Source organism: Sphingomonas eleionomae, assembly GCF_049889035.1.
Taxonomy (GTDB): Bacteria; Pseudomonadota; Alphaproteobacteria; order Sphingomonadales; family Sphingomonadaceae; genus Sphingomonas.
The window spans coordinates 229,677-285,022 of record NZ_JBLTWP010000001.1; the positions used below are offsets into that span (position 1 = coordinate 229,677).

The following is a 55,346-nucleotide window of genomic DNA, read 5'->3' on the forward strand; positions in this document are numbered from 1 at the left end:
GCTGTTCCGCCGCCGGATTGCGCTTGGCTTGTTCATTATCTCCGCAATCGGGGTCGTGTTTTCGATGGGCTGGGCGCTGGTCGCCACCGATCTGATTGCGGCCAAGGGCGTGGTGACCGCCGCGGCATTTCCGGCCTTCATCCTCGCCGTAGCGCTGGCGTCGATCTGGTTGGCCCGATCTGCGTCTCGTCGCGGCTTTCTGAAATAGCACCGGACCCTAGTCCGCGCGCCAGTGAAAGACCTCCTCCAGCGGCCTGCCGAACACTTCGGCGATGCGGAACGCTGCTTCCAGGGTGGGGGAATACCGGCCCTGCTCGATGGCGGCGATCGTCTGGCGCGTTACGCCGATCCGCTCGCCCAGTTCGGCCTGCGTCATTTCGCCGGCCATGAAGCGCAGCGTGCGGATATGGTTGGACAGGTGCGGCTGGTCGGCCATGCTCAGACGCCCCGGCGAAAGGCGATGGCGGCGCTGCCATACCGAACCGCCTCGGCCAGGATGAACGCCCCGGCCAGCGCAAAGATGACGTCCGGCCCGTGCAGCCCGATGTGCAGACCGACGATGGTCGCCACCAGTCCGATGACCAGCACCAGATAGGCGGATGCCGTTGCGCAGTTGCCAATGGTCTTTTCCCGCTCGTCGGCTGGGGCGCTTGCCTCATCCGGCGCGCGGATCGACCAATAGGCGGTCATCGCGATCATCACCGCCACCTGCACCAGCACGGCCAGGATGAACGGCCCGATCATCGCCATGCCCCGCGCACTGTGCGGGCTGCCCAGTAGATAGAGGAAGAAGCCGCCCCAGACGATGACAGTGCTAACCAGGGACACCCAGGCCAGCTTTTCCCGAAACGACATTCCACCCTCCATGTTTGATATCTGCGACGTAATGTTAAAGAAAACGAACATGGAGTCAATTAGGCGTAACGTCATTCGTGCTCATCCCTTGGCGACGGTCACAATGCCGCCTAAGGCGCGGGGCATGTCCACGACCTTCACGATCGACACGGCAACCAGCCGCGCCAATCCGACGCCCGCCCCGATGAAGCGGCTGACGGTGCCCGCGATCCGCAAGCGCAAGGGGCCGGATGCCGAGCCGCTGGTCATGCTGACGGCCTATACGGTGCGCATGGCCCAGCTGCTCGATCCGCATTGCGACATGCTACTGGTCGGCGACAGCCTGGGTCAGGTGATCTATGGCCTGCCCTCCACCGTCCCGGTCACGCTGGAAATGATGGCCGCCCACGGGGCTGCGGTGGTGCGGGGCAGCTATCACGCGCTGGTCGTCATCGACATGCCGTTCGGCAGTTATGAAGCATCCCCCGAACAGGCCTTTGCCAGCGCAGCGCGGCTGATGAAGGAAACGGGCGCTGCGGCTGTGAAGCTTGAGGGCGGGGTGGCCATGGCTCCGACGGTGCGGTTCCTGACCGAACGGGGTATCCCGGTGATGGGGCATGTCGGCCTGACGCCTCAGGCAGTGAATCTGCTGGGCGGTTATGGCGCGCGGGGTCGCAGTGCAGAGGAAGCGGCAAAGATTACCGGCGATGCACAGGCGGTGGCCGATGCCGGTGCCTTTGCCGTGGTGATCGAAGGGGTGATGGAATCGATCGCCATCGACATCACCCGCGACATCGCCTGCCCGACGATCGGCATCGGCGCATCGGCCCAATGCGACGGTCAGGTGCTGGTGGCCGAGGATATGCTGGGCATGTTCGACCGCGTTCCCCGGTTCGTAAAGCGGTTCGACGATGTCGCCGGCCGCATTTCCGCCGCCGTTGAAGGCTATGCCGCTGATGTTCGGGCCCGCCGCTTTCCCGGTGAGGAACAGATTTACCGACCAAAGGATTGAGCGGCTTTCGTTTGGCGGTCCGCGCGGCTAAGGTCCGCTGCCACCGGGCATTCCCGACGTTATGGAGCATCACTTGGCGCTGACACCTCAGAATAATGACGCTTTCCTGCGCGAAGTGGACGAAGAGCTGCGGCGCGAGCAGGCCGCCGCCATTTTCCGTCGTTGGGGCAAGATCATCATTGCCGTCGTGGTGCTGAGCCTGGCCGCCTTTGGCGGCTGGCTGTGGTGGCAGCATTATCAGTCGACCCGGGCGGCGGAACAGGGCGTCGTCCTGAGCGCGGCGCTTGATTCGCTGGCCAAGGGCAAGGCGGACGAGGCGACCAAGCCGTTGGCGGAACTGGCCGGATCGAATGTCGATGGCTATCGCTTTGCGGCGGTGTTCACTCAGGCCGACATCATGCTGGCCAGGAATGACCTGAAGGGCGCGGCGGCAAAGTTTGCCGCAGTGGCCAACGATACGGATCAGCCAGAGGCGGTGCGCAACCTTGCCCTGCTGCGTCAGACGCTGGCCGAATATGACACGCTGAGCCCCGATCAGGTCATCAACCGGCTGAAACCGATGGCGACCAAGGAAAGCCCCTATTTCGGCACAGCCGGCGAACTGACCGCGATCGCGCTGATGAGCATGAAGCGAGAGGCAGAGGCGGGACGCATCTTTGGCGAACTTGCCAAGTCCGAGGATGTGTCGGAAACCATCCGGCAACGCGCGGTTCAGATGGCGGGGCTATTGGGCGTCGATGCCATCGACCAGAGCGCCGCCCAAAAGGCCGAAGGCGATGCGCCGGCCGCCCCCAACCAGTCCGAGGAAAAGAACGCAAAATGAAGATGACGGGCAAGGTTCTGCTTGCGGCAACGGCGCTGGCGCTCTTGAGCGGCTGCGGCGTTTTCGGCGGCAAGGGCAAGAAGCGGACGCCGGTGGTGGGCCAGCGCGTCCCCATTCTGGTCAGCGAGAATGAGGTGAAGGCCGATCCGACGATCGCCGCCATCGAGATACTGGTGCCGCCCGCGGCGACCAACGCGTCCTGGAATCAGCCGGGCGGCAATGCGTCCAAGTCGATGGGCCACCCGGCATTGGGTCAGAGCCTGACCCGCGCTTGGTCGGTCACCATTCCCGGCACGACCAAGTTCGTCCGTCTCGCCGCCGCGCCGGTTGTGGCGGATGGCCGTCTGTACGTGATGGACAGCGATGCTGTGGTTCATGCCTATGCGGCCGATACCGGCACGATGATCTGGTCGCAGCAGACCTCGACCGAGGATGCGAACAAGCGTTCGCGCTTTGGCGGCGGCGTCAGCGTCGATGGCGGCCGCGTCTATGCGACCAACGGTATCGGCGAAGTGGTGGCGATGGATGCCACCAATGGCGCCCAGGCCTGGCGGTCCAAGCCGGGCGGCCCGCTGCGCGGTGCACCGACGCTGGCCAATGGCAATGTCTATGCGCTCAGCCAGGACAATCAGCTGTTCGCCTTGTCGCAGGCGGATGGATCGGTCGTGTGGACCCAGGCCGGGTCGCTTGAGCCACAGGGCGTGTTCGGCGTGGCCGCGCCTGCCGTAGCGCAGGGAACGGTCGTCACCGGCTTCTCCTCGGGCGAACTCAACGCCTATCGCTATGAAAACGGCCGGTCGCTCTGGGCCGACACGCTATCGCGCACCACGATTTCCACGTCGGTTTCGGCACTGGTCGATATCGATGCCGAACCGGTGATCGATCAGGGCCGCGTTTATGCGGTCGGGCAGGGCGGGCGGATGGTCGCCGTCGAAATCCTGAACGGCCAGCGTTTGTGGGAACAGAATATCGGCGGCATCGCCACGCCCTGGGTTGTCGGCGAATGGATTTTCGTCGTGACCAGTGAGGCGCGTCTGGCCGCGGTTGCACGGGCCAATGGCAAGGTCCGCTGGATCACGCAGCTTCAGCGGTATCGCAACGAAAAAAGCCGCAAGGGGCCGGTCAACTGGGTTGGCCCCGTGCTGGCCGGCGGTCGCCTGATCCTGCTCAATTCGCGCGGCGAAATGGCGCAGGTGTCGCCCACCGACGGCAGCGTGATTTCGACGACCGAAGCGGACAAGGGCGGATTTACCCTGCAACCTGTCGTCGCTGGCGACACCCTGTACACCCTGTCCGATGACGGTCGCCTGACCGCCTGGCGCTGAACAAGGCGCAAAGGCAGCAATCATGGCGCATCTTTTGCCCGTCGTGGCCATCATCGGTCGACCCAATGTCGGCAAGTCCACGCTGTTCAACCGGCTGGTGGGCAAACGGCTGGCGCTTGTCGATGATCAGCCGGGCGTGACCCGCGACCGGCGTGAGGGCGAGGCGAGCCTGCTCGGTCTGGACTTCATGGTCATGGATACCGCGGGCTATGAAACCGAGGATGCGGCAACGCTTCCCGGGCGGATGCGCGCGCAGACCGAAGCGGCGGTGCGCGATGCTGATGTCGCCCTGTTCATGATCGATGCCCGTGCCGGCCTGACCCCGCTGGACGAGGAAATCGCGCGTTGGCTGCGCGTGTCCGACACCCCCGTCGTGCTGATCGCCAACAAGGCGGAGGGGCGGGCGGGCGAATCCGGCGTGATCGAGGCGATGGCCCTCGGCATCGGCGACCCGATCCCGATGTCCGCCGAACATGGCGAAGGCGTGGTCGACCTGTTCGAGGCGCTGCGCCCCTATTGCGAGCGTCCGGACGAGGATGGCGAGCCCGAGGAGCCGGAAGATCCCGATTCCGCCCCGCTGAAGCTGGCGATCGTCGGCCGTCCGAACGCCGGCAAATCCACGCTGATCAACCGCATCCTGGGCGAGGATCGACTGATCACCGGGCCAGAGGCGGGCATCACGCGGGATTCCATTGCCGTGGACTGGTCATGGCAGGGGCGGCCGGTTCGCCTGATCGACACGGCGGGAATGCGCAAAAAGGCGCGGGTTCAGGAAAAGCTGGAAAAGCTGTCCGTTGCCGATGCGCTGCGGGCCATTGATTTCGCCGAGGTCGTCGTGCTGCTGCTCGACGCGACCAAGGGGCTGGAGCTTCAGGATCTGAAGATCGCCGACCGCGTGCTTCAGGAAGGGCGTGCGCTGATCATCGCGCTGAACAAATGGGACGTGGCGGATGATGCCTCCAGCCTGTTCAACGGGGTGAAGGCCGCGCTGGACGAGGGGCTGGCACAGGCAAAGGGTATTCCGCTGCTGACCGTGTCGGCAGTGACGGGCAAGGGTATCGATACGCTGATCAAGGTCGCGTTCGAAACGCGTGAGGCATGGTCGCGCCGCGTATCCACCGGCCAGCTTAACCGCTGGTTCGAACGTGCGATCGACGCCAACCCGCCGCCTGCACCGGGCGGCCGCCGGATCAAGCCGCGCTACATCACCCAGAACAAGACGCGCCCCCCGGCGTTCGTGCTGTTCGGGACGCGTGTCGATCAGTTGCCGGAAAGCTATCGCCGCTATCTGGTCAATGGCCTGCGCCGCGAATTCGGCTTTGGTGCCGTGCCGGTGCGCCTGTCGCTGCGCGCGCCAAAGAACCCGTTCGACGACAAGGGATGACCCACCGGATCGACGCGCGCGGGCTGCGCTGTCCGTGGCCCGCGATCCGGCTCAGCCGCGTGCTGCGCAGCGGCGTCACCCCGCCCATCGAGATCGAGGCCGACGACCCCGCGGCAGAGGGCGAGATCCGGCTGGTCGCGGACCAGCACGGCCATGCAGTTGAAAAGATCGCAACCGGGCATTTCCGCCTGCCCTGATCCGTTGCCCTTAACCGTCTGATTACGCTTTTGGCGTTACACCGGATGAGGTTTTAGACACGCGGATGGAGTATCCGATGGGGGAAAACGGGCCGGACGCCCTGGTTGACTGGACCGCCTTTTCACAAGCGCGGACGGAACTTGGCGCCAATTTCGTCCGCATCCTCGGTTATTTCCGCGAAGATGGAATCAAGTCCGTCGCGGCGATCGAGGCGGCGATGCGGGCGCAAAATGCCACCGCCATGGTCATTCCCGCCCACACGCTCAAGGGAGAATCCCGTCAGTTCGGCGCAGAGCCGCTGGGCGAGCTTGCCGAAACGATCGAATCCATCGCCCGGCTCAGCGTCGAAAATCAGGATAGCCCGACTGCGGCGCTGGAACATATCGTCCAGCTGCGCCCGCTGTTCGAGGCGACGCTGGCCCTGCTGGAGCGAGAGGCCAACCCGCTCGTCATGCGCAAGCCGCAGGGGTTCGGGCGGCGGGCGATGCCCACCGCCTGATCGTTCGGGGCCTTTACCGGGTCTGCCGGTTCAGGCTTCTTCCGCCTTTGAATTGAGCTGAATGTAATTCTGAAGCCCCATGCGTTCGATCATCTCGAACTGGGTTTCCAGCGTGTCGATATGCTCTTCCTCGCTGTCGAGGATGCGGCGGAACAGGTCGCGGCTGACATAATCGCGGACGCTTTCGGAATGTTCGATCGCGTCCTTCAGATCCTTGACCGCATCATATTCCAGCGCAAGGTCGGCCTTCAGGATTTCCTCCACCGTCTCGCCGATGCGGAGGCGGCCGAGCATCTGGAAATTGGGCAGGCCGTCCAGGAACAGGATGCGTTCCGACACCCAATCCGCATGCTTCATCTCGTCGATGGATTCGTGCCGCTCGTAATCAGCCAGCTTTTTGACGCCCCAGTGCGACAACAGCCGGTAATGCAGCCAGTACTGGTTAATCGCGGTCAGCTCGTTCTTGAGCACCGTGTTCAGAAATTCGATGACCTTGGGATCACCCTTCATTGCGCCGATATCCTTGCTGTTACGGCGCGTATCCTAGCGGCGATGTCGGGCAAAAAACAGCCGGAAAATGGCGGATTCAAGCCACTTTCTGAAGGTGAGACTGGCAATCAGTTGCACGCGCGCCATCGATAATCTGTCGTGCGAAGCAAGTGCATTGACCGCATTTCGCCTGCTTGCCCAGCGCGCGATAGGCCTGTGCAACCGTTCCGGCACCCATCCGGGCAACCTGTTCCAGTTCGACTTCGCGGATGACATTGCAGACGCAGACGATCATCGAATCCCTCGCTTGTTGAGGGAAGGCTAACGCTACTGCGATCTTCTCGCAAGAAGAAATGAGAGGCGTTATCAATAATTCCGGCTCAGGCGATGGCTGGCCCGCGCATCGGCTGAACCTGCCAGCGCGCCAGGCTGCGCCACGCCCATTCGAACGGCCCGAACCGATACCGGCTAAGCCAGAGCGGCGACCAGATCAGCATGGCTGCCCACATGCCCAGCACGGGAATATAGATCTGCCAGCGGTTCAGATAGCCGAACAGGCCAAAGCCATAGCCATAGAACAGCGTCGTCATCACGATGCTGGTCATCAGGTAATTGGTGAACGCCATCCGGCCGGTGGCGGCCAGGCGGCGGGTCAGCGGCCCGTCACGGCTGGTCATATCGACGATCACACAGGCCCAGCCCAGGATCATCAGGGGGCGGAACGGCACCGTCAGCACGTTCGATGCGCCGATTACGGGCACCATGCCGAAATCATAATGCACCATGATATAGGCGATGCCGACATAGGCGGGCAGGCCGATGCCAAAGCCGATTAATGCTGTGCGCCGCAGCCGCGATGCCGACCATTCGCCCGTCAGCAGGCCGGATTTGAACGCCGCCATGCCGAACATCATATAGGCCAGCGTTTCCCAGCCGAATTGCAGCAGGCCGCCGATGGGGGAGAAGAGGAACTTGTCGAACCGATAGGCGACCAGGCCGGCATAGCTGCCCCGGTGAAGGGCAAGGGCGTCGGCAATCTCGTTCGGCAGCGGGATGCCGAACCCCAGGCGCAGCTCCCCTGCGGCCTTGGCCAGTTCCGGTGCGGCATCGGGCTGGGTGGCGGCCGCTGCAAAACCAAGCAGCAGCAGAACGACGAGCAGCTGGACAACCAGCAGGCCGACGCCGCCCCAGATCAGCTTCCGCACACTGAAATAGCGCATCAGAAAGGCGATGCAGCCGATCAGCGCATAATGGTTCAGAATGTCGCCCCACCAGATCAGCAGCAGATGCGCCATGCCAAAGGCAAACAGCCACGCCATGCGCAGATAATGGGTGCGAGCGGCGCTACCACCGGTTTCGGCGGCGCGTTTGGCGATCAACAGCATCGACGCGCCGAACAGGAAAGAGAACAGCCCGCGCATCTTGCCGTCGAACAGCACGAAATTGACCAGATAGACGCCCAGGTTGACCGGATCCGTCCCGCCATAGGCATAGGGGTTGAAATAGGCCGCCTGAGGCATCGAAAAGGCGACGATGTTCATCAACAGGATGCCCATCACCGCGACACCGCGCACGGCATCCAGCCCAGAATAGCGCGCTGCGCCCGTCGTCATTCCACCATCCCCCGTAATGCGGGGTCGATTTACGCACTAATCAGGGATGGATACAAGAGAGGGCGCGCCGCAGTGGCGCGCCCTTCCTGTCTGGTCGGTGCTGACTGTCCGGTTCAGAACCCGAAGCGTGCCTGAATCCCGTAAAAGCGGGGCAGACCGGGATATCCGGCGATATTGCCCGTCTGCTCCGGCACGGGGAAGCTGGTGATGTAATAGAATTCGTTCGTCAGGTTCTCGACGAAGAATTCAAGGCCGCGCGAACCGTCGCTGTTCTGGATGCCAAGGCGGGCATTGATCAGCGGATAGCCCTGATTGCGCAGCGCCGTCTCGCCCGTCACCGGATTGGGCGCGGTCGAATTCAGGTTCACCTCCGAATTATAGCGCATGTCGGCATGGACAAGAGCGTGAACGCCATTGCCGATCTCCGGGGTCCAGGTGGTGGCGATGGTCACCGTATGCTTGGGCTGGTTGAGCAGCTGAAGCCCTTCCTGACCCTGCAACGGGGTACCTGCGAAATCGTTGCTCTCGTCATACTTGGCGTCAATATAGCTGTAGCCCCAGCGGATCAGCAGGTTGCGATCGGGCTGGATCGTGGTTTCCACCTCGATGCCCTTGCTGGTCGTGCTGTCGACATTCTGGACGACGAAATTGGTCCCGCTGAACACCAGCGACTGAAGATTGTTGAACTTGGAATAAAAGCCCGCGATGTTGAACGTCAGGCCGCGCAGCGGCGACGTCTTCAGGCCGATTTCATAGGCATCGACGGTTTCCCCGTCGAACTGCAGGTCGCTGGCCTGCGCGCCATTGCCGCCCAGCTGGACGCTGTCGAACGTGGCCTGGTCCATGTTGTAGCCGCCGGATTTGAACCCGCGATCATAGCCACCGTACAGCAGGACGTCGTCGTTGATCTTGTACGCCAGCTTGGCGGTGCCGGTGATCTGGCTGTCGCTGAAATCGTCGCTGTAGGTGCCGTTGAATTCGCTGTTCAGCGCCGGGTTGCAGCTCAGCAGGAACAGGTTGTTGTACACGCCCAGCTGGCGCAGCACGAACGCATAGGCATTGGCCGCGGCATTGCCGCTGCGCACCTGATTGAAGAAGCCGCAGCTGCCCGTGTTGCTGTTGATCGTCGCGTCCAGTTCCTTCTTTTCATAATTCCAGCGCGCGCCAAGCGTCAGCGACAGCTTGTTCGTGAAATTGATGATATTGTGGGTGAACAGCGCGACCGCGTTGGTCTTGACGCGGAAATCGTCATTGTTGTTGCCCTGGCCGGCAACCGCCGAGGGAAAGGGCGATGTCGCCAGCGCCAGCAGGCCGGGGATCGGCGTTACGCCGGGCACTGCCTGAACGCCCGCCTGCCCCTTGAACAGGGTGACCAGCGGTTGCAGCGCGGCGGGGAAGTTGCCAGTCGGCGTGCCGAGCAGCGCCTGGCCGAGCAGCGGCGTGCCCGGAAGCGATCCATAGAATTGCAGCGGCGTGCCAAAGCTGGCGCGCAGGCCGTTGGCAAAGATGGAATCGACATACCGGTTCGCGTCGTTGCCGACCCGCACCGTATCGCGCAGCTTGTTGGTTTCGTTGAGATAAAAGCCGCCGACCAGCCAGTCGAGACCGCCGTCGAATGCCGAACCCTGCAGGCGAAGTTCCTGCGTAATGGTGCCCAGTTCGTTGAGGTAATCCTCACGATAGGCGCGGTCGATGCCGGAAAAATCAATGTCCTGATCGCGCAGCGCCCGCCACTGGCGATAGGCGGTGATCGAGGTGAGCGACACCCCGCCCAGATCCCAGTTCAGTTCACCGGAAACGCCGTAATCGCGGACCTTTTCGGTAAAGGCGCGGTTTGGCGACACGGCCATGCGCCGTTCCGACGGATCGCCCGTGTAAACGCCGTCCAGCCCCTGTGCCCCGGCGATCGCGTCGATCAGCGGGGTCGGGTTGGATGCGCCGCCGACCCGTGCTGCACTCACAGCGCCGCAGCAATTTTCATCGGTTTCGTAATAATCGCCGATCAGGCGGAAGGTGACGTCCGTCGTTTCGAACAGCGCCTGACCACGGACATAATAACGATTGATGTCGTTGATCGACCGGTCGCTGTTCACATCCTCGATATACCCGTCGCGCTTGCGATAGCCGCCATCGATGCGCAGGGCGATCGTTTCCGAAATCGGCCCGGTGACGGCGCCTTCCAGTTCGATCTGGTTGTAATTGCCATAGGTCGCCTGAGCATAGCCGCCGAGGTCAAAGCTCGGCTTGGCAGTAAAGATCGACAGCGCACCGGCAGAGGTGTTGCGGCCGAACAGCGTCCCCTGCGGTCCACGCAGCACCTCGACCCGCTCCAGCTGCGGCAGTTCGGACACGGCGACGCCGGCCCGCGCGCGATAGACGCCGTCGATGAACACGCCGACCGCCGGTTCGAACCCCGGATTGTCGCCTGCCGTGGTGATGCCGCGGATGAACAGGGTGGTGCCGGTGGCCGATGACTGGCCGGTCGACGACTGGATGGATGGGGCAAGCTGCTCCAGCCCGCGAATATCCTGAACGCCCGCATTCTGCAGCAGCGATTGCGGGACGGCGGTCACCGCGATCGGGATTTCCTGGATCGACTGTTCGCGGCGCGTCGCCGTGACGATGATGTCGCCGGCGGATTCAAATTCCTCTTCCTGCGGCACGGGGGCGGTTGCTTCCTGTGCAGCAGCAGGGGCTGCGGCGAATGCGAGCAGGGCCATCGTGCTGACTGCGACATAATGACGGGTTTTCATGCGGCGTCCTCTCTGCTGTCGGCCGCCTGGGATCTGTCGCCCGGTCGGCTGCTTCTGGTGATTGCCGCGCAGCTAACGCGCGAAAAATTGACAGGTCAATGGAATTTAGCATGTGGAAAATACGACGTTTTCCCGATGTTTCCCGGTCGAGACAGTTGCATTTGCGAAACCACTGCCCATCTGCCGCCCTGCCGTAGCGGCAGTTGCCAGCAGGAGTGCATAATTTGGCGGATCATGATGAAGACGGTTTTGGCAACGGCGATCTGGTCGCTTCGCCGCCCAAGATTCCTGTGCCGGACGATGTCGCCGCGGCGGTTGCCACGCTGATTCGCTGGGCTGGCGACGATCCGACCCGTGAAGGCTTGCAGGACACGCCGAAACGGGTGGCCCGTGCCTGGCGGGAATATTGCGCCGGTTATGCCGAGGATCCTGCCCATCACCTGTCGCGGGTGTTCGAGGAAGTTGGCGGCTATGACGATATCGTGCTGCTGCGCGACATCCCGTTTCAGTCGCATTGCGAACATCACATGGCCCCGATCATCGGCAAGGCGCACATCGCCTATCTGCCCCAGAACTGGGTGGTCGGGATTTCAAAGCTTGCCCGTGTCCTCCACGGCTATGCCCGGCGGCTTCAAGTGCAGGAACGCCTGACTGCCGAGGTCGCGGACTGCATCTGGAACAACCTCAAACCGCGTGGCGTGGCCGTGGTGATCGAGGCGACCCATGCCTGCATGACGGCGCGGGGCGTGCGCACCCCCGGCGTGTCGATGAGCACGAGCCGGATGATGGGCGTGTTCCGCGACGACGAGCGCAGCCGCAAGGAAGTGCTCGCACTGATGGGCCAAGGTTAAGGGATGGTCGCCGGGCGGTTCGGCCCGGCGATCGCCCCGGTTATTCGCGGGCAGCGTTCGCGGCGGAAATGACCGCGCGGACGCTGGCCGTGGCGATGTCCTCGTCCACACCGACGCCCCAATGGGTACGGCCATCGGCGTCGACGCATTCGACATAGGCGGCGGCGCGCGTACCCGACCCCTTGCCGATGGCGTGCTCGCTGTAATCCGCAACATCCAGCGACAGGCCGGCCGCTTCGTTCAGCGCAGCGACAACGGACGAGATCAGCCCATTGCCCCGGCCGCTGACCGACCGCAATTCGCCGCCCATGCCGACATGGCCGGCAAATACGCGGTCGCCATTGGGCGCGCGCGCTTCCTCATACGCTTCCAGCGTGAAATGCTGCGGCCCGGTCAGGCGATAGCTGTTCTGGAAACACGCCCAGATGTCGGCGGCGTTCAATTCGCGGCTGGTGGCATCGGCCAGCGCCTGAACATGGCGGCTGAAATCGGCCTGCAGCCGTTTGGGCAGTTTCAGCCCCTGATCCTGTTCCAGCACCCAAGCCACGCCGCCCTTGCCGGATTGGGAATTGACGCGGATCACCGCTTCGTAACTGCGCCCCAGATCGGCAGGATCGATGGGCAGATAGGGCACTTCCCACAGGCCGTCGTTGCGCGCTTCCTGAGCCGCAAACCCTTTCTTGATCGCGTCCTGATGGCTGCCGGAAAAGGCGGTGAACACCAGGTCACCGGCATAGGGCGTGCGGGGGTGCACCGGGATGTTGGTGCAATATTGCACCGTGTTCACGATGGTATCGATGTCGGACAGGTCCAGCGCCGGATCGACGCCCTGTGTGTACAGGTTGAGCGCAACGGTCACCAGGTCGCAATTACCCGTCCGCTCGCCATTGCCCAGCAGGCACCCCTCCACCCGGTCGGCCCCGGCCATCAGCCCCAGCTCGGCCGCTGCCACGCCGGTTCCGCGATCATTATGGGTGTGCAGCGAAATGACCGCCGCATCCCGATTGGGCAGATTGCGGCAGAACCATTCGATCTGGTCGGCATAGACGTTCGGTGTCGCACATTCGACCGTGGCGGGCAGGTTGAGGATCAGCGGGCGATCCACCGTTGGCTGGATCACGTCCATCACTGCCGCGCACACCTCGACACTGAATTCCAGTTCGGCGGTCGAAAAGGTTTCGGGCGAATACTGGAAATGCCAGTCGGTGGCGGGGCGCGCTGCGGCATTGTCGACCAGCATCCGTGCGGCATCGACGGCGATCTGCTTCACCTGTGCGCGGTCCATGTTGAACACGATCCGCCGCCACGCGGGGCTGACCGCGTTATACACATGGACGATGGCGCGATGCACGCCGTCCAGGCTGTCGAAGCTTGTTTCGATCAGGTCGCGCCGCGCCTGGGTCAGCACCTGCACCGTCACATCGTCCGGGATGCGGCCCGACCGGACCAGCCCGGCGATGAAATCGAACTCGGTGGCACCGGCGCTGGGGAAACCAACCTCGATCTCCTTCAGCCCGATCCCGACCAGCAGGTCGAAAAAACGCTGCTTCTTCTCGCTGTCCATGGGATCGATCAGCGCCTGATTGCCGTCCCGCATATCGGTGGACAGCCAGCGCGGGGCGCGGGTGATCGTCCGGCCCGGCCATTGCCGGTCGGGCAGGTCGATGGTGGGGAAGGGGCGGTATTTCGTCGAAGGATCGCGGAGCATGGTCATTCTGTTCCGTCATTGGCACGCGGCTGCGCCGTGCGAATGCGTTGCGGCTGATTGGCTCTTTCGATCATCCCCCAGGCGGCGCGACAGCACGCGAAAACACACCGCCTAAGGGCGGATAAGTCGTAGGAGGGTGTTGAGCTGTGCCGCGATCATGCCCCGCGCTATGACGTGCGGGGGGCATTATTGTCCAGCCCGAAAATCTGTTGGTGGGTAATTTTATGACGTCGATCCGTCGTCTGGCGACATGATTTGAAACAGGGGGCGGCGAAACGATCGCCACCCCCGGTCCGATTACTGCTTTTCGAATGCGATCGAGATGTCCAGTTCAACCTCGTCCGACACGACCGGAAGCGCGTAGTTCACGCCGAAATCGCTCCGCTTGATGCTGGTTTCAGCCTCGAAGCCGATCGTTTCCTTCTTGTTGAACGGGTTGTTGCCGGCCCCGGTGAACTCGGCCTCGAACGTCACCGGCTTGGTCACGCCGTTCAGCGTCAGGTTGCCAGTGATCGTCGCCGACTTGCCATCGGCACCGGGCACGACCTTGGTCGACACGAACTTGGCATCGGCGGGATTGGCACCGAAAAAGTCCGGCTTGCCCCCGTCCTTGCCGGCGCGCAGCAGATGCCCGGTCAGGCCGGCGCTGGCGGTCGTCACCTTGGACACCGGAATGGTCACGTCCACCTTGGCAGCGGCGGGGTTCTTGGGATCGAGCGTCAGCGTGCCCGACACATCGCCAAAGATGCCGAAATAGTCATTGAACCCGAAGTGATTGACTTCCCAGCCGATGAGCGAGTGGCCGGGATCGGCGGCATAGGTGCCCCCGGTGACGCGCGACGCATCGACGGCGCCGGGCAGCTGCGGCGCGGACTGCGCCATCAGCGGGGCGGACGCGGCAAGCGCCGCAAGGATCAGGACTTTACGCATGGGGGAGCCTCCTGTTGATAAACCAGAAATCGGTATGTGTGGCACGCCATCCCATCCGTCCAGCCATGCCGTGGAAACTTGCTGTTTTCGGTTGCATGCAATCGGTCAATTCGGCCGATAAACATGGTTTATTAACCGGTCGTCCAGTTAAATGCCTGGGCTGCGTTTAGTGCAAGGTCGGCCAGTCATGCTTCAGATCGTCTACGTCAGTTCGGTTCGCGCGAACCTTGGTACTCGCGACATTTCGGACATCCTGACGGTTTCGCGCAGAAACAACGAGCGCGATGGCATTACCGGCCTGCTTTATTCCGATGGCGGTCGATTTCTGCAGGTGCTGGAAGGGCCAGAGACCGCGGTAGAGGCCACCTTTGCCCGGATCAGCAAGGACGCGCGGCACCGCGCCACGGTCATCCTTGCCCGGGCTACAATCAGCGAACGCCAGTTTGGCAACTGGGCAATGGCGCATCTTCACGACAGGGTTGCCCGCGACGTGTTCGTCGAACGGGTCCATGCCATGGTCGCTCCGGCGTCACCCGCCGTCCGGGCGACGTTTGAGGGCTTTGCCCAGGCCCGCCGCGCCGCCTGATCCCCACAGGAACAGGAAGGGCACGGCGAGCCAGGCTGCTTTTCCTCAGTTCTTGGCCTGATCGACCAGCTTGTTGGCGCCGATCCACGGCATCATGCCGCGCAGCTTGCTGCCCACTTCCTCGATCTGGTGCCGGCGCGCTGCGCCACGGCTGGCCTTCAGCTCCGGCTGGCCGGCCCGGTTGTCCAGCACGAAGTCGCGGACGAACCGGCCCGATTGAATGTCGGCCAGCACGCGCTTCATTTCCTTCTTGGTCTCTTCGGTAATGATGCGCGGGCCGGTGCGGATATCGCCGAATTCGGCCGTGTTGCTGATCGAATAGCGCATATTGGCGATGCCGCCTTCGTACATCAGGTCGACGATCAGCTTCAGTTCGTGCAGGCACTCGAAATAGGCCATTTCCGGGGCATAGCCAGCCTCGACCAGCGTTTCGAACCCGGCCTGCACCAGCGCGGTGGTGCCGCCGCACAGCACGGCCTGTTCGCCGAACAGGTCGGTTTCGCACTCCTCGCGGAAATTCGTCTCGATGATCCCCGAACGCCCGCCGCCGACGCCGCTGGCATAGGCGAGGGCGACGTCATGGGCATTGCCGGAAACATCCTGATGAATGGCGATCAGGCAGGGGACGCCGCCGCCCTTCAGATACTCGCCGCGCACGGTGTGGCCGGGGCCCTTGGGCGCGATCATGATGACGTCCACATCGGCGCGCGGCTCGATCAGGCCGAAATGTACGTTCAGGCCATGGGCAAACGCAAGCGCCGCGCCGGGCTTCAGATTGGCGTGCAGGTCCTTGGCGTAAATGTCCGCCTGATGCTCGTCGGGCGCCAGGATCATCAGGATATCGGCCCATGCGGCGGCATCGGCATTGGCCATCACCTTGAACCCTGCGGCCTCCGCCTTCACCGCGCTCGGCGATCCGGGGCGCAGCGCGATGGCGACGTTCGGCACGCCGCTGTCGCGCAGGTTCTGCGCATGGGCGTGACCCTGCGATCCATAACCCAGGATGGCGATATTCTTGCCGGTGATCAGGTTCAGATCGGCGTCGGCATCGTAATAGACACGCATTTGAAATCAGTCCCCTTTGTGATGCCGTCATGCCGAACTTGTTTCAGCATCCATCGGTCGCAGCGGCATAGCCGCATATGGCGGGATGGACCCTGAAACAAGTTCAGGGTGACGGCTGGTTTCAACTCTAGATCAAGCCGCCTCTTTTCCCCGGGCGATGGCAACAATCCCCGTACGGGCAATCTCGACCAGGCCAAGCTCGCGCATCAGTTCCACGAACTTGTCGAGCTTTTCGGTGCCGCCCGTCACCTCGAACACGAAGCTTTCGGTCGTCGCATCGACCACGCGGGCGCGATAGACTTCGGCCAGGCGCAGCGCCTCGATCCGATGATCGCCTGTGCCGCGCACCTTTACCAGCGCCAGCTCGCGCTCGACATGGGGGCCAAGCGCCGACAGGTCGGTCACCTTGTGCACCGGCACCAGCCGGTCGAGCTGGGCGATGATCTGTTCCATCATCGGCGCCGATGCGCTGGTGACGATGGTGATGCGGCTGATCGCGTCATCGTCGCTGATCTCGCTGACCGTCAGGCTTTCAATGTTGTAGCCGCGCGCGGTGAACAGCCCGGCGATCCGCGCCAGGATGCCCGGCTCGTTATCGACAATGACGGCGAGCGTGTGCCGCTCGGCAATTTCCTGCTTGATGTGCATGAGCTTAAACCAGCGCCTTCGCTTCGTCGTCCATGGTGCCCGACACCTCTGCCGCCTGCAGCAGCATTTCGGTGTGCGCCGCGCCCGACGGGATCATCGGGAAGCAGTTGGCGAGTTTCGCCACGCGGCAATCGACGATCACCGGACCGTCATGGTCCAGCATCGCGGAGATGCCGTCGTCCAGCTGATCTGGCCGCTCGATCAGGATGCCCTTCCAGCCATAGGCTTCGCCCAGCTTCACGAAATCGGGCAAGCTGTCCGAATAGCTTTCCGCATAACGGCTTTCATAGGTCAGTTCCTGCCACTGGCGGACCATCCCCATATATTCGTTGTTCAGGATGAAGATCTTGACCGGCAGGCGATACTGCGTCGCCGTCGCCAGCTCCTGAATGTTCATCTGAATGGACGCCTCGCCCGCAATGTCGATGACGAGCGCGCCCGGATTGCCCAGCTGCGCGCCGATCGCGGCGGGAAGGCCATAGCCCATGGTACCAAGGCCGCCACTGGTCAGCCATTTGTTCGGCGCGTCGAACCCGAAATGCTGGGCGGCCCACATCTGATGCTGGCCCACCTCGGTCGTGATGATCGGCTGGCGTGCCTTGGTGGCCTCGTACAGCGCGCGGATCGCGTGCTGCGGCATGATTTCTTCCCGCGAGGCGGGGAAATCGAGGCAGCGGACCGCCCGCCATTCGGCAATGCGGGCCCACCATGCCGACAGGTCGGGTTTCGGCGTCTGCCGCGCCTTCCACACCTTCAGCATATCCTCCATCGCCAGCCCGACATCGCCAACCACGGGCAGGTCGACCCGGACGGTCTTGTTCATGCTCGACCGGTCGATATCGACATGGATCTTCTTGCTGTTCGGCGCAAAGGCGTCCAGCCGCCCGGTCACCCGGTCGTCGAACCGTGCGCCCAGGCACAGGATCAGGTCCGCCTGGTTCATCGCCCAGTTGGCCTCATAGGTGCCGTGCATCCCCAGCATCCCCAGCCACTGATCGCCCGTCGCGGGATAGGCACCCAGACCCATCAGTGTGGAGGTGACCGGCGCGCCAGTGACCCGCGCCAGTTCGCGCAGCAGCTGCGTTGCCGCCGGGCCGGAATTGATGACGCCGCCGCCGGTATAGAGGATCGGCCGTTCCGCCGCCGCCAGCATCTCGACCGCCGCCTCGATCAGTGCGGGATCGGCCTTGACCTGCGGACGGTACGTCTTGTGCTGGATCGGGCCGGGCTTGCGATACTTTGCGGTGGCGACCTGAACATCCTTAGGAATGTCGATCACGACCGGGCCGGGCCGACCCTGGGTGGCGATATGGAACGCCTCGTGCACCACGTCGCCCAGCTTGGCCGGGTCCTTGACCAGATAATTATGCTTCGAACAATGGCGCGTGATGCCGACGGTATCGGCTTCCTGAAACGCGTCCGATCCGATCAGCGTCGTCGGCACCTGGCCGGTGATGACGACCATGGGAATGGAATCCATCAACGCATCGGCAATGCCGGTCACCGCATTGGTCGCACCGGGGCCAGACGTGACCAGCACGACGCCCGGCTTGCCGGTGGACCGGGCATAGCCCTCTGCCGCGTGGGTCGCGGCCTGTTCGTGGCGGACCAGGATGTGCTTGATCTGACGCCGGCCAGGGGCGGCGTTCTGCTTGAACAGCGCGTCATAAATGGGAAGCACCGCCCCGCCCGGATAGCCGAACACGACCTCCACGCCGAGGTCGATCAGCGCCTTGACCAGGATGTCGGCTCCACTCTTCTCGGTCACGGTACGCCTCCACAATTTCGCAGTTGCAATATCAGAAGTGAGACCGCGCTGCTAATGACATAAAAAATGCGCGTCAACCTCTAATGGTGTAATTTAGTTTCAAAATAGCCAATGGTCACAGTTTTTTCATTCGTTTCGAGCCGTTCCCACCCGGCGGGCGGTTGATTCCGGAACCAGGTATATTGCCGCTTGGCATATTGGCGGGTGGCCAGCATGGCGCGGTCCATCGCCTCTGCCCTGGTCATCGTGCCGTCGAGCATCGTGGCGATTTCCGGCACGCCGATCGCGCGCATGACGGGCAGGGCAGGGTCCAGACGGCGAAGGCGCAGCCGCTCCACCTCGTCCACGCCGCCGCCATCGAACATCGCAGCCAGCCGGGCATCGCATCGTGCCGCCAGCCATTCCCGATCGGGCAACAGGATGGCGGCGGTCAGGGCGATGCGGTCGCCGATCCCGCCCACGCGCTGCGCCTGCCATTGCGCCAGCGTCCGGCCGGTGGACAGCTTCACCTCCAGCGCGCGGGCAACCCGCGTCGTGTCGCCGGGGTGAAGCCGGGCAGCAGCATCGGGATCGGCCGCGATCAGCCGGTCATGCGCCGCCGCAACGGACATGGCGCGCACCTCCGCCCGGATGGCGGCGTCGATCTCCGGCACCGGCGCTATCCCGTCGATCAACGTACGCAGGTACAACCCCGTGCCACCGACAAGGATCGGCAATCGGCCCGCGGCGACCGCTTGGTCGATCGCCGCGCGCGCATCCGCGGCATAGCGCGCCGCGCTATAGGCATCCGCCCCGTCGACATGGCCAAACAGCCGATGCGGCGCTTCTGCTTCCTCGGCCTCGGTCGGCCGGGCGGACAGGATGCGCAGATCGGCATAGACCTGACTGGCATCGGCGTTGATGACGACGCCGTCATACCGCCGCGCCAGTTCCAGCGCGATTGCGCTCTTGCCGCTGGCGGTCGGCCCTGCGATGAGCGCGACGCGCGGAAGGGAAGGGCCGGAAGACATGTTCATCGCCACGCTGATAGCATCGGATCGTCTGAGCGAGGGGGATTTTTCCGCTGCGATGGATCGGCTGGCGGGGGCCGGCTGCGCGCCTTCGGCACGGCAGTGGATCGACGAAGGCGTGGCGGGCGACATCCGCTTCATGGTCAATCCCGATGCTGCACGCCTGAACCTGGAGCTGGCCTTTCCCGGCATCGACATCGCGGTGCAGCCCGATGGTCCGGACCGGCGCAAGCGGTTGATCGTCGCCGACATGGATTCCACCATGATCACGGTCGAGTGCATCGACGAACTGGCCGATTATGCCGGGATCAAGCCGCAGATTGCCGAGGTGACCGAGCGGGCGATGCGCGGCGAACTTGATTTTGCAGAGGCGCTGGATGCGCGCGTCGCCCTGTTGGCCGGGCTGCCCGAAAGCGCCATCGAACAGTGCCTGGCCGAACGGGTACGGATCATGCCCGGCGCGACCCAACTGGTCCGCACGATGCGCGGCTGGGGCGCGACGGCCATCCTGATTTCGGGCGGCTTTACCCGCTTTGCCGGGCCAGTGGCGGAGCGGATCGGGTTCAGCCGGATGATCGCCAACGAACTGCTGATCGCGGACGGCAAGCTGACCGGGGCGGTGGCCAAGCCCATCGTGGATTCGGCGACCAAGGAAGCGACGTTGGCTGCCGCGACGGCCGAACTGGGGCTGAAGTCGGAACAGACACTGGCCGTGGGCGACGGGGCCAACGACTTGGCGATGATCAAGCGGGCGGGGCTGGGCGTCGCCTATCATGCCAAGCCGGTAGTCGCTGCCGCCGCGCAGATGCGCGTCGATGCCGGTGACCTCACCGCCCTGCTTTATGCTCAGGGGGTCAGCCGGCGGGAATGGGCCGCCGGCTGAACCGGCCTATTCGAATTCGAGGATCGCGGCGTCGACGGCCAGGCTGTCGCCCGGTGCGAAGTTCGCAGCCTTCACCACCGCGCTTTTTTCGGCGCGCAGGATGTTTTCCATCTTCATCGCCTCGATCACCGCCAGCGGCTGACCGGCCTCCACCTTGTCGCCGGGCGCGACGTGCAACTGGGTCAGCAGGCCCGGCATCGGACACAGCAGGAACCGGCTCATGTCCGGCGGCACCTTTTCGATCATGTGCCGGCGATAGGGGGCGATATGCGCGGGCAGCACCTCGACCCGGTGGGCGGCGCCGCGCGTCGTCAACAGCCATCCGGTGCGCGTGCGCTTGACCTTCACCGACAGCGTGTCGCCATTGGCCGTGGCCGTCACCATCCGGTCGCCCGGTTGCCAGTGCATCGTGCCTTCGACCCGTTCGCCATCGACCGTTGCATGACCTTCGGCAAGGGTGACGGCGTGATCCTCCCCGCCGATCCTGACGGTCCAGCCGGATGAGGGCAGCGGCGCGGTGCCAAGCTGTCCCGAAATCTGTCGCGCGCGGCCCGCAGTCGTAAACGACAGCCCCGCCGCGATCGCCGCCAGCGCGCGGGTCAGCTCGGCCGATGCCGGCGCGCCTGAAAACCCCTCGGGATATTCCTCTGCGATGAAGCCGGTGGTCAGCGCACCCGACCGGAAGCGGGGATGCTGCATCAGCGCGGACAGGAAATCGATGTTCTGGCCCAGCCCCTCGATCTGAAACCCGTCCAGCGCCTGCACCTGCAGATCGGCGGCCTCATTGCGCGTGGGGGCCCAGGTGATCAGCTTGGCGATCATCGGATCATAGAACATCGACACCTCGCCACCCTCGGCCACGCCGTCATCGACGCGGATATAGGCGCCGGCGGAATCCGGGGCGCCATAGGGCGTGGCGGATGCCGATGGCGGGGCATATCGGACCAGCCGCCCGGTCGATGGCAGGAACCCGCGGTACGGATCCTCGGCATAGACGCGGTTCTCGATCGCCCAGCCATTCAGCCGGATATCGTCCTGACCGAACGCCAGCCGCTCGCCGGCCGCAACGCGGATCATCTGTTCAACCAGGTCGATGCCCGTCACCGCCTCGGTCACTGGATGCTCCACCTGAAGCCGGGTGTTCATTTCCAGGAAGTAGAAGCTCTTGCCGCTGGTATCGGCGCCGCTGACGATCAGCTCGACCGTCCCGGCCGAAAAATAGCCGACCGCGCGGGCCAGGGCGACGGCCTGTTCGCCCATCGCCCGGCGCATCTCCGGCGTGACAAAGGGGGAGGGCGCTTCCTCGACCACCTTCTGGTGCCGCCGCTGGATCGAACATTCGCGCTCGCCCAGATACAGGATGTTGCCATGCTGGTCGCCCAGCACTTGGATCTCGATATGGCGCGGGCTTTCGATGAACTTTTCGATGAACACGCGGTCATCGCCGAAACTGGCCAGCCCTTCGCGCTTCGTCGCCTCGAACCCGTCGCGGACGTCCTGTTCGCTCCATGCAAGGCGCATCCCCTTGCCGCCGCCGCCCGCCGATGCCTTCATCATCACCGGAAAGCCGATGTCGCTGGCGATCCGCACCGCCTCTTCGGTGTCCGCGATCTCGCCCAGATAACCGGGGACGACGTTGACGCCCGCCGCCTTGGCCAGTTTCTTGGATTCGATCTTGTCGCCCATCGCCGCGATGGCGTTAGGCGGCGGGCCGACAAAGGCGATGCCCGCTTGCGAGCAGGCGCGGGCAAAGCTTTCCCGCTCCGACAGAAAGCCATAGCCGGGATGGATGCAGTCCGCGCCCGTCGCCTGCGCCGCGGCCAGGATCAGGTCCGCCTTCAGATAGCTTTCGGCAGCAGGCGCCGGGCCGAGCCGCACTGCCTCGTCCGCCATCAGCACATGGGGGCTGCGCGCGTCGGCATCGGAATAGACCGCCACGGTGGCAATCCCCATCCGCTTGGCCGTGCGGAACACGCGGCAGGCAATTTCGCCGCGATTGGCGACCAGGATCTTCTTGAACATCATTCAGCCTCGGCTTGTGCAAACAGTTGGCGCAGCGCGATCATCGACGCGCCGTGATAAATGGTGGCATGGGTTTCGCCCGGCATCGGCGCGAATGTCCATGTCAGACCCTTTGGTGCGTTGGTGCGGAGCAGGTCGGCAAAGGGCGCAACGCCCATTCCCTGTTCATTGGCGACGCTCAGCCACAGGGTCTTTCCGGCCGTGCCCGGCAACATCGGCGGGGCAGCGGCCAGCAGCGACTGGTTGTCCCACCACAGGCTGGGGCTGATCGCGATATACTGATCGAACAGCGCGGGCTGACGCAGCAGCGTTTCGACGACGAACAGGCCGGCAAGCGATTCCCCCATCACCGTGTCCATGCCATCGGTCCGAAAGCTGCGCTCGACCCAGGGTTTGACCTCCGCGGCGATGAACCGGCGGAACCGCGCGCTGTCTCCGGCGGTGGGATAGTCCGCCTTCAGCTTGGCATCCGTCGTGGGAAAGGCGAGTTCGTTGCGCCGGTCGACAGTCTCGATCCCCACCACGATGACGTCCCGCGTCGTCCCGTTGACGGAACCCAGCTGGACCAGCCCGGTGATGTGGTGGAAATCCTGATCGACCCCGCCGTCGATCAGATAAAGGACGGGATAGCGCCTGTTCCCGGCGGCATAGGATGGTGGCAGCCAGACATTGATCGTGCGCGGCGTTGGCATCACCCGACTGTCCAGCCGATAGGACTGACCGATGACGATCGGCGTCGCTGCCGGTTGCGTCTGCGCGCTGGCGGACGAGGCCCAGCTGGCCAGCGCCAGCAGCCAGAACGCATGACGCAACCGGCCGATCACGCATCGACCTCCGCCGGCGGCATATTGTGGCCGAGCAGGCGCAGCACATCGGCCGCGCATTCGACGACGTTGCTGCCCGGGCCATAAATGCCCTGAACCCCTGCATCACGCAGATAGTCGTAATCCTGGGGCGGGATGACGCCGCCTGCGATCACCTTGATATCGCTGCGCCCCGCCTCGCGCAGTCCGGCGATCAGCGCGGGGATCAGCGTCTTGTGACCCGCCGCCAGGCTGGACGCGCCGACCACATCGACCCCGCTGTCGAGTGCCAGGACGACGGTTTCCTCCGGCGTCTGGAACAGGGGGCCACTGACCACCTCGAACCCCAGATCGGCAAAGGCGGACGCGATCACGTTTGCGCCGCGATCATGCCCGTCCTGTCCCATCTTGGCGACCAGCAGACGGGGGCGGCGCCCCAGCCGCCGGGCGACGGCATCCACGCCCGCCGTCACCTGTGCCCAGCGATCATCCTCGGCATAGGGCGCGGCATAGACGCCGCGTACCGGGGTCGGTACAGTGGCGTAACGGCCAAACACATCCTCCATCGCGGCAGAGATTTCGCCAAGCGTCGCCCGCACCCGAGCCGCCGTGACGGCGAGTGCCAAAAGGTTTCCATCGCCCCGCGCGCCGTCCCGAATGGCATTTAGCGCAGCCTCGACCGCCGTTTCGTCGCGCTTCGCCTTGACCATGTTGATCCTGGCGATCTGCGATTCCCGCACCGCGGCGTTATCGACCTCCAGCGTTTCCAGCAGGTCCTCGTTCGCCAGCCGGTATTTGTTGACGCCGACGATCACATCCTCGGCCCGGTCGACGCGCGCCTGGCGGGCGGCGGCGGCTTCCTCGATCATTGCTTTTGGCCATCCGGCAGCAACCGCTTTCGCCATGCCGCCCTCGGCCTCGACCCGCTCGACGATTTCCCATGCTTTGTCGGCCAGTTCGCAGGTCAGCGCCTCGACATAATAACTGCCGCCCAGCGGATCGACGACGCGGGTCATGCCCGTTTCTTCCTGCAACACGATCTGCGTATTGCGGGCAATGCGTGCCGAAAAATCGGTGGGTAGCGCAATCGCCTCGTCCAGCGCGTTGGTGTGCAGGCTCTGCGTCCCGCCCAGCATCGCCGCCATCGCCTCCACCGTCGTGCGGATGACGTTGTTGTACGGGTCCTGCTCGGTCAGCGACACGCCGCTGGTCTGGCAATGCGTGCGCAGCATCTTGCTCCGCTCGTCCTTCGCCCCCAGCATCGTCATCGACCGGTGCCACAACAGGCGCGCGGCGCGCAGCTTCGCGACTTCCATGAAAAAGTTCATGCCGATCGCGAAAAAGAACGACAGCCGCCCGGCGAACGCGTCGATATCCAGCCCGCTTTCCACCCCGCGCCGGACATATTCGATGCCGTCGGCGATGGTGAAGGCCAGCTCCTGCACCTGCGTCGCCCCGGCTTCGTGCATGTGATAGCCGCTGATCGAGATCGAATTGAACTTCGGCATGTTGGACGAGGTGTAGGCAAAGATGTCCGCAATGATCCGCATCGATGGCTCGGGCGGATAGATATAGGTGTTGCGGACCATGAACTCCTTCAGGATGTCGTTCTGGATCGTCCCGTCGAGCAGCCGCTGATCGACGCCCTGTTCCTCCGCCGCGACGATGAAGAAGGCGAGCACGGGGATCACCGCGCCGTTCATCGTCATGCTGACCGACATCTTGTCCAGCGGGATCCCGTCGAACAGGATCTTCATGTCCTCGACCGTGTCGATGGCCACGCCCGCCTTGCCGACATCGCCGGTCACGCGCGGGTGGTCGCTGTCATAACCGCGATGGGTGGCCAGGTCGAAGGCGACGGACAGCCCCTTTTGCCCGGCGGCAAGGTTGCGGCGGTAAAAGGCGTTGGATTCCTCCGCCGTGGAAAAGCCCGCATATTGCCGGATCGTCCATGGCCGGCCCGCATACATGCTGGCACGCACCCCGCGCGTAAACGGCGCAAAGCCCGGCAGGCCGGGGTCGATGCCGGCCACATCCTCGGCGGTATAGAGTGGTTTGACCGCAATCCCCTCTGGCGTCTGCCAGGTCAGGTCGCGGCCCTTCACTTCCTTGTCGGCCAGCGCGGCCCAGTCGGCGGGGGTGGGTTTATCGGTCATCAATGATCGCCTTTCGGCGTCTCCATGATTTCGGTCAGCACGCCGCCCATGTCGCGCGGGTGGACGAAAAAGATCAGCGTGCCATGCGCGCCGATCCGCGGCTCGCTCAGCACGCGGGCGCCCTTCGCCTCGAACCAGGCCTTGGCCTCATGAATGTCGGGCACTTCATAGCACAGGTGATGCTGCCCCCCGGCGGGGTTCTTGGCCAGAAACCCATGGATTGGCGAGTCCGCGCCCAGCGGCTCGATCAGCTCGATCTGGGTGTTGGGCGTATCGACGAAGCACACCTTCACCCCCTGTGACGGCAGGTCGAAGGGCGCATGGATGCGCGTCGCGCCCATCACGTCGCGGTAAAAGGCGATGCTGTCCGCGATGGACGGCGTTGCCACGCCGATATGGTTGAGACGGCCGAGGATCATGGCTGAAATCCAGTCTTTGCGAATGAAGCGAAGCAATCCATCGAGAATCAGCCCTGCGCGATCATTGGATAAAGGTCATTCCAGTCCGGGTTCACCGTTTCGATCAGCACCAGCTTCTTCGACCGCGATCCACCCTTGATCTGCTTTTCCTGTGCTATCGCGGCCTCAATCGTGTCGGCGACCTGATACCAGACGAGCATCTTGCATCCGTACCGTTTGGTGAAGCCGTCCACTACGCCTTCGCGGTGCTGCCAGACACGTTGTGGCAGGTTGGACGTCACGCCAGTATACAATGTGCCATTGCGCTTGTTCGCCATCAAATAGACGGCAGGCTGGCAGACCTCTCTCAAGCAACGCTCCCCATCGTCATTGCGAGGAGCCGAAGGCGACGCGGCAATCCAGACCCACGGTCACCGTCCGCAAGCCAGCTGGATTGCTTCGCTGCGCTCGCAATGACGGGACGGAGGGAGTCGCAACGCCGATATCCGGGCATCATCGCGTCAGCCCCTCTCCAAAGCGCAAATGGCTGCAAACGGACCGGTGACGACGTTCAGCTTCACAGCGGAATATTGTCATGCTTCTTCCACGGGTTCTCGAGGCTCTTGCCCCGCAGCTTGCGTAGCCCCAGTGCGATGCGCCGCCGTGTGGAGTGGGGCATGATCACCTCGTCAATGAATCCTTTGCTCGCTGCGACGAAGGGGTTGGCGAAGCGCGCTTCATATTGCGCTGTCCGCTCCGCGATCTCCTCCGGCGTCTTGCCACGAAAGATGATCTCCACCGCGCCCTTTGCGCCCATCACCGCGATCTCGGCAGTGGGCCAGGCGTAGTTGAGGTCGCCGCGCAGGTGCTTCGACGCCATCACGTCGTACGCGCCGCCATAGGCCTTGCGCGTGATGACGGTGATCTTGGGCACGGTCGCCTCGGCATAGGCGAAGAGCAGTTTTGCGCCATGCTTGATGATGCCCGAATGTTCCTGACCCACGCCGGGCAGAAAGCCGGGTACGTCGACGAACGTGACGATCGGGATTTCGAACGCATCGCAGAAGCGGACGAACCGCGCTGCCTTCTTGCTGGCATTGATGTCGAGCACGCCCGCCAGCACCATCGGCTGATTGGCGACGATGCCCACCGTCCGCCCCTCGATCCGGCCGAAACCGATGATGATGTTGGCTGCGTGTGCTGGCTGAAGCTCGAAAAACTCGCCCTCATCGACCGTCTTGGCGATCAATTCGTGCATGTCATAGGGCTGGTTGGCGGATGGCGGGATCAGCGTGTCCAGGCTGTCCTCGATCCGGTCCCACGGGTCCGCGCACGGGCGCACCGGCGGCTCTTCGCGGTTCGATGCGGGCAGGAAGTCAAAGAAATCGCGCGCCGCCAGCAATGCCTCGATGTCATTGTCCAGCGCCAGGTCGGCGACCGCGCTCTTGGTCGTGTGCGTCACTGCGCCGCCCAGTTCCTCCTGCGTCACCACCTCATTGGTCACTGTCTTCACTACGTCCGGGCCGGTGACGAACATGTAGCTCGAATCCTTCACCATGAAGATGAAGTCGGTCATGGCGGGCGAATACACCGCGCCGCCCGCGCATGGCCCCATGATCAGCGACAGCTGCGGCACGACGCCCGATGCCAGCACGTTGCGCTGAAACACCTCGGCATAGCCGCCCAGGCTGGCCACGCCCTCCTGGATGCGCGCGCCGCCACTGTCGTTCAGGCCGATGACCGGTGCACCGACCTTCATCGCCATGTCCATGATCTTGCAGATCTTTTGCGCATGGCGTTCGGACAGCGATCCGCCGAACACGGTGAAATCCTGGCTGAACACGAACACCAGCCGGCCGTTGATCGTCCCCGATCCCGTCACCACGCCGTCGCCGGGGATCACCGTGTCGGGCATCCCGAAATCGACGCAGTTATGCTCGACATACATGTCCAGCTCTTCGAAACTGCCGGGATCGAGCAGCACGTCCAGCCGCTCGCGCGCAGTCAGCTTGCCCTTGGCATGCTGGGCCTCGATCCGCTTCTGGCCGCCGCCCATCCGAGCGGCCTCCCGCCGGCGTTCCAGTTCCTCGATGGTGGAGGGCATTGCCACTTACTCCGCTGCCTGCAGTTCAGCCTTGGTTTCGGCCGCCATGGGCGTGACGCCCAGCCGGGCAAACAGGGCCGCGTCCCGATCATCCCCCGCATTGGCCGTGGTCAGCAGCCGGTCGCCGGTAAAGATGCTGTTCGCGCCCGCCATGAAACACAGCGCCTGTGCCGCATCGCTCATGCTCTCGCGCCCGGCGGACAGGCGGACCATGCTTTCCGGCATGGTGATGCGCGCCGCCGCCACGGTGCGGACGAACTCGATCTCGTCGATCCGGGCCAGCGGCGTATCGGCCAGCATATCGCCCAGCACCGTGCCCTTTACCGGCACCAGGGCGTTCACCGGCACGCTTTCCGGATGGCGGGGCAGGGTGGCCAGCGCATGGATGAACCCGACCCGGTCGTCCCGCGTCTCGCCCATGCCCACGATCCCGCCGCAGCACACGTTGATGCCGGCACTGCGGACATGGTCCAGCGTATCCAGCCGGTCCTCGAACGTGCGGGTGGTGATAACGTCGCCATACCGTTCCGGGGACGTATCAATATTGTGGTTGTAATAATCCAGCCCGGCATCGGCCAGCATCGCCGCCTGGGCGGGGGTCAGCATCCCCAGCGTCATGCACGTTTCCATGCCCATCGCCCGCACGCCCTTCACCATCTCGACAATGGCGGGCATGTCGCGGTCCTTGGGATTGCGCCACGCCGCGCCCATGCAGAACCGGGTAGAGCCATGATCCTTTGCCTGCGCGGCGGATTGCAGCACGGCGCGCACGTCCATCAGCTTGGTCGCCTTCAGCCCCGTTTCGGCATGGGCGGACTGATTGCAATATCCGCAATCCTCGGGACAGCCGCCGGTCTTGATCGACAACAGGGTCGACATCTGGACAGTATCGGGCTGGTGATGGGCGCGGTGCACGGTCTGGGCGCGGAACAGAAGCTCGCCAAAGGGCAATTCGAACAGCGCGGCGATTTCCTCGCGGGTCCAATCGGTGCGGACGGATTCAGGCATGGGGGAAATGGGGGGTCTCCTCTCTTGGCGCCCTCTCTATCGGATCACGCGGACTTGTGAAGGGTGGGGGCAGCCGTGCTTTGGCCCGGAGCAGAAAAGCTATGGCTGAATGAAGGCGGTGCCTATCCCATGTTGCGCCAATGCCCGGCGTCACCCTAGATGCCGGTCAAACGAATCCGAAGGCGTGACGATGACAACTCATTCGACCCAGATGCTGATCCTTGGTTCCGGCCCCGCCGGCCTGACCGCGGCCATTTACGGCGCGCGCGCCAGCCTCAACCCGATCGTGGTGCAGGGCATCCAGCCGGGCGGTCAGCTGACCACGACCACGGACGTCGAAAACTATCCCGGCTTTGCGGAGGTGATCCAGGGCCCCTGGCTGATGCAGCAGATGCAGGCCCAGGCCGAACATGTCGGCACGCGGATGATGTACGACACCATCGTCGATATCGACCTGTCGCAGCGGCCGTTCCGCCTGATCGGCGATTCGGGCGATGTGTACGAGGGCGAGACGCTGGTCATCGCCACCGGCGCACAGGCCAAATGGCTGGGGCTGGACAGCGAGGACCTGTTGAAGGGCAAGGGCGTGTCCGCCTGTGCCACCTGTGACGGGTTCTTCTATCGCGGCAAGAAGGTTGCGGTGATCGGCGGCGGCAATACCGCGGTCGAAGAGGCGCTGTACCTGACCAACCATTCGCCGGACGTCACGCTGATCCACCGCCGCGACAGCCTGCGCGCGGAAAAGATCCTGCAGCAGCGCCTGTTTGCCAGCGACCGGATCACCACCTTGTGGAACAAGGAAGTGGTGCGCTTCATCGATGGCGGCGGCATGGCCGGACTGGTCGGCATGGAATTGCGCGACACGGTGACGGGCGAGCTTTCCACGATCGAGGTGGACGGCGGGTTCGTGGCGATCGGGCACAAGCCCGCAACCGACCTGTTCAAGGGGCATCTGGACCTGGACGAGGACGGGTATCTGAAGGTCGATGTCGGCAGCACGCGGACCAGCATCCCCGGCGTGTTCGCGTGCGGCGACGTGATGGACAAGGTGTATCGTCAGGCGGTGACCGCCGCCGGCACCGGTTGCATGGCCGCGCTGGACGCCGAACGCTTTCTGGCCGCCGCCCATTTCGCGATGGCCGAAGCCGCCGAATAATCGCCTAGCCGCGAAGGGCGTCGAGCAGACGGTCGCGCAGCCACAGCTTGTCGGCAGGATCGGCAAAGCTGTGGCTGGCGGTTTCGCATGTCAGGACGCTGGCCTGGCCGCGAAGCGGGGCAAAGGCGGGATCCCGCCATGCCTCGGCAAAGGCGATGGCGGTATTGTCCCGCCGCGCCAGCAACAGGGTCAGCGGTTTCCGGCCCGCAATCAGCGCTGCAGCAACCCGATCGGCAAGCGTGTTATCCTTATTCCGTCTGCGAACAAGGCTGGCCAAGCCATTGAAAAGTTTCGTCAGGCTGATCTCGCCGCGGATCAGGCGCACCAACTGGCGCGGGTCGCGCAGCCGTTCGGCATAGCGGGCCTTGACAGCGGCGGGCGGAGGCAGGTCGCCATCGCCCGGAGTGACCCAGGGATTGGCTAGGATCAACGCATCCAGCCCCGCCCGCGCGTGAAACAGGGCCAGCGCGGTTGCCGCGTCGCAATTGCCAAAGCCGATGATGCGCGTGACGTGCGGGCATTCGCGCAGGAACGCTGCGACGGCCGCCTCGATATCCTCGCCGCTGGCCTCGAACCCGCCATTGGTTCCCGTGGAATCGCCGATCCCCCGGCGGTCGAACCGGAATACCGGATGGCCTGCCGCTGCCAGTTCACCGGCCAGCATCGCCATGCCGCGATGCGCGCCCCAGCGGACCTCATTGCCGCCGGATACGATCAACAGGCCGGTCGCCCCATCCGCCGCATCGACGGTGCCCGCCAGCGTCTCCCCGGCGCAGGAAAAGGGGGTCAGCCGGCGCATCGGCGGACCCATGCGGCCACATCGGCGGCCAGTGTCGCGGCCAGCGCCGCATCCTGATCCGGTTCCGCCCGTCGCCACAGGGGCGCACCCGCAAACCGGACGTCCGCTGCCCCGCCATCGCCCGACAGGCGTGCGACCCGCCGGGCGATCGGCGCTTCGTCCTCCGTTTCGGCGGACAGGGCGTGACCATGGTTGAGCTGCGCCAGCAGGTCGCCGGGGATGGCATTGCCCGCCAGCATCACGGGCGGCAACGGCCCCTCCGGCGCGGGGCCGGACAACAATGCGTCCATTTCCGCCTCAAAGGCCGCGTCCGTCCCGGCAACCCGGCGCGCGCGGATCAGATCGCGCACCAGCGATGATCCCTCGACCGGCGCGAACTGATACAGGCTGATCGCCGGGGTCCAACTGGTGAGCAGCGCGCCGCCCCGAATGGTCAGCAGATGCGGCTGGTTCCCCTTGGCCACTTGATTCACAGCTTCAGCAAAGGCTGATAACCACAGCAGATAATTGGCTTTATCAGTTGGCGTTTTGCTTTCGCCTGTGCCCGGCAGGTCGGGCAGGGCGCTGGCAATGCCCATCCCCGCCAGATTGCGCATCACCGCCAGGATGAACGCGCGCATCCGGTTCGCCTCTTCGAACAGGGGCTGGGCGATCACGACCAATGGCCCGTCATCGGGGCCAAGGCGGATCAGGGGTTCGGTGCTGCCCGGCCAGGGATAGCCCGGCCAGTGATGGGGTTTGACGGTGTAGCTGCCGATCACACCAGCGCCCGGGCGGCGGCAAAGCGGGTCAGGCTGCCGAACGTCTCCATCATGTCGGCGTCCACATCCTCGTCATCGATGACGATGCCCAGCCGGTCCTCGATCTCGGTCAGCACGCCCGCCACCGCCAGCGAATCCAGTTCGGGCATCGCGCCGAACAGCGGCGTTGTTGCGTCCAGATCGGCGACACGCGCCGCGTTCAGCGCCAGCACGTCCCGCAGCACGTCACGAACCACGCCTTCGACCCGTTGATAGTCTTCGTCAGGCACGTCTCAATCCCATGATGGCCGGAACCCGCGATGGCCCGCGCCTTTACTGGTGGCGCGGTTACCCGCTGATGCACGCAATGCCAAGCCTGCCCTTGGCGCGGGCCGTGCCGGCGCGCTATCAGGGGCGCCGATGATCCAGCTCGATCCGCATCCCCGTCCCATCGATCACCTGACGCTTCGCGGCGATGCGGGTCGGCTGGCGCTGGCCGGGCGGGTTGGGGAACTGGACTATGCCGGACTGGAGCACGCGGTTGCCAAGCTGGCTGGCTTTCTGGCGGGTCAGGGATTTGCACCCGGCGACCGGGTGGCCAGCTGGCTGCCAAAGACGCTGCTGGCCAGCATCCTGCCGCTGGCCGCACCGCGCGCTGGGCTGGTCCATGTGCCGATCAATCCGCAGCTCAAGCGGGGACAGGTTTCGCATATCCTGGCCGACAGCGGCGCGCGGCTGCTGATTACCCAGACCGCGCGCCTGCCCCTGCTGGAGCGGGGCGATGTTCCGCACGGCACCCGGGCGATCGCGGATGAGGCGGTGCTGGCGGGCGGCGATCCATTGCCGCCATCGGATGCCGATCCCGATGCGCTGGCCGCTATCCTCTACACCTCCGGATCGACCGGGCGGCCAAAGGGCGTGATGCTGTCCCATGCCAATCTTTGGCTGGGCGCGATCAGTGTTGCACATTATCTGCGGCTTGAGCCAGCCGACCGGGTGCTTGCGGTGCTCCCGCTCAGTTTCGATTACGGGCAGAGCCAGCTGCTCTCGACCTGGGCGGCGGGGGCCTGTGCGGTGCCGATGGACTATCTGTTGCCGCGTGACGTCATAAAGGCGGTCGCGCGCGATGCGATCACCACGCTGGCCGGCGTCCCTCCGCTCTGGGTGCAGTTGCTGGAGAGCGACTGGCCGCAGGCGACGGCAACGGCGCTGCGCCGGATCACCAATTCGGGCGGCGCACTGACCCCCGCCATGGTCCGCCAGTTGCGGGAACGGTTTCCCAACGCCGATCTCTATCCGATGTACGGCCTGACCGAGGCGTTCCGGTCGACCTATCTCGATCCCGATCTGGTCGATCGGCATCCGGAGTCGATCGGGCGGGCCATACCCTTTGCCGAGGTGATGGTGGTCGCGCGCGATGGCAGCCGCGCAGCACCGGGCCAGCCGGGTGAGCTGGTCCATGCCGGGCCGCTGGTCGCGCACGGATACTGGCGCGATCCGGCGCGAACCGCCGAACGGTTCCGCCCTGCGCCCGCCTGGTCCGACAGTGGCGGCCTGGCCGTGTGGTCGGGCGATACCGTGGTGATCGAACCGCACGGCCTGCTGCGCTTTGTCGGGCGCGGGGACGAGATGATCAAGGTTTCGGGCAATCGGGTCAGCCCGACCGAGGTCGAGGAGGCGGCGCTGGCCGGCGGGGAACTGGCCGAGGCGGTGGCAATCGGGGTACCCGATGCACGGACGGGACAGGCCATTCACCTGATTGCCCGGGCCAGGGGCGCGCCAGAGGCCGTCGAACCGCGGCTTCGCGAGCGATTGCGCCGCGACCTGCCGGGGTTCATGCAGCCTGCCGAGATCATCTGGCGTCAGGCACTGCCCCGCAACGCCAATGGAAAGCTGGATCGCGCCGCGCTGCGCCAGGAGTTGACGTCATGAAGCCGACCGGCCCGTTGCCGCCCGAATATGCGGGGCAGCATCGCCTGACCATCGGCGGCCTGTCGGTCGATGCGCTGATCGGGCGGGCGGGGTCCACCCCCTGCTTCGTCTATGACATGGCCATCGTCCGGGCACGGATCGCCCGGTTGCGCGCCGCGATGCCCGATGGTCTGGATGTGCATTATGCGATCAAGGCCAATCCACACCCTGACCTGCTCGCCGCCATCGCGCCGGTTGTCGATGGGCTGGACGTTGCTTCGGCGGGCGAGCTTGACCGTGCGCTGGCGGTCAAGCCGGCCGCCGCGATCAGCTTTGCCGGGCCGGGCAAGCGAGATGCGGAGCTTGAGGCTGCGATCCGGGCCGGCGCGACCCTGAATGCCGAATCGGCCGGGGAGGTGCGCCGCGCGCTGGCGATTGCCGAACGGATCGGCGTGCCCGCCCGTATCGCCGTGCGGGTGAACCCGGATTTCGAACTGCGCGGATCGGGGATGCGGATGGGCGGCCGTGCTTCGCCCTTTGGCGTCGATGCGGATCAGGTGCCTGCACTGGTCCAAGCCGTCATCGATGGCGGCGCCGTCTGGCAGGGTTTCCACGTCTATGCCGGGTCCCAGTCGCTGGATGCGGATGCGCTGGGCGATACGATGGCTGGGGTGATCGCGCTGGCCGCGCGTCTGGCTGAGGCGGTCGGCACGCCGCCGCCGCTGGTCAATCTGGGCGGCGGGTTCGGTATCCCCTATTTCGCGGGCGACGCGCCGCTCGATGTTGAACGGATCGGCCGCCGGCTGGCCGATGCCCTGAACCAGCGCCCGCAAATCCTTGGCAACAGCCGGTTTGCGATCGAGCTTGGCCGCTGGCTGGTCGGGGAATGCGGCGTCTATCTGACCCGTATCATCGATGTGAAGCAGAGCCAGGGCGAGCTGTTCTATGTCGTCGATGGCGGCCTGCATCATCAGCTTGCGGCCAGCGGCAATTTCGGCACCGTCGTGCGCCGCAACTATCCGGTCGCGCTGGCGGATCGGATGCACGCGGCGGGCGACGTCACGGCGTCGGTTGTCGGTTGCCTGTGCACGCCGCTGGATCGCCTGGCCGACCGGGTTGCGCTGCCACAGGCGGGGGAGGGCGATGTCGTCGCCCTGTTCCTGGCCGGTGCCTATGGCGCGACGGCCAGCCCGTCCGCCTTTCTGGGCCATCCGCCAGCGCCGGAAATCATCATCGACGGCTAGGGCGCGACCCGCTCGCCTAACGCGATTTTAACCTGTCAGCGCCATCACGGCCCATGAATAGCCGTGTGTGCACCGGGACGCCGGGGCGACGCACGCCATGGAGGCTGGGCGTAATGCGCGTGAATGTTCGAACCCGATTGCTGGCCGCAACGGCGATCCTGGCAACCCTGCCGAGCGGTTGCGCCACCACCGCGCGCAACGAACTGCCCCCCGCCGGGTTCGTCGCCGCGCGCGAGGCGCCGAGCGAGGAATATGTCATCGGCCCGCTGGATCAGCTCGATATCTTTGTCTGGCGCAACCCCGAACTGTCGGCAAAGGGCGTGCAGGTGCGCCCCGACGGCCGCATCTCGACCCCGCTGATCTCGGACATGCCGGCGGTGGGCAAGACGCCGTCGATGCTGGCCGACGACATGAAGATCGCGCTGGGCGAATATATCAAGGACCCGATCGTATCGGTCATCGTCCAGAATTTTGCCGGTACGTTCAGCCAGCAGGTGCGGATCGTCGGAGCCACTGAAAAGCCCGCATCGATCCCCTATCGCGCGAACATGACCGTGCTTGATGCCATGATCTCGGTCGGCGGTCTGTCGGAATTTGCGGCGGGCAATCGTGCGCGGCTGGTCCGGTACGACCGGGCGACCGGCAAGCAGACCGAATACAAGCTGCGCCTGTCCAGCCTTCTGAAGGACGGCGATACCCGCGCCAATGTCCGGCTGGAGCCGGGTGACGTCATCATCATCCCCGAATCCATGTTCTGAGGCGCGCGGGATGGACGGCATTTATGACGAAATCCGCGCTGCGATCCACGGCATCTGGCACCGCCGGTGGCTGGCCCTTGCGGTCGCCTGGGCAATCTGTCTGGCCGGCTGGTTCGCGGTGTCGCTGATCCCGTCGAAATATGAATCGACCGCGCGCGTGCTGGTGCAATCGCCCAACCTGCTGCCGAACGAGGCGGCGGGCGCGCAGGCGCGGATGGATCAGGCGCGCGAGGTGGAGCGCGTTCGCCAGACGCTGACCTCTGCCATCAACCTGGAAAAGGTGGTGCGCGGTACCGAGCTTGCCCGCGGGGCGAAGACTCCCGGCGCGATCGCGGGCGAGGCAGCGCGCCTGCAAAAAGCGGTCAAGATCACGGCGCAGCAGGACAATCTATTCGAAGTGACGGCTTCGATCAGCAATCCGGACATGACCGATGGCCAGAATGCCCGGCTGGCCCGCGCGGTCGTTCAAAAGATGATCGACATTTTCGTCGAGGACAACCTGTCCCAGTCGCGCGACGGCACGGGCCAGTCGCTGCGGTTCCTGGATGAACAGATCGCGCTGCGCCAGCGTCAGTTGCAGGACAAGGAAAACCAGCTCGCCGATTTCAACAACCGGTTCTTGGCCGGCCTGCCCGGCACCGGATCGCTGAGCGACCGGATCGGCCAGGCCCGCACCGCGCTGGCCGATGTCGATGCCCAGCTTGCGGGCGCCAGCTCCAGCCTGTCGGCGGTCAATGCCCAGATGGGCGGCACGCCCGCAACTGTCGCGGGCGCCGCTGGTGCGCCCATGGCCGGTCCGGCCCGTGCCCGGCTGGCCGCGATCGAGAGCCAGCTGGCCGAGGGGCGGTCGCGCGGCTGGACCGATTCCCATCCCGACATGCGCGCGCTGAACAGCCAGCTGGCCCAGGCCCGCACGGCTGCCGCGCGTGAGGGGACCAGCGGCGGCGTCGCCGGTCAGCCCAACCCCGTCTATATCGGCCTTCGCACGCAGCAGGCGGAGCGCGAGGCGCGCGTCGCCGAACTCAGCCAGCGCAAGGGGATGCTGGAGGGACAGCTGTCGCAGCTTCAGCGCAAGCTGGACGCCGATCCCAATGCCGCTGCGGCCCAGGCCCAGCTTGATCGGGATATCGACGCCCTGCGTGAAACCTATCGGCGGCTGGTCGAGGACCGCGAGCAGGTGCGCCTGACGGGACAGGTACAGGCCGAAACCGCACCGGTTCGGTTCAAGGTGATTGACCCGCCGACCGTGCCGGGGGCGCCCGCATCGCCCAACCGCCCGCTGTTGCTGGCCGCGGTGCTGATCGCCGGGATCGGCGGCGGTGCGGCAGCGGCCTTTGCCTTCAGCCGTATTCAGACGACATGGCCGACCGCCGACCGGCTGGAACGATCCACCGGCCTGCCCGTGATCGGATCGATCAGCGAAGTGGTGCTGGCATCGCAGGCGCCCCTGCGGCGCAAGCGGCTGATGCTGTTTGCGGGCGGCGCGGGCGGTCTGTTCGTCGCCTTTGTTGCGCTGATCGGGGTCAACCTGATCACCATTGGCATGATGGCGTGAGGAACGGGAAATGAACGAACCGCGCCGCATACAGGGATCGTTGCTGGAACGGGCCGCAGGGCTGAACGCCTTTGCGCCGCCGCCGCGCGCGCCCATTCCCATCAAGGCTGAACCGGTGCTGCCCCCGCCGGCCGCGTCGCCCGCGCCGTCGCCCGTTGTCCCCGTGCCAGCGCCCCAGGCAGCACCCGCACCGGCACCCGCACCGATTGCGCCGCCCCCGGCCGCGATCCGTTCCGTGCCCCGCGCCCGCGTGGCAATCGACCGGACGCTGCTGGCCGAACAGGGGCTGCTCGTCCCCGGATCGCCCGTGGATGTGCTGGCCGAGGAGTTTCGCCTGGCCAAGCGGCAGGTGCTGCTGACGGTGGACAAGGTTGCCACCAGCGATGATTCTCGCGCGCGCACGGTGCTGATCAGTTCGGCCCGCCCGAATGAGGGCAAGACATTCTCCGCGATCAACCTGGCCATCTCGCTGGCGGCGGAAAAGGATGTTCAGGTGCTGCTGGTCGATGCCGATCTGGCCAAGCCGGACGTGCCGGGCCGGCTGGGCATCGACACCGCGCCCGGCCTGCTCGATGCGCTGGCCGATCCGGATCTGGATGCAGAAACGCTGATCCTCGATACCGATATTCCCAACCTGTCGGTGCTTCAGGCCGGGATGCTGCGCGCCAACGACACCGAATTGCTGGCCAGCCAGCGGGCACGCCAGGTGCTGGACGCGCTGGTTCAGGCCGATCCGCGCCGCATCGTGATTTTCGATTCGCCGCCTGCACTGGCCGCATCGCCGGCATCGGTGCTGGCATTGCATGTCGGCCAGACGCTGCTGGTCGTGCGCGCGGACCGCACGACGGAGGGCGATCTGCGCGAAACGGTCGCGCTGCTGGATGGATGCGAGCACCTTCAGCTGATCCTCAACAGCGTCACTTTCCAGCGAAGCGGCCCCCGCTTCGGCAGCTATTACGGACAGGAGTCCCATAAATGAGCCGGTTCGTCCTGATCGCATCGGGCGCCATCGCGTTGACTGCTGCCGCCCCGGCGGCGGCGCAGTCCGAACAGCGCACGATCATTTCCCCCTATATTCAGGTGGGCCAGATCCTGACCGCCGATCTGCGCGAAAATGACGTGCTGACCTATTCCACGGTCACCGCCGGGATCGACGCCAGCATCCAGACCCGCCGGGTCGAGGTGCAGCTGAACTATCAGTATGAGCGGCGCTTTGCCTGGGACGACCGGCTTCAGGATGGCGATGTCCATTCCGGCCTTGCCCGCGCCGCCGTGCAGATCGTGCCCGGCCTGTCGGTCGAGGCAGGCGGCATCGCCACCCGGTCGCGTTTCGACAGCCGGGGTGATGCGCCGCTCAACCTTGTCGGCAATGTCGGCAATACGGTTCAGGTCTATTCGGCCTATGCCGGTCCCAGCTTTGCCCGCCAGTTCGGCCCGGCATCGGTCAGCGCGGGCTATCGCTTCGGCTATACCCGTGTCGAGGCGCCGGACGTTGCCGCATTCGATCCCACCCTGCCGCCGATCGACGTGTATGACGAAGCGCGCAGCCATCTCGCCATCGGCAGCGTCAGCACCCGCGCGGGCAGCGTGCTGCCCTTTGGCCTGACGATCAGCGGCGCGTGGCAGCGGGAAACCGCCGATCAGCTGGATCAGCGGTACGAGGGGCTGTACGGCCGCGCCGATGCGGTACAGCCGGTCAGCCGCACCGTCGCTCTGCTGGCCGGCATCGGCTATGAACGGATCGACATTACCCAGCGCGATGCCCTGCTGGATGCCGACGGCTTTCCGGTGGTGGACGGCAATGGCCGGTTCGTCACCGATCCCGCATCGCCGCGGCGAGAGGCATTCGCCTTTGACGGCATCTATTACGACGGCGGCGTGCTGTGGCGGCCCAGCCCCCGGCTGACGCTGGAGGCGCGGGTGGGCGAACGCTATGGCACGTTCAGCGCCACCGGCTCGCTCAGCTGGCAGACCGGGGCCGGGTCGGGCCTGCAGATCGGCGTGTATGACAGCGTGCAGAGCTTTGGCCGTCAGCTGAACAGCGCGATCGACCGGCTGCCGCGACAGATCACGAACACCGGCGATCCGTTCAGCGACAACTATAACGGCTGCATCTTCGGGTCCGGCAACGGGGCCGGGGGTGGCTGCCTGAATGGGGTGTTCCAGTCGGTGACGACCGCCAATTTCCGCGCGCGGGGCGTCGATGCGGTCTGGTCCGCAACGCGCGGCGGCACGCAGTTCGGCCTTGGCGGCGGCTATGCCCATCGCCGCTTTTACGTGCCCGACGTGCCGGTCGGCGCGGTGGTCGACGGGACCAGCGATCAGGCCTGGTACGCCCAGCTGTTCGCCGCTCGCGCGCTGGACAGCCAGTCGAGCATCACCGGCAACATCTATGGCAATTATTACGACAGCGGCATCGCGGGGGGCGGCGATGTGTGGGGAATCGGCGCGAATGCCGCCTATTCCCGCAATTTCGGCCGCGTGAACGCACAGATTGTCGGCGGCATCGACACGTTCGATTCCTCCAACGCGGTGCGGTCCGATGTGATTGCCCAGGCGCTGGTGGCGCTCGGATACCGGTTCTGAACGGGCGCTGCGACGCGCGACGGAGAGTAGCTATGTACGATGTCCATTATGGATTGAGCGGACGCCCGTTTCAGCTGACGCCCGATCCGGCCTTCTGGTTCGACACCGGCACGCATCGCAAGGCGATGGCGTATCTCGGCTATGGCCTCAGCCAGGGGGAGGGCTTTGTCGTCATCACCGGGGAACCGGGCACGGGCAAGACGACGCTGGTCGCCCATCTGCTGGCGACAGCGGATGTCGATCAACTTCACGTGGTGCGCATCGTCACGACCCAGGTCGATGCCGCCGATCTCCTCCATCTGGTCGCCGACGGGCTGGGCGCTGAAACGCGCGGCCTTGCCAAATCCGATGTGCTGAAGGCGATCGAGCGGGCGCTGCATGGCGTCGCTCGCGCCGGCAAGCGCACGCTGCTGATCGTCGATGAATCCCAGTCGCTGCCAGTCGACAGTCTCGAAGAGCTGCGGATGCTCTCCAACTTTCAGGCGGGCGGCTATCCCCTGTTGCAGATCCTGCTGCTCGGCCAGCCGGAATTTCGGGAACTGCTGACCGGGTCCGGCCGGCTGGAACAGCTGCGCCAGCGGGTGATTGCGATGCACCACCTGACGCCGATGGAACCGGAAGAGGTCGGCCCCTATCTCGCGCACCGCCTTGCCTGTGTCGGCTGGACCGGCCGCCCGGATTTCGAGGGCGAGGCGATTGCCGCCATGTTCGCGTGGTCGGGCGGCATTCCGCGCCGCCTGAATCAACTGGCCAGCCGCGTCCTGCTGTACGGCGCGGTTGAGGGGATCGACCGCTTTACCGACCGGCACATCGCCGATGTCGTTGCCGATCTGGACGCCGATGCGCGCCCGGCCGCGGCGCCAGCGGCAGCGCCCGTACCCGCCGCGCCGCCCGTCCTGCCCGTCGAAGCTCCCGTCGTGGCGGCACCGGTTGCGGCCATGCCCGATCCTGCGATCCTCGACCGGCTGACTGCGATGGAAGCGCGGCTGGAGGAACAGGAAGCTGCGCTGCGCCGGGTGCTGACCCTGCTCGTCGACTGGATCGAGGCGGATCAGCGGCGCGGCGAACCTGCGCCGATTCACTCCAACGCCGCCTGAGGGGGAGCCGCGTTCCGATGATCGAGGGACAGATCGCCCCCGGACCGGTGCTGAACGGCATGTCGGTCGACGTCGAGGACTGGTTTCAGGTCGGCGCATTCGAAACCGTGATCGATCCCGACAGCTGGGACGGCCTGCAACATCGCGTCGAACGCAATACCGATGCCGTGCTGGCGCTGTTCGCCGATGCGGGCGTTCACGCGACATTCTTCACCCTGGGCTGGGTGGCGGAGCGGAACCCTGCGCTGATGCGGCGGATCGTTGAACAGGGGCATGAACTGGCCAGCCATGGCTGGGCGCATGGCCGGGTGTTCCGCATGACCCCGGATGAATTCCGCGCCGATATCGACCGCGCGCGCAAGGTGCTGGAGGATGCGGGCGGCGTTGCCGTCACCGGTTATCGCGCGCCCAGTTTTTCGATCGATGCGCGCACCCCCTGGGCGCATCCGATCCTGGCCGAACGCGGCTATGCCTATTCGTCCAGCGTCGCGCCGGTGGCGACCGATCATTATGGCTGGGCGGATGCACCGCGCCGCGCATGGCGCCCGGTGGCGGGCAACCCGCTGATCGAGGTGCCGATCACCATCGGCAGCCTGTTTGGCAAGCCGACACCCGCCGGCGGCGGCTTTTTCCGGCTGTTCCCCGGCAGTTTCACCGCGCGCGCCGTGCGCGATGCCAATGCCGACGATGCCCGTCCGGCCATGTTCTATTTCCACCCGTGGGAAATTGATCCCGATCAGCCGCGCGTTGCCGATGCGCCGCTGAAATCCCGGCTGCGCCATTATGCCCGGCTGGGCGCGATGGCTGGCAAGCTGCGCACGCTGCTGCGCGATCATCGCTGGGGGCGGTGCGATGCCGTGGCGGCGGCAGAGGCCGCCCGGTTGCCATGAATGCACCCGCATTTCCGACCCGCGTTCACGTTCACGCCGCCGACCTGACGGATGAAGCGGTTCGGGCGCGGATCGACGGTTTTGTCGTCGATCACCCGGATGCCACGCCGTTTCACCGAACGGCCTGGACCATCGCGACGGCGCGCGGCGCTGGCCAGCGGCCGCATCTTTTGATCGCCGAAAGCGGGGAGGGGGTGCTGCGCGGCATCCTGCCGCTGACCGAAACGCATTCGCCGCTGTTCGGTCGTGCGCTGGTATCGACGGGGTTCGGCGTCGATGGCGGCATCCTGGCCGAAAGCGATCGTTGGGCGCAGCCCCTGGCCGATGCTGCCGTCATGCTGTCGCACAGCCTGACGTGCCCCACGGTCGAGCTGCGCGGCGGCATGGCGCCGGGTGAAGGCTGGCTGGCCGATCATCACACCTATCTTGGCCATGTCCGCCCGCTTGCCGCCGATGACGCTGCCGAACTGATCGCCATTCCGCGCAAGCAGCGGGCAGAGGTGCGAAAGGGGCTGGACCGGGGCCTTGGCGTGCGGACCGGCGCGTCCGCCGCCGACCGCGCGGCTCATTACGCCGTCTATGCCGAATCCGTCCGCAACCTGGGCACGCCGGTGTTTCCGCGCGCCCTGTTCGACGCCGTGCTGGATGCGTTCGGCCCGGACGCGGATATCCTGACCATCCTGGATGGCGATCGGCTGGTGGCCAGCGTGCTGTCGCTTTACTGGCGCGGCACGGTCTATCCCTATTGGGGCGGCGGAACCCACGCGGCCCGTGCGCTCCGGGCCAACGACGTCCTCTATTACGCGCTGATGGGCCATGCCCGTGCGCGCGGCTGCACGCGATTCGATTTCGGGCGGTCAAAGGCGGGAACCGGCGCGGCGGCGTTCAAGAAGAACTGGGGTTTCGACCCGCAGCCGCTCACTTATTTCAAGCGGGGCTGGCCGGGCGTGCCGATGCGTGAGGTCAATCCGCTCAGCCCGCGCTACCGGTTGCAGGTGGCGGCATGGCAGCGCCTGCCGCTGGGCATCGCCAACCGGGTCGGGCCATGGATTGCCCGGGGCCTGGGCTGATGGCCGACATCCTGTTCCTGGCGCACCGCGTGCCCTTTCCGCCCGACCGGGGCGACAAGATTCGCAGCTATCACCAGATGGTGCATCTGGCGCGCAGCCACCGGGTGCATCTGATCGCCTTTGCCGACGATCCCCGCGATCTTGGCCATGGCGCGGCGCTGGACGCCCTTGTCGCCAGCCACCGCATCCTGCCCAGGACGAAGGGTCGTGCCCGTGCAGCGGCCGAGGCGCTGACCACCGGCAGGCCGGTATCGCTGACCGCCTTTGCCGATCCGGCGATGCGCGCGGCGGTCGATGCCGTACTGACCCGTGAGCCGATTGACGCCATCTTCGTCTATTCCGGCCAGATGGCCCAGTATCTGCCCGCATCGGGCGGGCCGCGCGTCATCATGGACTTTGTCGACATGGATTCGGCAAAGTTCGCCGATTATGCCGCCACCGCGCGCGGTCCGATGGCCTGGATGATGCAGCGGGAGGCGCGGATGATGCAGGCGTTCGAGGCCGCCATCGCCGACCGTGTCGAGGCCAGCCTGTTCGTCAGTGATGCAGAGGCCGCACTGTTCCGCCAGCGGACCGGGGCGAGCCGCGTCCACGCGATCGAAAACGGCATCGACACCGTCCGGTTCGATCCCGCTACTGTTCGGCCGGTCGGCGGCGCCGGGCCGCTGATCGTCTTTACCGGCCAGATGGATTACCGGCCCAATGTCGATGCGGTGTCTTGGTTCGCCCGGTCGGTGATGCCCGCCATCCGGGGCCGGGTGCCGGACGCCCGCTTTGCCATTGTCGGCCGCACGCCGACCGACACGGTGCGTGCGCTGGGCGATCTGCCCGGTGTCGAGGTGACGGGGGAGGTGCCCGACACGCGCGGCTGGCTGGCCGCCGCATCGGTCGTCGTCGCGCCGCTCGCCATCGCACGCGGGGTTCAGAACAAGGTGCTGGAGGCGATGGCCATGGCCCGGCCCGTGGTGGTCAGCCCGGCGGCGGCACAGGGCATCGATCATGGCGGCACGATCCGCATTGCCGATGGCGTCGATGCGACCGTCAGCGCGGTGACGGCACTCATCGGCGATCCGGCCGCCGCCCTGCTTGGGCGGCGCGCGCGGGAACAGGTGATCGCCCGCTATGGCTGGGCCGCGCGGCTCGCCCCGCTTGATGCGCTGCTGTCCCGTGCCCCGGGTCGGACAAGGGATGCGGCATGACGCTGGCATGGCCCCGGCCGGTCGCTGACGACGGGTTGGCCGTATGGCGACGCCATGCCGCCGCGCTCGCCCTGTGCTGGGCATCGCTGCTGATCCTGTTCCACCGCGATGTCGCCGATCTGGCCGGCATCTACTGGAACTCGACGACGTTCGGCCATTGCCTGTTCGTGCCGCCGATCCTGGGCTGGCTGGTGTGGCAACGCCGGGCCGAGCTGGTACGGGTCGCGCCCGCCGGCTGGTGGCCCGCACTGATCCCGATGGCCGGCGCGGCGTTCGTCTGGATGCTGGGTGAGGCGGCGGGCGTCGCGCTGGTGCGGCATGTCGCGCTGGTCGCCATGCTTCAGTCCGCCGTGCTGGCGGTGCTCGGCCCCAATGTCGCACGCGGCCTGATCTTCCCACTCGCCTACATGATCTTCCTCGTGCCTTTCGGCGAGTTCATGGAAGCGCCGCTGCAAACGGTAACGGTGGACATGGTGATGGCGCTGCTTCACCTGTTTCAGGTGCCGGCCAGCGTCGACGGCGTCCTCATCACCACCAGCAACGGCTTTTTCGAGGTGGCAGAGGCGTGTTCGGGCAACAAGTTCCTGATCGCCATGCTGGCCTATGGCTCGCTCGTCGCCAATGTCTGCTATGTCCGCTGGCGGCGGCGCGCGGCGTTCATGGCGATGGCGCTGACCGTGCCGATCCTTGCCAATGGCGTGCGCGCGTTCGGCACCATCTATGCCGCCTGGTGGACCAGTGTGGAGGCGGCGACGGGGTTCGACCACATCGTTTATGGTTTTGTCTTCTTCGCGGTCGTGATGATCGCGGTGATCGCCATCGGCTGGCGCTGGTTCGACCGCGACCCGGCCGCGCCGTGGTTCGATCCGGCCCGGTTGCAGGTGCCCGTGACGCGGGCAATGGACCGCTGGACCGCCACCGGCGCGGTCATGGGTGTGGCCGTGCTGGGCGCAGCGGCCGGATGGGCTGCCGATCGCCGGACACAAGACCTCCCGGCGCGGATCGACCTGCCGCAGGTGCCGGGATGGACCCGCACCGCGCCCAGCCGCATCGCGCCGTGGGAGCCCAATTTTCCGACTGCCGACCATCGCCTGTTCGGCCGCTATACCGACGGGGTCGGCCGCGCGGTCGATCTGTCCATCATCGTCTATGCCGGGCAGCGCGAGGGGCATGAACTGGTTGCGCATGGTCAGGGGGCGATCCGCGAGAATGACGTCTGGGTGCGGATCGAGGATCTGCCCCCGGTGGAGGGTGGATCGGCGCTGCGCATGATCGGTCCCAACCGGGTGGAGCGGGAAGTGGTGACATGGTATCGCGTCGGCGACATGGTTACCGCCAGCCCCCGTACCGTGAAGCTTCAGACCCTGCGTGCCAAGCTGTTCGGCGGGCCACAGGCGGCCGTCGCCATCCTGATTTCCGCCGAACGCGGCGATCAGGACAGCCGCCGCGCGATCCGCGATTTCCTGGCCGCAATGGGTCCGGTTGACCGGGTGGCTGACCGCGCCGTCGGAGCCACGCCCTGATGTGCGGTATTGCCGGGCTGTACCACCCCCAGACGCCAAAGCCGATCGATCCCGCCCGCATTGCCCAGATGACGGACGCGATTGCGCATCGCGGGCCGGACGGGTCGGGGGTGTGGACTGCACCAGGGGTCGGCCTTGGCCATCGGCGGCTGTCGATCATCGACCTTGCCGGCGGGGCACAGCCCATGGCGTTGCCGGGCGAAAGCCATGTCGTCGTCTTTAACGGCGAGATCTACAATTTTCAGGACGTCCGCCGCGAGCTGGAGGAACTGGGCGCCCGCTTCCGATCGAACAGCGATACCGAGGTGCTGCTGCATGGCTGGCGCGTCTGGGGGCCGGAGGTGCTGCGCAGGCTGAACGGCATGTTCGCCTTTGCCCTCTATGATGCCGACCGGCGCTGCCTGTTCCTCGCCCGCGACCGCATGGGCGTAAAGCCGCTTCTTTATACCGAACTGGCCGATGGCGCGGTTGCCTTTGCATCTGAACTCAAGGGGTTGATGGCGCATCCTCTGTTCCGGCGTCAGGTCGATGCCCGCGCGATCGAGGATTTCATGGGCCTGGGCTATGTGCCCGATGACGCCTCGATCCTGTCGGGCGTGCACAAGCTGCCGGCCGGTCATTTCCTGGTCCTGGAACGGGGGCGGCCCGTGCCCCGGCCGATGCGGTGGTGGGATGTCGATTTCTCCCGCCGGGCAAAAGGGTCGGCGGCCGATCTTCAGGCCGAACTGACCCATCACCTGCGGGAAGGCGTCCGTTCGCGTATGGTCGCCGATGTGCCGCTGGGTGCGTTCCTGTCCGGCGGAGTCGACAGCTCTGCCGTCGTCGCGCTGATGGCAGAGGCCAGCCGCCAGCCGGTGAAAACCTGCACCATCGGCTTTGCTCAGGCCGATCATGACGAAACCGCCTATGCTCAGGCGATTGCGGACCGGTTCGCCACCGATCATCGCACGCACCGGGTGGACGCCGACGATTTCGGCCTGATCGACACGCTGGTCGCCGCGTTCGACGAACCCTTTGCCGATCCGTCCGCCCTGCCGACCTATCGCGTCTGCGAACTGGCGCGCGAACAGGTGACGGTCGCCCTGTCCGGCGACGGCGCGGACGAGGCGATGGCCGGATATCGGCGCTATCGTTTTCACGCGGCGGAAGAGCGGGTGCGCGGCCTCATCCCCGAAAGCATCCGGTCTGGTGTGTTCGGCACGGCCGGGCGGCTCTATCCAAAGGCGGACTGGGCACCCCGGCTGTTCCGGGCAAAGACCACCTTGCTCGCCCTGTCGGAAGGCGGAGCCGCCGCCTATGCCAAGGCGGTTGGCGTCACGACGCCAGCCTTGCGCGACAGGCTCTATGGTGACGGGATGCGGCGCGCCATCGGCGGGCACCGGGCCGAACAACGCTATCTGGATGCCATGGCGGCGGCCCCGGCGCGCGATCCGCTGGACCGGGCGCAATATGCCGATTTCCGGCACTGGCTGCCCGGCGACATCCTGACCAAGGTCGACCGGACCAGCATGGCCGTCAGCCTTGAGGCGCGCGAGCCGCTGCTCGATCATCGCCTGATCGAGTTTGCCGCGACCCTGCCGGTATCGATGCGGCTGCGCGGCGGGCAGGGCAAATGGCTGATGAAACAGGCGATGCAGGCGCATCTGCCGCGCGACATCCTCTATCGCCCCAAACAGGGGTTCGATGTGCCGATCGCCGCGTGGTTCCGCGGTCCGCTGGCCGATGAAGCGGCGGCGCTGGCGACCAGCCCGGTGCTGCTGCACTGGTTCGATGGCAAGGCGCTGGCCCGGCTGGCCGCCGATCACCGCGCCGGGCGCGCCGACCATGACCGGACGCTGTGGCAGCTGATGATCCTCGACCGCAGCCTGCGCCGCCTGCTCGGCTGACCCTGCTCCCCCCGGTTCAGGCCAGATGCCGGCCCAGAAAGCGGGCGAACATGTTGCCCCATCCATGCGCTGGATGCGTACTGTTCAATGCCATGCCGAACCCATGGCCGCCCAGTTCATAGAGGTGCAGCTCCGCCTTGGTCCCCACGCTGCGGGCGGCGGCGAAGATGCCCAGGCTCATGTCGACGGGCACCAGCCCGTCGTCCACGGCATGGACCAGCAGCACCGGCGGCATTCCGGTCGCGATCCGCTTGTCCGACGAATAGCGTGCGACGGCAGCAGCCGGCGGGTTCGGCCCCAGCAGGTTGATCGCCGACTGCCCTTTCAGGCCGCTGCCCGGCGCAACGGTGGACACGGGATAGACCAGGCCAAGGCAGTCCGGCCGGGCAGGCAGGCGATCGGCATTGTCCACCGGCCGGTACAGCGCATCGGCATGGCCCACCGCCAATGACAGCGCCAGGTGACCGCCCGCCGAAAAGCCGATCACGCCCACCCGCCGCGGGTCGATATTATATTCGCTCCAACGTGACCGGATGATCCGCATCGCGCGCTGGGCATCCTGCATCGGTACGTCCCAGCGGGTCGTCCATCCCTCGCCCGGCAGGCGATAGGTCAGGACGAACACGGTATAGCCCAGCGCGTTCAGCGACCGTGCGACGTTCACGCCCTCATTTTCCACCGAGACAAAGGCATAACCCCCGCCGGGGATGGCCAACACCGCACGGCCATTGGGCTGGGCGGGGCGGAATACCGCCAGCGTCGGCATGGCAATGCCGCGTCCCCACAGCTGGCGGTCATTTGGCGCGCCGTTGATCGAATTGTTGGGCGGCGGCAGGTTGGCCGGTGAATGGGGCGGCTTGCCCGGCCATAGCGGAATGGCACCGGCGGGCGGCCAGCTGGTCAGCGCCGGGCCGGCCTGCGCCAGGGCAGGGGCGGCGCTGGATACACCCGCCAGGCCGATGGCCCCGCCAATCACGCCGCGCCGGTCAAGGGTCAGGGTCATGTCGTGTCCTTGTGCTTCAACGGAACAGGGCGATTGCGGCGTGCAGGGTCAGCGCCGCCAGCGCCAGGGTAGCGAGGGTAAACAGCGCAAACCGGATGATCACCCGGTTGATCGTCACCTGCACCAGCGAATGCGCAATCCGCAACCCCACATATGCCCATGCGATGCCGGCATTCACGCCGCCGCCCTGATGGATCATCGCCAGGGTGAGGGCGATGGCATAGAACAGCACGGGCTGTTCCAGCAGGTGATTGTAATTGTCGGCGGGCCACTGGCTTTTCGGCTCGATCCGCTGGCGCAGGTCAGCGCCGGTGCCACCGGTCAGGTTCGGCACATCGATGCCCGCCCGGCGCATGGCCGGAATGCGCGTTGCATACATCCATCCCCACATCACCAGCGTCCATCCGACCAGCGCGACGACGGGTTGCAGGATGGCGATACCGCCAAGCTCCGGATTCATGAAAAAGCCTCCCCCGAATATCTCCGGGGGAGGCTGGATCAGTCGAACCTGCTTTGCAAGATCAGCCGAAGATGCTGGCCCAGCGGCGCTTGGCCCGGTCCTTCCACGCGCCGCGGTGATAGGCGTCGCTGGCCAGCAGGGGCATCACGCTGCCCGCTTCGGCGAAGACCATCTGTTCATGCACCGTCTGCACCTTGCCCCAGCTGGCCGCTTCCTGCAGCGTCGAGGACGAGCATGCGCCGTCACGGACATCGGCGACGGTGATCTGCACCGCATATTTGTGCATGGCGACATCGTCATGGCCCAGGATTTCAGCGCAGACGACGGTGTCCTGCACGAAGTTCTTGGGCACGCCGCCGCCGATCATCAGCAGGCCCGATGCGCCTGCCTTGATCTTGATGTCGGTCAGCTCGCGGAAATCCGCGATGGCGTCCAGCATCATGTACGGCTTGCCTTCCTTGGCCCGGTCGACCTGATGCTTGACCAGACCAAAACCGGCCGACGAGTCGACAAAGGCGGGGCAGAAGATCGGCACGTCATGCTCATAGGCGAGCTTGACCAGGCTGTTGTCCTTCTTGCCATGCTCGACCAGATACTTGCCCATGTGCTTGATGAACTCGCGGCTGGAATAGCCGCGCGGCTCCAGGCTGTCGGCAATCTTGCCGATGGTGTGGTCGCAATCCTGCAACGCCACCTCGTCGATATAGGTGTCGTAGATGCGGTCGATGTACAGCGAACGCAGCGTGTTATCGTCCGGGATTTCAAGCGCCTGATAGTGCTTGTGACCAAGCCCTTCAAAGAAATCCATGTCGACGATCGTGGCGCCGGTGGCGACCACGGCATCGACCATGTTCGACCGGACCAGTTCCGCATACAAGTCCATGCAGCCGCCGGCGGAGGTGGAACCGGCGATGACCAGGAAGATGGTGCAGTCCGGATCTTCCAGCATCATGTTATAGATGCCGGTCGCGCGGGCCAGGTCGCGGCTGGTAAAGCTCATCTTGCCCATCGCTTCCACGATCGGGCGCGCATCGAAACTGGTGATGTCGATATGCTCGACCTGCTTGGACAGCAGTTCCGCCTTGCGGGTGTCGTTGATTGGGGTGTCGGTCATGGTTGGTCTCTCGATCAATCACGCAGTCATTGGGGTCGGGGACGCGCAAACCCAAAAGCAAATGCCGTCATGCCAGCACAAACCGGCATGACGGCATTCAATGGCAGTGCTGTTACAGCTTGACGACGTTCGATGCCACTGCGTCGCGGTCATCCGCCTCGACATACAGGCTGGTCATCGGTTCATCGTCGACGGCGACCGTGGAATCGGAGCCGAAGCCGTTGAACGCTGTCCGCATCGCCGCGCCATAGGCGCCCAGCATCCCGACCTCGATATAATCGCCCGCGCGCACATCGGCCGGCAGCATGAACGGGCCGGTCATGTGGTCAAGGTCGTCGCAGGTCGGGCCGTAAAAGCTGAACGCCATGTCGCGGGCATTGCTGTCCGGCTCGCGCAGCAGGCGCACCGGAAAGCGCCAGCCGATATGGGCCGCATCGAACAGGGCGCCATAGGCACCGTCGTTGATGTACAATTCGTCCCCGCGGCGCTTTTCCACGCGCACGATGATCGAGCTGTATTCGGCGCACAGCGCACGGCCCGGCTCGCACCACAGTTCGGCGGAATAGCTGATCGGCAGGCTTTCGAACGCGCGGTGGATCGTCGCGAAATAACGCTCCAGCGGCGGCGGCTCCATGCCGGGATAGCTGGACGGAAAGCCTCCGCCCACATCCACCACGTCCACGGTCACGCCCGCCTCGACAATCGCGATGCGCACGCGCTCCATGGCGTTGGCATAGGCTTCCGGGCTCATCGCCTGGCTGCCGACATGGAAACAGATGCCCAGCGCGTCCGCCACCTGGCGGGTCGCCATCAACAGTTCCTTTGCCTCGCCCGGCGCAGCGCCGAACTTGGCGGCAAGGCTCAACTTGGAATGATCGGACGACACGCGCAGCCGGACGCACAGCGTCAGGTCGGTCGCCCCGCGCGTTGCCCGGACGATCTTTTCCAGCTCCTCGATCGTGTCGAGCGAGAAGGTGCGGACGCCATGCGTGAAATACGCCTCTTCGATCGCTTCCTCGGCCTTGACCGGGTGCATGAAGCACAGGGTCGCGCCCGGCACTTCGCGGGCGACAAGGCGCACCTCGCCGATGGAGGCGACGTCGAAATGCGTCACCCCGGCATCGAACAGGATGCGGAGCAAATCGGGCGACGGATTCGCCTTGACCGCATACATCGACCGCCCCGGAAACTTCTCGACAAAGAAGCGGGCGGCACGCGATGCTGCGTGCGGGCGAACGAGCGTGACCGGAGCAACCGGCCGATTGGAGACAGCTAGCCCCAGCGCGCTATGATGCTTGTGCAATTCAAGGGACCTCCAAATGCCTTGCGGCAAACATTGACGAAAAGCTGCCTTGCGGTTGGAAGTCCCATGGGGCAGCGGAGGCGCGGACATATGCAGAATGACCCCGGCTGTAAAGACGTTGCACCGGGTTTTTTCGGGTCAGGATGATGTTGTGACATTAATAAGACAGCCAACCCGGGCCGGGGTGCGCGATGCCGCCGCAAAGATTGCGGCGATCCTGCCGCCGACGCCGCTGTTTTCGGCGGATGTCCGGGGGGTGCAGGTGCAGTTCAAGGCGGAATGCCTGCAACCCATCGGCGCGTTCAAGCTGCGCGGCGCATGGCACCGGCTGACCGCGATCGATCCGTCGGCGCGCGCTGCTGGAGTCGTCGCCTTTTCCTCGGGCAACCACGCTCAGGGCGTTGCCTGGGCTGCGCGGCGGCTGAACATGCCGGCCGTCATCGTCATGCCCGCCGATGCGCCGCGGGTGAAGCGCGATGCAACGCTGGCGCTGGGGGCAGAGGTCGTCACCTATGACCGCGCCACCGAATCGCGGGAAAAGATCGCCGCGCACCTTGCCCATGCGCGCGGCGCGACGCTGGTGCCCAGCTTCGACGACCCCTGGGTGGTCGAGGGGCAGGGCAGTGTGGGGATCGAGGCGATGAGCCAGATGGTCGAACAGCGGCTGCCCGATCCGTCGCATGTGCTGGTGCCCTGCGGCGGCGGCGGGCTGGCCGCCGGGCTGGCGCTTGCGCTGCCGGACGTGCCGATCACGCTGGCCGAACCGGAGGGGTGGGACGACATGCGCCGCAGCCTGGAGGCGGGGTGGATCGAGCCAGTTGGCCCCGATGCCCCGCCGACGGCGTGCGATTCGCTTCAGACGCCGCGCGTTGCCGAACGGACGTTCGAGGTGCTGGCCCGGCGCGGTGCGACCGGCGTTGCGGTCAGCGAGGCAGAGGTGCGGGCGGCGCAACGCTGGGCCGTGGCCCGCCTGCGGCTGGTCGTCGAACCGGGCGGTGCGGCCGCGCTGGCGGCGCTGCTGGCCGGAAAGGTCGATCCGGTGCCGGGCATGCTGGTGATCCTGTCCGGCGGCAATACGGACATGGATGCGTTCGCCAAGGTGCTGGCGGAATCGGACTGATCGGCTAAAGCGCGCTGATGCCCGACGCTGTCACCGCCATCGGAAATGCCGCGCCTGCCGTCGCGATGATCGCCATCTTTGCGCTGGTGATCGGTGCAGTCGCCCTGTTGCGGCGGGGCGGGCCGCGCCGAAAGCCGGTGCTGATGCTCGTACTGGCGGCGATTCTGTTCGCCAATGTCCTGATCTGGTCGCTGCCCCCGCCCGCTGCGTGACGGGGGACAGCCCATGCGTCGGTCAGCGGATCGGGCAGGACGGATCCAGCCGGAAATCCAGATATTTGTCCACGCTGCCCATCAGGTCGTCCATCTCGTTCTGAAAGAAATGGTTCGCCCCGCGAATCGTGTCGTGGTGGATGGTGATGTGCTTTTGCGTGCGCAGCTTTTCGACCAGCTTCAGCGTCGCGCCCGGCGTCACCACCTCGTCCGCATCGCCCTGAATGACGATGCCCGATGACGGGCAGGGGGCGAGGAAGGTGAAATCATACATGTTCGCCGGCGGGGCGATCGAGATGAAGCCGCGGATTTCAGGACGGCGCATCAGCAACTGCATCCCGATCCACGCGCCAAAGCTGTATCCCGCTACCCAGGTGGTCTGCGCCTCGGGATGAAAGCTCTGAACCCAGTCCAGCGCGGCTGCGGCATCGGACAATTCGCCGATGCCGTTGTCGAATATACCCTGGCTCTTGCCGACCCCGCGGAAATTGAACCGGAGCGTGGCAAAGCCGCGCCGCTGGAACGTCTTGTACAATTCCTGCACGATGCGGTTGTTCATCGTGCCACCCGATTGCGGATGGGGATGCAGGATCATGGCCACCGGTGCGCGGGGGCGCGGGCCGGGGGCAAAACGGCCTTCAAGACGGCCTTCGGGGCCGGGGAAGATGACTTCGGGCATGGCAACTCGCGAAAATGGCTGGGCACGCTGGCGCGGGCGAAGTGCCCGGCTATATAGGCGGTTGAGCCGCACACGCAATCATTGCCGGTGCGCGAATGGAATTGCCGATGGCTAGCCGCGTCTATCTGGATCATGCCGCAACCACGCCCATCCTGCCGGCGGCCCGGGCGGCAATGGCCGATGCGCTGGTCGAATGGGCCAATCCGTCTTCGCCCCATGCGGAGGGACGGCGTGCCCGCTCCCGGTTGGAGGAAGCACGTTCTGCGATCGCCGCCGCCTATGCCTGGCCGCACGAAGTAATCCTGACCAGCGGCGCGACAGAGGCAATCCGCATTGTCCTGCGCCGCGCTCAGGCCGGACGACGGCTGATCGGCGTGACCGAACATGACGCCGTGATGCGCGCGGCCAGCGATCCGGTGATGCTGCCGGTCGACCCGGACGGAGAGGTCGATCTTGACCGGCTCGAATCGCTGCTGGCCGATGCCGGGGAACGGCCGCTGGTCGTGGTTCAGTGGGGCAACAATGAAACCGGCGTGCTGCAGCCCTTGGCCGCGGTGGCGGAGCGGGTGCGCGCTGTCGACGGCCTGCTGTTCGTCGATGCGGCACAGATGCCGTCGCGCTGGTCGGATGCCGACCGGCCCCAGGATCATGCCGATTTCATCGCGGTTTCGGGGCACAAGCGCGGCGGCCCGCCGGGCGTCGGCGCGCTTCTGGTCCGCAATCTCGGCCAGTTGCTGCCGACCGGCGGGCAGGAGCGGGGCTATCGCGGCGGGACTGAAAATCTGCCGGCCGCGCTTGGCTTTGCCGCAGCGCTGGCGGAGCCGGAGCCGATCGACCATCTGACCGACCTTCGCGAACGGCTGGAGGATGCGATCCTCGATGCCGGGGGCGAAGTGATTGGCGAGGATGCCGGCCGCCGCTCGCCGCTGGTCGGCGCCTATCGGATGCCGGGAATGAAGGCGACGACGCAGCTGATCCGGTTCGACATGGCCGGGATCGCGGTGTCGGCAGGCAGCGCCTGTTCGTCGGGATCGATGCGGCCCAGCCATGTGCTGGCCCATATGGGCATTGACGGGGACGAGGCGGGGGAAGTGATCCGCATCAGTTTCGGCCGGGATACCAGCGATGCCGATGTCGATGCCGTCATCGCCGCCTGGCGCGACATCGGCTGCCAGCCCGATTGCCCGGACGAGGACGATCAGGCGGCGGCATGATCTATCTGGATTATCAGGCGACAACGCCGCTGGCGCCGGAGGCGCTGGACGCGATGCTGCCCTGGCTGACCGGTGACGGCTTTGCCAATCCGCACTCGCCCCACGCCCCCGGCCGCCGCGCTCGCGCCGCAGTCGAGATGGCGCGAGCCGACATCGCCGCCCTGTTGCCGTCGGGCGGCAGCGTCAGCTTTACCAGCGGCGCGACAGAGGCGCTGAACTGGGCGATCCACGGCACCAGCGGCCCGATCGTGACATTGGCAAGCGAGCACGCCGCCGTGCTTGATACTGTCGCGGCCGAACAGCGCGCTGGCCGGCCGGTCATCATCCTGCCGGTCGGTCCGGATGGGCTGGTCGATCTGGACCGTGCGGCCGAGGCGATCCGGCCGGGCACCGGGCTGGTCGCGGTGATGGCGGTCAATAACGAGATTGGCGTCATTCAGCCGCTGGAGCCGCTGGCCCGCATCGCGGCCGATGCTGGCGCGCTCATGCTGATTGATGCGGTGCAGGCGGCGGGCAAGCTGTCGCTGCCCCCGATCGGCGATTTGATCGCCGTGTCCGCGCACAAGATGTACGGGCCAAAGGGGATCGGCGCCCTGTGGATCCGGGATGGCGTGACGCTTTCGCCGCTGATCCATGGCGGCCGGCAGGAGGCGGCGGGCCGTTCCGGCACGCTCTCGCCCGCGCTATGTGCCGGGTTCGGTGCGGCCGCCCGCGTGTCGGCCCAGCGGATGGGCACGGATGCGGCCCGCATTGATGCCCTGTTTCGCCTGTTCCTCGACCGGCTGGGGCCGGACTGGACGCTGAACGGATCGGCCACGGATCGCTGGCACGGCAATCTCAATGTCCGCCATGCCGGGCTGGATGTCGCCCGGTTGATGAGCGACCTTCGCCAGATCGCCTTTTCTGCCGGTTCCGCTTGTGCAAGCGGGTCGGGGCGGCCAAGTCATGTGCTGAAGG

The 55,346-nt window shown here is 65.5% G+C and carries 54 protein-coding genes (2 of these 54 cut by a window edge); 27 read left to right on the top strand and 27 right to left on the bottom strand.

The genetic code is table 11. The features are described from left to right. Positions 1-208, top strand: the 3' end of a protein-coding gene (locus ACNI3Q_RS01010) for a sugar transporter (protein WP_426273408.1). It extends 230 nt beyond the left edge of the window; 208 of the gene's 438 nt are visible here — the last part of the coding sequence; its start codon lies beyond the left edge, outside the window; its stop codon occupies positions 206-208. A gap of 9 nt (positions 209-217) precedes the next feature. Here ACNI3Q_RS01010 and ACNI3Q_RS01015 read toward each other — a convergent pair whose 3' ends face one another. Both ACNI3Q_RS01015 and ACNI3Q_RS01020 read right to left on the bottom strand, forming a co-directional pair. Further along, positions 218-436 carry a helix-turn-helix transcriptional regulator gene (locus ACNI3Q_RS01015; protein WP_426273410.1) on the bottom strand — a complete coding sequence of 73 codons (219 nt, stop codon included), beginning with the start codon at positions 434-436 and terminating at the stop codon, positions 218-220. A 2-nt stretch (positions 437-438) separates the two neighbouring features. After that, on the bottom strand, positions 439-855 hold the full coding sequence (locus ACNI3Q_RS01020) for a hypothetical protein (protein ID WP_426273412.1): 417 nt from the start codon (positions 853-855) through the stop codon (positions 439-441). A 124-nt stretch (positions 856-979) separates the two neighbouring features. Here ACNI3Q_RS01020 and panB point away from each other — a divergent pair, with 124 nt between their 5' ends. The 6 genes from panB to ACNI3Q_RS01050 all read left to right on the top strand — a co-directional run bounded on the left by panB (position 980) and on the right by ACNI3Q_RS01050 (position 6,075). Beyond that, positions 980-1,846 carry a 3-methyl-2-oxobutanoate hydroxymethyltransferase gene (panB, locus tag ACNI3Q_RS01025; protein ID WP_426273413.1) on the top strand — a complete coding sequence of 289 codons (867 nt, stop codon included), beginning with the start codon at positions 980-982 and terminating at the stop codon, positions 1,844-1,846. Between the two features lie 73 nt (positions 1,847-1,919). After that, entirely contained in the window at positions 1,920-2,669 is a 750-nt protein-coding gene (locus ACNI3Q_RS01030) for a tetratricopeptide repeat protein (RefSeq protein ID WP_426273415.1), read from the top strand. After that, complete coding sequence (locus ACNI3Q_RS01035; protein WP_426273417.1) at positions 2,666-3,994, top strand: outer membrane protein assembly factor BamB family protein; 1,329 nt, start codon at positions 2,666-2,668, stop codon at positions 3,992-3,994. The genes ACNI3Q_RS01030 and ACNI3Q_RS01035 overlap by 4 nt, the downstream gene beginning before the upstream one ends. A gap of 22 nt (positions 3,995-4,016) precedes the next feature. Further along, the gene (der, locus tag ACNI3Q_RS01040) at positions 4,017-5,378 is read left to right on the top strand and encodes a ribosome biogenesis GTPase Der (RefSeq protein ID WP_260019779.1); all 1,362 of its coding nucleotides are present in this window, start codon (positions 4,017-4,019) and stop codon (positions 5,376-5,378) included. Beyond that, positions 5,375-5,575 carry a sulfurtransferase TusA family protein gene (locus ACNI3Q_RS01045; protein ID WP_426273419.1) on the top strand — a complete coding sequence of 67 codons (201 nt, stop codon included), beginning with the start codon at positions 5,375-5,377 and terminating at the stop codon, positions 5,573-5,575. The genes der and ACNI3Q_RS01045 overlap by 4 nt, the downstream gene beginning before the upstream one ends. A 77-nt stretch (positions 5,576-5,652) precedes the next feature. Further along, positions 5,653-6,075: an Hpt domain-containing protein gene (locus ACNI3Q_RS01050; protein ID WP_426273421.1), complete on the top strand. Its 423-nt coding sequence runs from the start codon at positions 5,653-5,655 to the stop codon at positions 6,073-6,075. A 30-nt stretch (positions 6,076-6,105) separates the two neighbouring features. On the opposite strand, the gene bfr is transcribed toward ACNI3Q_RS01050, so the two are convergent. From bfr to ACNI3Q_RS01070, 4 genes are all read right to left on the bottom strand, one after another. Then, complete coding sequence (gene bfr, locus ACNI3Q_RS01055) at positions 6,106-6,585, bottom strand: bacterioferritin (protein ID WP_260019776.1); 480 nt, start codon at positions 6,583-6,585, stop codon at positions 6,106-6,108. 76 nt (positions 6,586-6,661) lie between these two features. Next, positions 6,662-6,859 carry a (2Fe-2S)-binding protein gene (locus tag ACNI3Q_RS01060; protein WP_426273423.1) on the bottom strand — a complete coding sequence of 66 codons (198 nt, stop codon included), beginning with the start codon at positions 6,857-6,859 and terminating at the stop codon, positions 6,662-6,664. A gap of 85 nt (positions 6,860-6,944) precedes the next feature. Beyond that, the gene (locus tag ACNI3Q_RS01065; RefSeq protein WP_426273425.1) at positions 6,945-8,177 is read right to left on the bottom strand and encodes a DUF418 domain-containing protein; all 1,233 of its coding nucleotides are present in this window, start codon (positions 8,175-8,177) and stop codon (positions 6,945-6,947) included. A gap of 113 nt (positions 8,178-8,290) precedes the next feature. Further along, entirely contained in the window at positions 8,291-10,930 is a 2,640-nt protein-coding gene (locus ACNI3Q_RS01070) for a TonB-dependent receptor (protein WP_426273427.1), read from the bottom strand. A gap of 224 nt (positions 10,931-11,154) precedes the next feature. Between ACNI3Q_RS01070 and folE the strand changes: the two genes are divergently transcribed. Next, a complete protein-coding gene (gene folE / locus ACNI3Q_RS01075) occupies positions 11,155-11,781 on the top strand; it encodes a GTP cyclohydrolase I FolE (protein ID WP_260019772.1) in 627 nt (208 codons plus the stop codon). A gap of 40 nt (positions 11,782-11,821) precedes the next feature. Here the strand turns inward: folE and leuA are convergent, their stop codons facing one another. Next, the gene (leuA, locus tag ACNI3Q_RS01080; RefSeq protein WP_426274165.1) at positions 11,822-13,489 is read right to left on the bottom strand and encodes a 2-isopropylmalate synthase; all 1,668 of its coding nucleotides are present in this window, start codon (positions 13,487-13,489) and stop codon (positions 11,822-11,824) included. 297 nt (positions 13,490-13,786) lie between these two features. Next, the gene (locus tag ACNI3Q_RS01085; protein ID WP_260019771.1) at positions 13,787-14,419 is read right to left on the bottom strand and encodes a YceI family protein; all 633 of its coding nucleotides are present in this window, start codon (positions 14,417-14,419) and stop codon (positions 13,787-13,789) included. Positions 14,420-14,606: 187 nt separating this feature from the next. Here ACNI3Q_RS01085 and ACNI3Q_RS01090 point away from each other — a divergent pair, with 187 nt between their 5' ends. Next, a complete protein-coding gene (locus ACNI3Q_RS01090; protein ID WP_426273430.1) occupies positions 14,607-15,005 on the top strand; it encodes a BLUF domain-containing protein in 399 nt (132 codons plus the stop codon). Positions 15,006-15,050: 45 nt separating this feature from the next. On the opposite strand, the gene ilvC is transcribed toward ACNI3Q_RS01090, so the two are convergent. From ilvC to miaA, 4 genes are all read right to left on the bottom strand, one after another. Continuing rightward, the gene (gene ilvC, locus ACNI3Q_RS01095; RefSeq protein WP_260019769.1) at positions 15,051-16,070 is read right to left on the bottom strand and encodes a ketol-acid reductoisomerase; all 1,020 of its coding nucleotides are present in this window, start codon (positions 16,068-16,070) and stop codon (positions 15,051-15,053) included. Between the two features lie 132 nt (positions 16,071-16,202). Next, entirely contained in the window at positions 16,203-16,718 is a 516-nt protein-coding gene (gene ilvN, locus ACNI3Q_RS01100; protein ID WP_260019768.1) for an acetolactate synthase small subunit, read from the bottom strand. Positions 16,719-16,722: 4 nt separating this feature from the next. After that, complete coding sequence (locus ACNI3Q_RS01105; RefSeq protein WP_426273433.1) at positions 16,723-18,486, bottom strand: acetolactate synthase 3 large subunit; 1,764 nt, start codon at positions 18,484-18,486, stop codon at positions 16,723-16,725. 80 nt (positions 18,487-18,566) lie between these two features. Next, positions 18,567-19,502, bottom strand: coding sequence for a tRNA (adenosine(37)-N6)-dimethylallyltransferase MiaA (gene miaA, locus ACNI3Q_RS01110; protein ID WP_426273435.1), 936 nt, complete (start codon positions 19,500-19,502; stop codon positions 18,567-18,569). Between miaA and serB the strand changes: the two genes are divergently transcribed. Beyond that, complete coding sequence (gene serB / locus ACNI3Q_RS01115; RefSeq protein WP_426273436.1) at positions 19,495-20,379, top strand: phosphoserine phosphatase SerB; 885 nt, start codon at positions 19,495-19,497, stop codon at positions 20,377-20,379. The genes miaA and serB overlap by 8 nt on opposite strands. Positions 20,380-20,385: 6 nt before the next feature. Here serB and ACNI3Q_RS01120 read toward each other — a convergent pair whose 3' ends face one another. The 7 genes from ACNI3Q_RS01120 to bioB all read right to left on the bottom strand — a co-directional run bounded on the left by ACNI3Q_RS01120 (position 20,386) and on the right by bioB (position 28,870). Then, a complete protein-coding gene (locus tag ACNI3Q_RS01120) occupies positions 20,386-22,404 on the bottom strand; it encodes an ATP-binding protein (protein ID WP_426273437.1) in 2,019 nt (672 codons plus the stop codon). Continuing rightward, a complete protein-coding gene (locus tag ACNI3Q_RS01125; protein WP_426273439.1) occupies positions 22,401-23,225 on the bottom strand; it encodes an alpha/beta hydrolase in 825 nt (274 codons plus the stop codon). The genes ACNI3Q_RS01120 and ACNI3Q_RS01125 overlap by 4 nt, the downstream gene beginning before the upstream one ends. Next, positions 23,222-25,360 carry a methylmalonyl-CoA mutase gene (scpA, locus tag ACNI3Q_RS01130; protein WP_426273441.1) on the bottom strand — a complete coding sequence of 713 codons (2,139 nt, stop codon included), beginning with the start codon at positions 25,358-25,360 and terminating at the stop codon, positions 23,222-23,224. Before scpA ends, ACNI3Q_RS01125 begins: the two co-directional genes overlap by 4 nt. After that, positions 25,360-25,779 (bottom strand): methylmalonyl-CoA epimerase, encoded by a 420-nt coding sequence (mce, locus tag ACNI3Q_RS01135; RefSeq protein WP_426273443.1) that lies wholly within the window; start codon positions 25,777-25,779, stop codon positions 25,360-25,362. Before mce ends, scpA begins: the two co-directional genes overlap by 1 nt. Positions 25,780-25,826: 47 nt before the next feature. Beyond that, a complete protein-coding gene (locus tag ACNI3Q_RS01140; protein ID WP_426274167.1) occupies positions 25,827-26,096 on the bottom strand; it encodes a GIY-YIG nuclease family protein in 270 nt (89 codons plus the stop codon). 239 nt (positions 26,097-26,335) lie between these two features. Then, a complete protein-coding gene (locus ACNI3Q_RS01145; protein ID WP_426274169.1) occupies positions 26,336-27,862 on the bottom strand; it encodes an acyl-CoA carboxylase subunit beta in 1,527 nt (508 codons plus the stop codon). 6 nt (positions 27,863-27,868) lie between these two features. Further along, a complete protein-coding gene (bioB, locus tag ACNI3Q_RS01150; RefSeq protein ID WP_426273444.1) occupies positions 27,869-28,870 on the bottom strand; it encodes a biotin synthase BioB in 1,002 nt (333 codons plus the stop codon). Positions 28,871-29,060: 190 nt separating this feature from the next. Between bioB and trxB the strand changes: the two genes are divergently transcribed. Further along, positions 29,061-30,026, top strand: coding sequence for a thioredoxin-disulfide reductase (gene trxB / locus ACNI3Q_RS01155; protein WP_426273446.1), 966 nt, complete (start codon positions 29,061-29,063; stop codon positions 30,024-30,026). 4 nt (positions 30,027-30,030) lie between these two features. Here the strand turns inward: trxB and ACNI3Q_RS01160 are convergent, their stop codons facing one another. Genes ACNI3Q_RS01160 through ACNI3Q_RS01170 form a run of 3 tightly spaced genes read right to left on the bottom strand, consistent with a single transcriptional unit; the run spans position 30,031 to position 31,855 of the window. Then, positions 30,031-30,825, bottom strand: coding sequence for a hydrolase 1, exosortase A system-associated (locus tag ACNI3Q_RS01160; protein WP_426273448.1), 795 nt, complete (start codon positions 30,823-30,825; stop codon positions 30,031-30,033). After that, positions 30,813-31,586, bottom strand: coding sequence for a hypothetical protein (locus ACNI3Q_RS01165; RefSeq protein ID WP_426273450.1), 774 nt, complete (start codon positions 31,584-31,586; stop codon positions 30,813-30,815). Before ACNI3Q_RS01165 ends, ACNI3Q_RS01160 begins: the two co-directional genes overlap by 13 nt. Then, positions 31,583-31,855, bottom strand: a complete 273-nt coding sequence (locus ACNI3Q_RS01170; protein ID WP_260019755.1) for an acyl carrier protein — start codon at positions 31,853-31,855, stop codon at positions 31,583-31,585. The genes ACNI3Q_RS01165 and ACNI3Q_RS01170 overlap by 4 nt, the downstream gene beginning before the upstream one ends. Positions 31,856-31,985: 130 nt before the next feature. Here ACNI3Q_RS01170 and ACNI3Q_RS01175 point away from each other — a divergent pair, with 130 nt between their 5' ends. From ACNI3Q_RS01175 to ACNI3Q_RS01230, 12 genes are all read left to right on the top strand, one after another. Then, positions 31,986-33,497, top strand: coding sequence for an acyl-CoA ligase (AMP-forming), exosortase A system-associated (locus ACNI3Q_RS01175; RefSeq protein ID WP_426273452.1), 1,512 nt, complete (start codon positions 31,986-31,988; stop codon positions 33,495-33,497). Then, a complete protein-coding gene (locus ACNI3Q_RS01180) occupies positions 33,494-34,720 on the top strand; it encodes a pyridoxal-dependent decarboxylase, exosortase A system-associated (RefSeq protein WP_426273454.1) in 1,227 nt (408 codons plus the stop codon). Before ACNI3Q_RS01175 ends, ACNI3Q_RS01180 begins: the two co-directional genes overlap by 4 nt. Positions 34,721-34,839: 119 nt before the next feature. After that, positions 34,840-35,478, top strand: a complete 639-nt coding sequence (locus tag ACNI3Q_RS01185) for an XrtA/PEP-CTERM system exopolysaccharide export protein (RefSeq protein WP_426273456.1) — start codon at positions 34,840-34,842, stop codon at positions 35,476-35,478. Positions 35,479-35,488: 10 nt separating this feature from the next. Next, positions 35,489-37,033, top strand: coding sequence for an XrtA system polysaccharide chain length determinant (locus ACNI3Q_RS01190; protein ID WP_426273457.1), 1,545 nt, complete (start codon positions 35,489-35,491; stop codon positions 37,031-37,033). A gap of 10 nt (positions 37,034-37,043) precedes the next feature. Further along, entirely contained in the window at positions 37,044-38,012 is a 969-nt protein-coding gene (locus ACNI3Q_RS01195; RefSeq protein ID WP_426273459.1) for an AAA family ATPase, read from the top strand. Next, positions 38,009-39,619 (top strand): hypothetical protein, encoded by a 1,611-nt coding sequence (locus ACNI3Q_RS01200; RefSeq protein ID WP_426273461.1) that lies wholly within the window; start codon positions 38,009-38,011, stop codon positions 39,617-39,619. The genes ACNI3Q_RS01195 and ACNI3Q_RS01200 overlap by 4 nt, the downstream gene beginning before the upstream one ends. A 32-nt stretch (positions 39,620-39,651) precedes the next feature. Continuing rightward, positions 39,652-40,716: an ExeA family protein gene (locus tag ACNI3Q_RS01205; protein ID WP_426273462.1), complete on the top strand. Its 1,065-nt coding sequence runs from the start codon at positions 39,652-39,654 to the stop codon at positions 40,714-40,716. A gap of 17 nt (positions 40,717-40,733) precedes the next feature. Continuing rightward, a complete protein-coding gene (locus ACNI3Q_RS01210) occupies positions 40,734-41,606 on the top strand; it encodes an XrtA system polysaccharide deacetylase (protein WP_426273464.1) in 873 nt (290 codons plus the stop codon). Next, entirely contained in the window at positions 41,603-42,676 is a 1,074-nt protein-coding gene (locus ACNI3Q_RS01215; protein ID WP_426273466.1) for a FemAB family XrtA/PEP-CTERM system-associated protein, read from the top strand. The genes ACNI3Q_RS01210 and ACNI3Q_RS01215 overlap by 4 nt, the downstream gene beginning before the upstream one ends. Continuing rightward, complete coding sequence (locus ACNI3Q_RS01220; protein WP_426273468.1) at positions 42,676-43,875, top strand: TIGR03087 family PEP-CTERM/XrtA system glycosyltransferase; 1,200 nt, start codon at positions 42,676-42,678, stop codon at positions 43,873-43,875. Before ACNI3Q_RS01215 ends, ACNI3Q_RS01220 begins: the two co-directional genes overlap by 1 nt. Next, on the top strand, positions 43,872-45,398 hold the full coding sequence (gene xrtA, locus ACNI3Q_RS01225; protein WP_426273470.1) for an exosortase A: 1,527 nt from the start codon (positions 43,872-43,874) through the stop codon (positions 45,396-45,398). The genes ACNI3Q_RS01220 and xrtA overlap by 4 nt, the downstream gene beginning before the upstream one ends. Continuing rightward, a complete protein-coding gene (locus ACNI3Q_RS01230) occupies positions 45,398-47,284 on the top strand; it encodes an XrtA/PEP-CTERM system amidotransferase (protein ID WP_426273472.1) in 1,887 nt (628 codons plus the stop codon). Before xrtA ends, ACNI3Q_RS01230 begins: the two co-directional genes overlap by 1 nt. A gap of 16 nt (positions 47,285-47,300) precedes the next feature. Here the strand turns inward: ACNI3Q_RS01230 and ACNI3Q_RS01235 are convergent, their stop codons facing one another. The 4 genes from ACNI3Q_RS01235 to ACNI3Q_RS01250 all read right to left on the bottom strand — a co-directional run bounded on the left by ACNI3Q_RS01235 (position 47,301) and on the right by ACNI3Q_RS01250 (position 51,164). Beyond that, positions 47,301-48,287, bottom strand: coding sequence for an alpha/beta hydrolase (locus ACNI3Q_RS01235; protein WP_426273474.1), 987 nt, complete (start codon positions 48,285-48,287; stop codon positions 47,301-47,303). A 16-nt stretch (positions 48,288-48,303) separates the two neighbouring features. Next, a complete protein-coding gene (locus ACNI3Q_RS01240; protein ID WP_426273476.1) occupies positions 48,304-48,747 on the bottom strand; it encodes an MAPEG family protein in 444 nt (147 codons plus the stop codon). 61 nt (positions 48,748-48,808) lie between these two features. Further along, entirely contained in the window at positions 48,809-49,861 is a 1,053-nt protein-coding gene (locus ACNI3Q_RS01245; protein WP_260019740.1) for a 1,9-bis(guanidino)-5-aza-nonane synthase, read from the bottom strand. Between the two features lie 112 nt (positions 49,862-49,973). Continuing rightward, on the bottom strand, positions 49,974-51,164 hold the full coding sequence (locus ACNI3Q_RS01250) for a type III PLP-dependent enzyme (RefSeq protein WP_426273478.1): 1,191 nt from the start codon (positions 51,162-51,164) through the stop codon (positions 49,974-49,976). A 151-nt stretch (positions 51,165-51,315) separates the two neighbouring features. Between ACNI3Q_RS01250 and ACNI3Q_RS01255 the strand changes: the two genes are divergently transcribed. Both ACNI3Q_RS01255 and ACNI3Q_RS01260 read left to right on the top strand, forming a co-directional pair. Then, positions 51,316-52,284 (top strand): threonine ammonia-lyase, encoded by a 969-nt coding sequence (locus ACNI3Q_RS01255; protein WP_426273480.1) that lies wholly within the window; start codon positions 51,316-51,318, stop codon positions 52,282-52,284. A 17-nt stretch (positions 52,285-52,301) separates the two neighbouring features. Next, a complete protein-coding gene (locus tag ACNI3Q_RS01260; protein ID WP_426273482.1) occupies positions 52,302-52,496 on the top strand; it encodes a hypothetical protein in 195 nt (64 codons plus the stop codon). A gap of 22 nt (positions 52,497-52,518) precedes the next feature. On the opposite strand, the gene ACNI3Q_RS01265 is transcribed toward ACNI3Q_RS01260, so the two are convergent. After that, positions 52,519-53,175, bottom strand: a complete 657-nt coding sequence (locus tag ACNI3Q_RS01265) for an alpha/beta hydrolase (RefSeq protein WP_426273484.1) — start codon at positions 53,173-53,175, stop codon at positions 52,519-52,521. Between the two features lie 107 nt (positions 53,176-53,282). Between ACNI3Q_RS01265 and ACNI3Q_RS01270 the strand changes: the two genes are divergently transcribed. Together ACNI3Q_RS01270 and ACNI3Q_RS01275 are read left to right on the top strand one after the other, a co-directional pair. Next, entirely contained in the window at positions 53,283-54,389 is a 1,107-nt protein-coding gene (locus ACNI3Q_RS01270) for a cysteine desulfurase family protein (protein ID WP_426273486.1), read from the top strand. Then, positions 54,386-55,346: the 5' portion of a cysteine desulfurase family protein gene (locus ACNI3Q_RS01275; protein ID WP_426273488.1), read on the top strand. Its footprint extends 134 nt past the window's final position; the window shows 961 of its 1,095 coding nt (coding positions 1-961); its start codon is at positions 54,386-54,388; its stop codon lies off the right edge, out of view. The genes ACNI3Q_RS01270 and ACNI3Q_RS01275 overlap by 4 nt, the downstream gene beginning before the upstream one ends.

What these genes read in the sequence shown, in the direction of transcription:
- ACNI3Q_RS01015 (WP_426273410.1), bottom strand. Translation starts at nt 436, where the DNA reads ATGGCCGACCAGCCGCACCTGTCCAACCATATCCGCACGCTGCGCTTC.
- ACNI3Q_RS01020 (WP_426273412.1), bottom strand. Translation starts at nt 855, where the DNA reads ATGTCGTTTCGGGAAAAGCTGGCCTGGGTGTCCCTGGTTAGCACTGTC.
- panB (WP_426273413.1), top strand. Translation starts at nt 980, where the DNA reads ATGTCCACGACCTTCACGATCGACACGGCAACCAGCCGCGCCAATCCG.
- ACNI3Q_RS01035 (WP_426273417.1), top strand. Translation starts at nt 2,666, where the DNA reads ATGAAGATGACGGGCAAGGTTCTGCTTGCGGCAACGGCGCTGGCGCTC.
- der (WP_260019779.1), top strand. Translation starts at nt 4,017, where the DNA reads ATGGCGCATCTTTTGCCCGTCGTGGCCATCATCGGTCGACCCAATGTC.
- ACNI3Q_RS01045 (WP_426273419.1), top strand. Translation starts at nt 5,375, where the DNA reads ATGACCCACCGGATCGACGCGCGCGGGCTGCGCTGTCCGTGGCCCGCG.
- ACNI3Q_RS01050 (WP_426273421.1), top strand. Translation starts at nt 5,653, where the DNA reads ATGGGGGAAAACGGGCCGGACGCCCTGGTTGACTGGACCGCCTTTTCA.
- bfr (WP_260019776.1), bottom strand. Translation starts at nt 6,585, where the DNA reads ATGAAGGGTGATCCCAAGGTCATCGAATTTCTGAACACGGTGCTCAAG.
- ACNI3Q_RS01060 (WP_426273423.1), bottom strand. Translation starts at nt 6,859, where the DNA reads ATGATCGTCTGCGTCTGCAATGTCATCCGCGAAGTCGAACTGGAACAG.
- ACNI3Q_RS01065 (WP_426273425.1), bottom strand. Translation starts at nt 8,177, where the DNA reads ATGACGACGGGCGCAGCGCGCTATTCTGGGCTGGATGCCGTGCGCGGT.
- ACNI3Q_RS01070 (WP_426273427.1), bottom strand. Translation starts at nt 10,930, where the DNA reads ATGAAAACCCGTCATTATGTCGCAGTCAGCACGATGGCCCTGCTCGCA.
- leuA (WP_426274165.1), bottom strand. Translation starts at nt 13,489, where the DNA reads ATGCTCCGCGATCCTTCGACGAAATACCGCCCCTTCCCCACCATCGAC.
- ACNI3Q_RS01085 (WP_260019771.1), bottom strand. Translation starts at nt 14,419, where the DNA reads ATGCGTAAAGTCCTGATCCTTGCGGCGCTTGCCGCGTCCGCCCCGCTG.
- ACNI3Q_RS01090 (WP_426273430.1), top strand. Translation starts at nt 14,607, where the DNA reads ATGCTTCAGATCGTCTACGTCAGTTCGGTTCGCGCGAACCTTGGTACT.
- ilvC (WP_260019769.1), bottom strand. Translation starts at nt 16,070, where the DNA reads ATGCGTGTCTATTACGATGCCGACGCCGATCTGAACCTGATCACCGGC.
- ilvN (WP_260019768.1), bottom strand. Translation starts at nt 16,718, where the DNA reads ATGCACATCAAGCAGGAAATTGCCGAGCGGCACACGCTCGCCGTCATT.
- serB (WP_426273436.1), top strand. Translation starts at nt 19,495, where the DNA reads ATGTTCATCGCCACGCTGATAGCATCGGATCGTCTGAGCGAGGGGGAT.
- miaA (WP_426273435.1), bottom strand. Translation starts at nt 19,502, where the DNA reads ATGAACATGTCTTCCGGCCCTTCCCTTCCGCGCGTCGCGCTCATCGCA.
- ACNI3Q_RS01120 (WP_426273437.1), bottom strand. Translation starts at nt 22,404, where the DNA reads ATGATGTTCAAGAAGATCCTGGTCGCCAATCGCGGCGAAATTGCCTGC.
- scpA (WP_426273441.1), bottom strand. Translation starts at nt 25,360, where the DNA reads ATGACCGATAAACCCACCCCCGCCGACTGGGCCGCGCTGGCCGACAAG.
- mce (WP_426273443.1), bottom strand. Translation starts at nt 25,779, where the DNA reads ATGATCCTCGGCCGTCTCAACCATATCGGCGTGGCAACGCCGTCCATC.
- ACNI3Q_RS01140 (WP_426274167.1), bottom strand. Translation starts at nt 26,096, where the DNA reads ATGGCGAACAAGCGCAATGGCACATTGTATACTGGCGTGACGTCCAAC.
- ACNI3Q_RS01145 (WP_426274169.1), bottom strand. Translation starts at nt 27,862, where the DNA reads ATGCCCTCCACCATCGAGGAACTGGAACGCCGGCGGGAGGCCGCTCGG.
- bioB (WP_426273444.1), bottom strand. Translation starts at nt 28,870, where the DNA reads ATGCCTGAATCCGTCCGCACCGATTGGACCCGCGAGGAAATCGCCGCG.
- trxB (WP_426273446.1), top strand. Translation starts at nt 29,061, where the DNA reads ATGACAACTCATTCGACCCAGATGCTGATCCTTGGTTCCGGCCCCGCC.
- ACNI3Q_RS01160 (WP_426273448.1), bottom strand. Translation starts at nt 30,825, where the DNA reads ATGCGCCGGCTGACCCCCTTTTCCTGCGCCGGGGAGACGCTGGCGGGC.
- ACNI3Q_RS01175 (WP_426273452.1), top strand. Translation starts at nt 31,986, where the DNA reads ATGATCCAGCTCGATCCGCATCCCCGTCCCATCGATCACCTGACGCTT.
- ACNI3Q_RS01180 (WP_426273454.1), top strand. Translation starts at nt 33,494, where the DNA reads ATGAAGCCGACCGGCCCGTTGCCGCCCGAATATGCGGGGCAGCATCGC.
- ACNI3Q_RS01190 (WP_426273457.1), top strand. Translation starts at nt 35,489, where the DNA reads ATGGACGGCATTTATGACGAAATCCGCGCTGCGATCCACGGCATCTGG.
- ACNI3Q_RS01195 (WP_426273459.1), top strand. Translation starts at nt 37,044, where the DNA reads ATGAACGAACCGCGCCGCATACAGGGATCGTTGCTGGAACGGGCCGCA.
- ACNI3Q_RS01200 (WP_426273461.1), top strand. Translation starts at nt 38,009, where the DNA reads ATGAGCCGGTTCGTCCTGATCGCATCGGGCGCCATCGCGTTGACTGCT.
- ACNI3Q_RS01205 (WP_426273462.1), top strand. Translation starts at nt 39,652, where the DNA reads ATGTACGATGTCCATTATGGATTGAGCGGACGCCCGTTTCAGCTGACG.
- ACNI3Q_RS01210 (WP_426273464.1), top strand. Translation starts at nt 40,734, where the DNA reads ATGATCGAGGGACAGATCGCCCCCGGACCGGTGCTGAACGGCATGTCG.
- ACNI3Q_RS01215 (WP_426273466.1), top strand. Translation starts at nt 41,603, where the DNA reads ATGAATGCACCCGCATTTCCGACCCGCGTTCACGTTCACGCCGCCGAC.
- ACNI3Q_RS01220 (WP_426273468.1), top strand. Translation starts at nt 42,676, where the DNA reads ATGGCCGACATCCTGTTCCTGGCGCACCGCGTGCCCTTTCCGCCCGAC.
- xrtA (WP_426273470.1), top strand. Translation starts at nt 43,872, where the DNA reads ATGACGCTGGCATGGCCCCGGCCGGTCGCTGACGACGGGTTGGCCGTA.
- ACNI3Q_RS01230 (WP_426273472.1), top strand. Translation starts at nt 45,398, where the DNA reads ATGTGCGGTATTGCCGGGCTGTACCACCCCCAGACGCCAAAGCCGATC.
- ACNI3Q_RS01235 (WP_426273474.1), bottom strand. Translation starts at nt 48,287, where the DNA reads ATGACCCTGACCCTTGACCGGCGCGGCGTGATTGGCGGGGCCATCGGC.
- ACNI3Q_RS01240 (WP_426273476.1), bottom strand. Translation starts at nt 48,747, where the DNA reads ATGAATCCGGAGCTTGGCGGTATCGCCATCCTGCAACCCGTCGTCGCG.
- ACNI3Q_RS01245 (WP_260019740.1), bottom strand. Translation starts at nt 49,861, where the DNA reads ATGACCGACACCCCAATCAACGACACCCGCAAGGCGGAACTGCTGTCC.
- ACNI3Q_RS01260 (WP_426273482.1), top strand. Translation starts at nt 52,302, where the DNA reads ATGCCCGACGCTGTCACCGCCATCGGAAATGCCGCGCCTGCCGTCGCG.
- ACNI3Q_RS01265 (WP_426273484.1), bottom strand. Translation starts at nt 53,175, where the DNA reads ATGCCCGAAGTCATCTTCCCCGGCCCCGAAGGCCGTCTTGAAGGCCGT.
- ACNI3Q_RS01270 (WP_426273486.1), top strand. Translation starts at nt 53,283, where the DNA reads ATGGCTAGCCGCGTCTATCTGGATCATGCCGCAACCACGCCCATCCTG.